A 46,295-nucleotide genomic window follows, 5' to 3' on the forward strand; every position below is an offset into this window, starting at 1 on the left:
GAATACACAAACTGAAATTATGGAAGCCATGCGGGACTACCAGAATGGTAAAATGGGTTTTTTGTATTAGAGCCTCCCACCAACGCCTCTCAAAAGGAGATGGAGCGAGACCTGGCAAAAAATTTGTAGCGGAATTCATCCTGAATTAGGAAATTTGAATGAAAAATAGTTATTAATAAAATGGAAGAACAAGTATGTTTACACATCAGGCAGGTAACTTCGTTAAAAGAACCCAAAGAATATGTATGTGAAGAATGTATTAAAACAGGCGATAAATGGTTGCATCTGCGGACCTGCCAAACCTGCGGAGCAACTTTATGCTGCGACAGTTCGCCCAATATGCATATGACCAAACATTATCATCATTCAAAACACCCGGTGGTTATTTCTGCCGAGCCTGGCGAAAGATGGCTGTGGTGCTATAAAGACGAAGTTATTGCAGATTATTAGCGTTCATTACCGGGAATCAAAAAACCAATTTTAGTTGAAATTTGAATCGGTCTGCGTAAACATTGTTCATTGAAAATAAAAATGCTTTTAAAATGAAAACACAGGAATGGCCGGATTTGCAATATGATAAATTAAAAGATACTGTGTCAACTGTACAATTGTGGACACAAATTGTAGGAAAAATAAGACTGATAAAAATGCCGTGGCTCAATCATTCGTGGCATGTTACTTTTTCTGTTTCTCCTAAAGGTTTAACAACAGGTGGAATTGATTATGAAAACGGAATATTTGATCTCACTTTTGATTTCATTGATCACCAGCTTTTAATTACTACGAGCAATGGCGATAATGAAAGTATTGCATTGTATCCGAGAAGTGTTGCTTCTTTTTATAAAGAACTTTTTGAGAAATTAAAAGCCCTGGAAATTGACGTAAAGATTTATGCGAAGCCAAATGAGATTGATCCTGCCATTCCATTTGAAGAAGATAAAGTTCATTCCGCCTACGACAAAGATCAGATCAATTTATTCTGGAAAGCATTATTAAAAATAGAACCCGTTTTCAATAAGTTCAGGGCACGATTCAGTGGTAAGTGCAGCCCCGTTCATTTTTTCTGGGGAAGCTTTGATTTGGCCGTTAGTCGCTTTTCCGGAAGAACAGCACCTCAATATTCGGGAGCAGTAAATAACATTCCGTTACGGGTTATGCAGGAATCGTATTCGCACGAAGTTTCGAGCGCCGGATTCTGGCCCGGCAATGAAGCCTTCCCGCACGCTGCATTTTATTCTTATGCATATCCTACGCCCACAGCTTTTGGCACACAAAAGGTTCTGCCAGTTGAGGCTTTTTACAATAAAGAGATGGGCGAATTTTTACTTTTATACGACGATGTGAGGAGCGCAGCATTCCCGGACAAAATGTTGATGGAATTTCTGCAATCGACTTATGATGCCGCTGCTGATACCGGCAATTGGGATAAAAAATCTTTGGAATTTACCTACTTTTAAAGCCTCCAAGTTCTTCACTCAAAAGATTATCGAAAACGCTATCATGAACGTTATAAGGAATACAAAGATTAGCGCCACCATAAAGATATTCCCGGCAATTTTTTCGTAACGAACCGACAGGTATTCTTTAGCAGTTCGCATTGATAAGAAAGAAAAAATACTGCTTGCAATTAGAAATATAGTTCCTACACCGGTCAATTCATCTATAATCGACTTTGCACTATATTTCGATATTTTAAGAGAAGTCAATACCACCAAACAAAATCCCAGTAAGTTGGACGATGTATTTAAAATATGCTCTGATTTATTATTGGCCATAATTTGTCTTTTTACTTAAATTTCTTTTGTGAGTAAAATCTTTATCTAAATTTTTTGTCTATGAACAGATGCCGGTAAAAAAAAGAAAGCACCGGGTAAATTGTTAAGTGTATATTAAAACATGTTGCACCATTTTTAATATTGACTTCAAATTAGCAAAAAAATAATACTGGCCATCCAGAAAGAAGATATCATGTATAAGTTTTCGATATATTTGAAATCGGTTCAGAAATGTATTTGAATCTGCAATAAAAACAATTATTACAATGAAACAATTATTAACAATGGCATTGGTTGCGTCAGGATTAATGGCAAGCATACACGTAAATGCCCAGACAGAAGAAGACAAGAGTAAAAGGCCCAGCCCACCAGCAAAAGTTACTCAAAAAATAAGTAGTGGTGCAACGATTTCTATCGATTACAGCCAGCCTTCTGTGAAGGGCAGAACCATTGGAAAAGACCTCGAACCAAAGGATGGCGAAGTTTGGCGCACTGGAGCTAATGAAGCAACAGTATTCGAGACTGATCAGGATGTAACTATAGATGGCAAAAAATTACCCGCCGGTAAATACGGGTTGTTTACTTTGTTTAATGGAAAAGAGGTTACAGTTATATTCAATAAAACATGGAAACAATGGGGCGCCTTTAAATATAAAGAGGCTGATGATGCATTGCGTGTTAAAACTGTCTATACTGAATCAGCTCCTACAGAAAAAATGACTTTCAAAATAAGCCCTGCGGGGGTTGTTACTTTACTATGGGGTAACCGGAAAGTTGATTTTAAAGTACACTAAAAAATATTTTTGTTTAGAAGAAAAGGTTGCCGCGCGGCAACCTTTTTTTATTTTTTCAACCTGGAATAGATTATCGTATCATGGAAGCTGCCATTAAAGTAATAATCTTCTTTAAAATACGCTTCTCTAACAAACCCCGTCGATTCTAAAAGCGTGGCCGATGCTTTGTTACCGGGATTGATATTGGCTTCAATACTATGAAGGTTCATTTCGTCAAATGCGAAATCAATCAACCTTAACAATGCTTCTTTCATAATGCCTTTGTTCCAGAAAGTAGGATTGAGCATATAACCTACTTCTGCCCGGTAGTGTTCTTTTATTAGCCTCCAGTAGCCTATGTTTCCAATTAATTTTAGGGGATCTTCCTTCAAAATAATTCCCCACATAATGCCGTTATTGGCATTAATAGAATCATCAATTTTCTTAAGAAAAAGTCTGGCCTCCTCTATAGATTTTGTTCTTTCCCGGTCGATGTATTTCATTACATCTTCGTTAGATCGCAGGTATAAAATTTCTCCAGCATCGTGGGGTGTCATCCTGCGTAACAAAAGTCTTTCTGTTTGTATTTCGGGAAAAGGATCGAAATTGGGGCAAAGCATTTTTCAGAAAATTAAAATTCAAAATAGATATTTTTAATGGCACTTGGTAATTAAATTATTCTTTTACATTAGATAAATTTTAAGACAAACTTTTCTTTATAATTACACCAATGAATGAACAGCAAAAAATTGATTTTAAAATTGAATTAAAGAAAAGATGTGTTGAAATTTTAGAACAAAGAATTAATGCGTCTTATAACTCAATGCAAAATGCGCAGGCCGCCGCGAATGAGGAAGAGAAAAGCAGCGCAGGAGATAAATATGAAACAGGGCGTGCTATGAGTCACCTTGAAAAAGATATGCATGCAAGGCAACTGGCAACAAATAAAAGCGCTATGGCGAGCCTGATGTCGATTAATTGCGAACATGTTTATAATAACGTGGCGCCGGGTTGTTTTGTAAAATGCACCGACACTTCTTTTTTTATTGCAGCAGGTCTGGGTAAAATAATAGTTGACCAGGAGACGATTTTTTTATTATCATATCATGCCCCACTTGCGGGGAATCTTTGCAATAAGAAAATAGGAGACACCATATCATTTAACGGCAGAGAACTGATAATTGAAGAACTGTATTGATGCAAAAAGTAAATGCCACATTAGATGTGGCATTAAGTTTTCATTATGGGTTTTATTTAGCGGTATTGGCCTATTTGCATGTTGTTGACATATATACGCTAAAACCATACCAGTTAGATTTATTAATTGTTAACAAAAGATGATGATTTTCTGAGAACGAAATAACGGTTGAGGGGGGAACCCTGGCGTAACGAGGAACTTTGCCTGGGTAGAAAAAATGGGTTGGGTTTAATAATCAATGAGAGGTACTGGAAGATTTCTGAACTCCTCCCTTCTTAATTTTGGTATTCTTTATAATCCGGAAAGTCTTCGGCTCAAGCTTCTCGTCACCCATCAAATGCCCCCATGGCTGCAAGCTTTCCACCCTGTCAAATATTATTTTGACAATTGCAATTACCGGTATTGATAAGAACATTCCTGATATGCCCCATATCATTTCACCGAGCACAACGCCCAACAATGTTATAAATGCATTGATTCTTACTTTGGAGCCCACAATTAACGGGAGCAAAACATTACTATCAATAAGGTGCATAGAAACTACCGTTATAATAACAAGCAAAACTTTAGAAGCCAGGGCGGTTGTTGCGAATGTGATGATAATATTCAACAATAATGCAGTAAATATGCCGATATAGGGTACAATATTGAACAGTGCCGTTATTAAACCCAGCAATATGGCGTACTTAATTCCGAGTAATATAAAAACAGTACAACACACAACCGCAACGGTAGTCATTTCAAGAAGAATTCCCACAAGGTATTTTCTAATGATAAATTGCACCTTTTCAACAATGTCGTAAACAATTTTAGAATTTTCCTCTTTGAAAACATCAACAAGAAACTTCAACAACCTGCTCCTGTAAAAGAGCAGGAAAAAAGTATCGAGTATTACAAATACGAGAAAAAATAAAACTGACGAAAGAGAAAGTACCGTTGCACCTATAACGTTGGGGGTCGCGTTTTCAATTTTTGCCGTCGCGGAATTTACATAATCCATTTGCTTTTCAATATTTACATGAAATGTGGTTGAGATCCATTCCTGGAAATTTTGAAGTGATGCAATAACCTGTTCCTTTAATTTTGGAAGATCGTTAGAGAGGTTGGAGATTTGTGTCCCAACGAGCAGCAACACACCTGCAATGGCGGCGAGCAACAGGAAAACTGATAATGCTGACGCAGCGCTGCGTCGCAACTTCAGTTTAGTTTCGAGAAAACCAGCCAGCGGCAATAACAATATCGAAAACAATAATCCAAATAAAAGCGGACTCAAAACTTCTTTACCTAAAATACACAAATAGCCCAAAGCAATGATAGCGATAAGCACCATTGCTGTTTTAAAATAAAAAGGCTGCTGTTTTAAGTTTGGTAACATCATTCAATTTTGTGTTGCGGAATATTGGTAATGTAAAGGAAATGAAAATAAAGTATTGCATAAAAAAATTCTGGCGTAAACTCTCAAATGACTGTTTAAATATAAGAGACAGCTTTTATAAAATAATAATCAAATAACTTCATGCAAATTTTTTTAGATGAAAGAAATTAAATGGGGCATTATCGGATGTGGTGCTGTTACTGAAGTAAAGAGCGGTCCTGCTTTTAATAAAGTAAAAAATTCTTCTCTTGTAGCGGTTATGCGCAGAAACGGTGAAAAAGCCAGGGATTATGCAAAGAGGCACCAGGTATCCAAATGGTACGATGATGCAGCCGAACTTATTAATGATAAAGACGTAAATGCAATTTATATTGCAACGCCACCTTCATCGCATGAAGCGTATGCAATCGCCGCCTTGCAGGCAGGTAAACCTGTTTACGTGGAAAAACCAATGGGTATAAATTTTTCTTCAGCATTAAGAATGGCACAGGCAGCAGAGAACACGGGCAATAAAATGTGTATAGCTCACTACAGACGCGGCCAACCTTATTTTAATAAGATTAAACAATTAATTGATGAAAAAATAATTGGCGATATAAGATTTGCAAATCTTAATTTTTATAAAAGACTTCTTTCGCAGGAAGAACTGGAATTGACGGGCAACAAATGGAGAGTTGATAGCACCGTGTCGGGAGGAGGATTATTTCACGATCTCGCTCCGCACCAGTTAGATCTTATGTATTATTATTTTGGAGACGTGGAGTATTCTAAAGGTATTTCGACAAACCAATCACACACATACAATGCTGACGACGTTGTAACCGGAAATATTTTATTTAAAAATGGAGTCATCTTCAACGGGATGTGGTGTTTTAACACTGATAAAGAAAATCAAAAAGATATTTGTGAAATCGTTGGTTCGGAAGGCAGCATTAGTTTTAGTGTTTTTGGTGAACAAAAAATTTTTCTCACAAAAAACAGAACGACAGAGGTAATAGCGTTTACGCCACCTCAACATGTGCAACAACCATTGATTGAAAAAGTAGTTGAGTACTTTTTGGATGAAGGTAGCAACCCCTGCAGTGGCCAGGATGGAGCAGAGGTAATGAAGTTGCTGGATAGCTTTACAAAAAAATGAAAATTAAGATCTTAACAGGGATGTTTTGACGACCCGTAATATCGCCCGCCATAATTAGCATCATATTTGATGGCTGAAATAAGAATACTAATTAATGTATAACTTATTTTATGAGGCAATATATATTCTTTCTAACGCTATTGTTTCCTGTTCAGTTTTCATTTTCTCAAAATGAACCTATAAATGCAAAGGCTAATCTTTCTGACACTTCAAACAATTTTAAAGATCAACGCTTGCTTACTTCCAACAAAAATTTTTCTCCTTATAAAACTGATTTCGGGGTGGATGGGCTTGTTATCGTAGGCGCAACCGGCGCTACGTTGCTCGGTTATGAGTTAGTTAAAAGTAAAAAGGATCTCACGCACGCACAATTGGCCACCAAAACGAAAAGCAGCCTTCCTTTTTTTGACAGAGGCATTGCAGGCAATTATTCTGCGCAGGCAAATAAAGACAGTTACATTTTATTTGATGCGGCCTATGCTATTCCCGTGGCATTGATGTTGATTAATAAAAAAGAAAGGAGCAAAGCCGGGCAATTGATCACCCTTTATGTTGAAACAGTTGGCATAACGGGCGCCATGTATACGCTAACGGCAGGACTCATTTACCGGAGCAGGCCTTTTGTATATGGCGATAAAGCTCCCTTGGATAAAAGGCTTGATAAAGGAGGCCAGCGCTCCTTTTATGGGGGTCATGTGGCAACAACTGCGGCAACTACGTTTCTTACTGCAAAACTTTTTTCAGATTTCAATCCTCATTCAAAACTTCGCCCATATTTGTGGGGGGCTTCCGGTGCGCTAACGGCGTTGATGGCTTATATGCGAATGAGAGCAGGTTATCATTTTTTAAGCGACTGCGTTGTTTCCGGGCTGATAGGAGCTACTACAGGAATCTTAATTCCGTCATTACACAAAGTAAAAGATTTGAAGAGCGTGAGTTTGTGCCCGACAATAATAAATGAAAATGCAGGCATACTTCTTACGTATCACTTTTAGAAATATATTTTGGAAAACGCTGTGATGCGAGTACACAACGTAACTCGTGCACGCAAAGAATAGCCAGGCTGTTTAAAAAATTTGCCAGTTGAATTTATACTTTAATATAGATTCTTTTCTTATCAAGCCAGTATCCAACACTCCAACATAAGAGCATATAGGCAATTGCAAAAAGCAACGAGCCGAGATAGCCGCCGGCGTAACTAAAGATATTCTGATAAATCCAGCGAAATAAATTTGTATTGGCGCCGGCGGGTATTGTAAAAAGCACAGTTACCAACAACTCAGACAGCAAATAGATGAACAAAGTATTTTTTCCGAATACCTGGAAAAATTTAGTCCACGTAATTTTATTTTGAATTTGAATTATATAAATTAAAGTGCCGATGATAACGCAGTCAATACCGATTGTATAAACGACATAACTGCTGGTCCATAATTTTTTATTTATAGGCAATAGCAAGTCCCAAAAATAACCACATACCATTAATGCAAAACCGGCCAGCAAAAGTTTGGTAACACCCTCATAAGAATTTCCTTTTTTCTGTATCCATTGTCCAACAACAAATCCTGCAACAGCATTGCTTATAGCAGGCAGTGTGCTAAGCCATCCTTCCGGGTCGAATGCTACACCTTCGCCATGATACATGTGGTCCTTACCCATCAACCATACATCAAGTTTGTATCCTGCATTGCCCGTCATACTTAGCGCTTGCCCTGTATCACCAAACATGTATAAAATAATCCAATAGAGAAAAAGTAGGAGAATACATATTATAACGGAAGTTCTCACTTTCAAAAAATAAATCATCAGCGAAGCGATGCCGTAACATAAAGCTATTCGTTGCAATACACCCATGATGCGGGTATGGCTTATGGGAGCACTAATAATATTATGATCTTTATCTAACCGGAAAAAAGGGAACCAATACATTAGATATCCTAACAGAAAAATAATGGCAGTACGTTTTAGAATTTTCCAAACAACTTGTTGCTGAGACATGTTTGTCCATTTCTTCATGACAAAACTCATCGCATTTCCTACCGCAAATAAAAAAGACGGAAATACAAGGTCGGTAGGCGTAAAGCCGTTCCATGCAGCATGATGCAAAGGAGAAAAGGTTGTCACACCATTTCCCGGAGTGTTTACAATAATCATAAAGCACACCGTCATACCGCGAAATACATCAAGGGCAACGTTACGTTTTTGTAATGGAGAATTTGTCAAACTTGTGGACATCTTAAAATATGGATTTGTGAAATAAGCAGGTTAATGTTCTGGTTTAAAAATACGCCAATTAATTAATTGAAATTACATCACCTTGTAAAAAACTTTAATAGAATCTCTTTACGCACCTGCTGAACTCCACTTAAACCATTTAATGCCGAGAAACGAAAATACCATGGCATAAGCAAGAGTGGCTAGCAGTGCAATTGTAGCATCACTGTTCCATGTGGCAGGTTGCATTGCTGATGCAAGCATAGTTTTCACCGTTCCAAACGGCGACCAATGAATTATATTTTTTAGTTCTGTGCCAAAAGCGCCTAACTCCCCAAACATGCCGAGCATGATAAACGCAATGTAAACAAGCCTGGTGGTTGAGTTAACAGTTTCAGCATTTTTAATCAGCCCCACGATCATTTGCCCAAAACCAAGATACAATGCACCACCAAGAAAAGCGGTAATAAAAGTTAGCGCATATCCTGCAGGCGTAAGAGAAATTTTATCAACCTGGTAACCAATTACAAAAACGCCTAAAGTGAGAAGGGCTATCATTCCCAGTTGCACCATCAATCTGCTGATCATAATAAAAGAGGTGGGCATGGGCGTAACCCTTAACCGCTGAAATATTCCTTTATCACGGTCACGGGCAACCGAAATAGCGTAGCCCATCATTCCTATTGAAACGAGACCTATTGTCAGTGAAATAGAAAATACAAACGCACCGCCAAACTTATCTACTAGTCCTTTCCATGATATTAAAATAATTAAGGGTACTAAGAGCGACATCATTACCGACCGCCGGTTGCGCCATTGCGTAGTAAAATCTGCACGTATCAGGGAGCGGAAGGCCACGGAAGTTCTTGGTATTTTTGTTTCCATTTTTTTATTTTATGCACGAACTGTTTTACCCGTAAGACCAATAAAAACATCTTCGAGTGTTATCTTCCCCTTCCTTGATGCAGCAATTACATCAGGATCGTTTTTGTGTGAATCAATTAATACCTGCGGCGTATTGGTTGCGATTATTTTACCATGGTCGATTATGGCAATTCTATCACAAACTGCTTCCGCCTCTTCCATAGAATGGGTAGTGAGCAATACTCCATGACCCTTTCCGCGAATGGCTTCTATTCGTTCCCAAAGTTGGCGACGCGATTGAGGATCGAGGCCCGATGTGGGTTCATCGAGAAGCACTAATATCGGATCATGAATAGTTGATATTGCTAAAGATACGCGTTGTTGTTGCCCTCCGGATAATTGCCCGAATTTTTTGGAAGCAGCGTCTGCGAGTTTAATATCCTGCAAAATTGAATTCAATCTTCCTGAAGAAAGATCAACCCCATAAATACCCGCATATAATCTAATAATCTCCGTAATGGTAAGCTCAGGCTGAAAACTGGTTGCCTGCAGCTGCACCCCCATGTTAGCCTTTGCAAATAATGGCTGTTTAAGAATATTAAAACCGGCAACACTTATTTCTCCGGACTGGGGTTTTAATAATCCCTCGACTGCACTAAGGGTGCTCGTTTTACCCGCTCCGTTCGGGCCAAGCAATCCAAATATTTCTCCTGATTTTACATTAAACGTTACATTGCTCACTGCTTGAAAAGTCCCGTAGAAAATGTTTAGGTTTTCGACCTGCAAAATTGAAGCGCCAGGTTGGTCAATCATTCTTATAATTTTGAAATAGAAATTTTTGGAGTTATAAATGTAAATTATTTATTTCTGCAAACCTTGTGAATGTATTGCATTGTTCCAAAATAATAATTATGAGCGGTCAAAAAATTAATATCTCAATTGGGGCGATTATAATTCAAGCGTTTCGAGGTACATCAAAACATTCATAAAGTCTGTCCATGAACTCTGCCATTTGCTTTTGGCTTCATTTATTTTTTCGTGATGCTCTTTGTCCAGGTTATTCTTAGACTTTAAAAATTCATCGATCTTGTCTAATGATTTTTTGTTGAGGTCCTCAAGTTCTTTGGTATGTTCCATTATTTTTTTTGTCAAAATTACACCATAATAATTTTTTGAATGGTCGTGGTCATAATTCTATTTACAGTTCGTTCAAAAGCAAAAAAATAACCTCTACCAATTTTTAGAAAACCGGTAAAGGTTATGCAGTGTCTTAAAGTCTTTTTTGACTTATAGCCCTGTTAAAAGAGCCACAAGCGCCATTAATCCGTAAAATCCGGCGATAATACCAATGGCTACGAAAGTGTCAGTGACTTCAGTTGAGTAAATTTTTTTCATGACCTACGATTTAAATTAAAAGTAATATTTAAAAAAGCAGGATTTCTTAGGTATTGGCAAATTCTTCGACAGTTTAGAGAGGGGACGGTTTAATTAGGATTGCCTAAAATTACTCACATATTTTCAATAATACAAACATTTTACAAAAAAAGGGCTACAGACTTACTTTTGAGTATGGAAACGGCTTTTAGATTAGTCGCTTATTTTGATAATAAGAAAGCCTTTTTTTTGGCTTTGATAATTTTTTTGTAATTTACCATAAAACGTTTGCCATGTATCATGTAAAAGACATACTCGCTCGCAAAGGCCGGAAGGCTATTTCGGTTCAACCTGATGAAACAGTTATAACAGCCTTAAGAGTGATGGCTGATAACAATATAGGCTCGGTAATGGTGATGCAGGATGGTAAATACCTGGGAATTGTGACTGAAAGGGACTATTCTCGTAAAGTAATACTCAAGGGGAAAAATTCTACAGATACAAAAGTTTCAGAAATAATGTCTGCCGACCTTCCGCATATAAAACCTGATGACACGGTAGAACATTGCATGGAATTAATGACAAATAGTAATATCCGTTACCTTCCTGTTTTTAAAAATGATCACCTCGAAGGGATAATATCTGTTACGGATGTAGTTAAAGAAACTATATTAATACAACAACAAACTATCAATCACCTGGATAGTTATATCAATTCCTAAACTTAACTTTGACGCAGTGCGGAGGCCCTAAATTTTTTTAGGGCGAAATGCTTACCAAGAAATTCGCCTTAATTTAAAAACGACTTTATCTTTATTTATAAGGCAAATTCAATTGCCCGTTATAAGTTATCCAATTAATAACCAGTATGAGTCAGCCAAATGTTGGTAATAAAACTGCTAAGAAGACCCTTGCTACAGAAGATTTTATTAATAATGCCGAGGTGTTGAAGTGCCTTGACCAATTAAATACAGCGTTTCCAAAGGATACGAATCCTTTGATTGTGTCAGACGTTTTGGATCAAGACGGAAATCAATATGTGAATCTCGTTCAGAAAGGTGGGGGAGTACTAGGCGTAGCCCTGGTGGGGTACACTTATATTTTAGAAAAAATGGGTATTCGCTTTCTGAGACTGGCCGGAACGAGTGCGGGCGCTATCAACACAGCGCTAATGACGGTGATAGGAAAGAAAGAAGACGCTAAATCATTGTCAATACTCAAAGCTATATGTGACCTCAATTTTTTTAAACTTGTCGACGGTCACCCTGCGGCAAGATGGATCATTAAGAAATTTATTACGCACCAGGACTTCACTGTCAAAGTAAAAAAGTGGTTAACATGGGTTGTCTTAATCGCATTTCTGTTATTGGCTGGGGACTTTATCTTTCTTGGCCTGGAACATAAAATTCCTTTCATTTCGATATTCACAAAACTGTTTTTCGTACTAACCAGCTTTTATTTTTTGTTAATTGGAGTGATACTTTTTTATTGTGCAAGACTCTTTAGGCGTTTAAAGAATTCGGGGTATGGAATTAATCCGGGAGATTATTTTTATGACTGGATCAAGCAACAACTCATTGCTAATGATGTACACACGGTTTCCGACCTCAATGCAAAGGCAACAACGCTTCCTGAATTGCACTTAAGAGTTGATAATCCTGAAGGAGTAGCCAGCTTAAAAGGCGACGTTACCTTTATAACTTCAGAACTGGTGACACAAAACAAAATCCAGTTTCCGGAAATGTGTTACCTGTTTAGAGAAAAGGCAAATATTGATACGTTGCAGCCGGCAGGTTTTATAAGAGCATCCATGTCCATTCCGGTTTTTTTTGAATCTTATATGATAAATGATATTCCTTGCGATTGTGAAGAAATCAAGAGAGTGTGGATGGATACTATGGATGAACCCGACCCGCCCACAGATGCAAGATTTGTTGACGGCGGTATGCTTTCTAATTTTCCGATAAACTTATTTTACAATCCAAAAGTTATTACTCCCAGGCTACCTTCTTTTGGAATTGATCTCGACGACAGTAAACCCGATAATACTTCTAAAACTGCGACTTCGTGGGACCTGTTTGGATATTTCGGAAGAATGTTTAACACCATCAGGTATTATTATGACAAAGATTTTTTGCTCAAGAATAAAGTTTATGAAAAGGGAATTGGTAAGATACCCCTCTCCGAATATAACTGGCTTAACTTCTTTCTTTCTGACCAGGACAAAATTGACATGTTTGTTATTGGGGCAAAAACAGCTACCAAATTCTTAATTGATTTTGATTGGAATGATTACAAAAATAACAGGACGATTATGCAAATGACCTTAAACAACGAGAAAGTTCCGGAGAGCACATCACACTATTAATGCAATAAATCATATGCCTTTTTATTTTGAATTTAGCTGGTTATATTTCTGCATCGCGTTTGGAGTTATGCTACTTCTTCATCTGATTATGGGCTTCCAGAGTAACAATTTCTTTACGAAGCATGTTGTTGTTAGAAAGTTTAGTATTCTCGACCTGGAGTTTCCCCCGTCTGCCGCTGAGATGGTCACTTTTATAAAAGAAATCTTCACCTTGCAGCCTGCGCAATCAAAAAAAACTTTAAACGCCTTAAGAAGACAACTTTCATTTGACTTTTTTTTCATGCCGGCATTTTATGGATCGATCTTTATTTTGAGTATGAAGGTTTCCTCGAAGATGGTTTATTTTGGACATAAATTCTTTGCTGTCTTAGCATGGATTCAGTTCATTGCCTGGCTCTGCGACATTATAGAAAATATCTATTTGCTTAATAAAATTCGCCCTGAACCTGCTGTCTCTAATGATGTAGTTTTTAAAAGTTATGAAGCGCTTGAGTTATTAAAGTGGGGCATACCTTTGATGGCATCTGTTTGCAGCATAGCAGCGATATCTTATTTTTGGCTGGTTGGTTTATATTCTTATGATTCCCTCGTTTACCTTGTTGTAATCCTCATTGAAATAATTATCTATTTTACAATTAAAAAAGTAACTACAAAAAGCGAAGACATGCTTTTGCAAAAATTTCTTCAGACCGATGTTGCGGATAAACCTAATCCTAATACTTCTACCTGAAAACAAATTTCATTTTCATTTTGTGTTTCTGTTTTAATAAAACTTTTTGAAATAATTTGTCTGCCCTTTCGTTACTATCGAAATTTTTTACGATACCTTTATCCACTATGAATATGTACCGATTCCCATTAAATCTATGCTTCTTATATTGCTCCTTTCTTATAGGAACAAGTTGCAATAATGCAAGTTCAGGAGAACATGCTAACGGCGGCGATACTATCGTTAATAAACCGTCGGACCCACAGCCGATAAATAAGGTAGCTTTTGATACGGCTGATTATAATTTAAAATTGAAGAACCTGGCTAATGGTGACACCACTGGAAAGTGGCCGGCTAAATTTCCGTATCCGTTACCCGGCGCTATTCTTCCGTTCAAGAGAATCGTGGCATTTTATGGAAATCTATATTCAAAAAAAATGGGGATCCTTGGTGAGTTACCAAGGGATGAAATGCTCGCAAAACTTAAAGGCGAAGTGGCCAGTTGGCAAGCTGCCGACAGTTCTCTTCCCGTTATTCCTGCATTACATTATATAGCGGTAACTGCACAAGGTTCTCCGGGCAAAGATGGGAAACATAGATACCGCATGCCTTCGAGTCAAATAGATACGATCCTCAATTGGGCAAAGAAAATTAATGGCCTGGTTTTCCTTGATATACAGGTGGGCCACAGCACCGTTAAAGATGAAGTGCCTCAACTGGAAACTTATTTAAAAATGCCCACTGTCAATTTAGGAATTGATCCTGAATTTTCGATGAAAAATGGCGAGGTTCCCGGCAAGAAAATTGGAACTTTCAGCTATGAAGATGTGAATAATGCAATAGATTATCTTGCTACACTTGTAAAGAAATATAATCTTCCTCCAAAGATTTTAGTTGTTCATCGTTTTACACAAGGGATGGTAACAGGATATGAAAAGATTAAAAAAGTTCCTGAAGTGCAAATAGTAATGGATATGGATGGCTGGGGCGACAAAACATTAAAACGCTCCACCTACCTTTTGTATATCTATAAGCAACCGGTAGAATTTACAGGTTTTAAATTGTTTTATAAAAACGATATCAAAAATGGTAATCACTTAATGTACACTCCGCAGGAACTATTAAAATTTGTTCCAAAACCAATTTACATTCAATACCAATAAGTATTCAATCTCATACAAATCAAAATGAAAACCCCGGGGATTAATTTAATAATAATGCTGTTTTTTATAGCATCCTGTTCACAAAGTGAAACAAAAAAAGAAGTTGTAAAAAATGATTCTTCAAAAGTCTCTGTTGATTCACCCAAAGTAACACAAATTGCAGATTTAGCGACGATCCTTTCGAGGAAACAAGTGCCTGTACTATGTTATCATCACATTCGAGAAGCCAAGCCTGGCCAGAGCGAAACCTTGAAGAGCTATTCCGTTTCTCCCGAATCTTTTGCCGGGCAAATGAAAGCCTTGAAAGACAGCGGCTATGAAACAATATTGCCAGGTGAACTTTATGATTACCTCGTGCATGGCGGTAAACTTCCAGCCAAACCCGTAATGCTCACTTTTGACGATACGGACGAAGAACAATATAGTATTGGATATCCCGAAATGAAGAAATATGGATTTAAGGGTGTATTCTTTATCATGACTATTTCGATTAATCGTCCCCGTTACATGACCAAAGAACAGCTGAAAGAATTATCAGACAATGGTAACGCAGTAGAAGCGCACACCTGGGATCATCATATGGTAACAAAATACAAGGGTAATGATTTTGATATACAATTTGTAAAACCTAAAAAGAAGGTAGAAGATATAACAGGCAAACCTGCTGAATATTTTGCTTATCCTTTTGGTGTCTGGAACCTGGCTGCTGTTCCTGAATTAAAGAAGGCCGGTTATAAAATGGCATTTATTCTTTCTACGAAGCGGGATTCAACTGAGCCTTTGTATACAATTCGCCGTATGATTGTTCCCGGCCAGTGGTCAACACCTGGTTTGTTCAAATCAATGAAGCAGACTTTTCATTTATAAGAAACTCACCTGGCAATTTCCATCTTAACTTTCTTATTCTTAATCCGTTCATTTTTTATGAGCTGAAGTACCTGGCCCATTTTAGATTTTCTTATCGCAACAAATGAGAAAAAATCTTTCACTTCAATGAGCCCGATATCTTCCTTTTTCAATTGCCCTTTATTGGAAAGAAAGCCAACGATGTCAACCTTATTTACTTTATCCTTTTTGCCCGCAGCAATAAAAAGGGTAGACCATTTTGGTTTTTCAGGTAATATAACGGTATCGGTTAGTTGTATTTGCTCAATGTTTTGATCAATATATGGAGGTAATTTTTCTTCTTCTGATAATATTACAATTGCGGTGCCGCTTGCATCCATTCTTGCGGTTCTTCCATTGCGGTGAATAAATATTTCTTCGGAGTGCGGTAAATGGTAATGAATAATATAGCGGATATTGGGTATATCAAGTCCCCGGGATGCCAGATCGGTTGTTACTAAAACATCCACCGTCCCATTTCTGAATTTACCTAAAGCGCTGTCCCTTTCTTGCTGCTCCATGGCGCCATGATAAAATTCATTTACGATACCGTTTTTAGTGAGAAAGTTGCTGGTGCGTTCAACAGATTCACGGTGATTGCAAAATACTATGGAAGACCGGCCGCCTAAATAACAAATTAACCGAAACAACGTGTCAGCCTTGTCTTTGTCAGGAGAGAAAACACTTTGAATAGTCAAGCCCTTTTCTTCATCTCCCTGCGATAAAAAATTTAGCCGGCCCGGATTATTCAATCCAATAAACGATGGTATTTCAACCGATTCGGTAGCCGACGTTAAAATTCTTTTTTTGATATTTTTCAAAGAACCCGCGATGAAAGATACTTCCTCTAAGAAACCCAATTCCAGTATTTTGTCGAATTCATCCAATACCAGTATCTCAATCGAATCCAATGTAATATTTCCCCGGCGAATATGATCACATATCCTGCCAGGTGTTCCTATAATCAAGGCGGGTGGCTGAGCCAGGTTATTCTCTTCGGTTTCCCTTTTATGGCCACCATAGCATGAGGTTACTTTGAAACCGGTTCCCATCAACTTGAAAACCTGTTCGATTTGAACAGCTAATTCACGGGAAGGAACAACCACCAGCGCCTGCGTGTTCTTATTACTGTGATCCAGCAATTCGATAATTGGCAATAAAAATGCGATTGTTTTTCCGGACCCCGTGGCAGAAAGTAATACAATGTCGGCATTTTCTTTATTAGCTTTAATAGATGCTATTTGTATTTCATTAAGCTCATCAATACCGAGCTTTGTAAGTATTTCTTCCGATGAAGGTGTTTTCTTTTTCATTCCGGCAAAAGTAACGATGTTTATACTGGTTGATTAATTTCACTAATAATTCTAAAAATCGAATCCCAAATTCTCCCGGGCGGCTCTGTTGGTGGCAAGCGTATGTCTGGTTATAAAATATCCCGGAAAATCGATAAATAAAACAAAGAATTGATACTATCATAAACCAAATGAATTTTTTCTTGTTGTAAATTGCATACGACAGTTCAATTAGATATTTAACCGATAAAAAAAAATAATCATGGAAACTAATATTGGAATTACACAGAAAAACAGGCAGGCCGTATCAGTAGCATTGTCAAAATTATTAGCTGACGAATTTGTTCTATACACGAAAACAAGGAACGCACATTGGAATGTTGAAGGAAGTGATTTTCATGCGATGCATTTATTTTTTGAATCTCAATATGAGCAACTTGATGACATCATGGATAGCGTGGCAGAGCGCATCCGTACAATCGGGCATTATGCGCCGGCAACATTAAAAAGCTTTTTAAAACTTACGCACCTTAGCGAATCTGAAAATAAAAATAGTAGCCTTGATTTCATAAAAGAATTATTGGCAGATCATGAAACGATAATTGAATTTATAAGAGGTAGCGTGATTCCTTTCGCGGATACTTACAAGGATGCCGGAACCAGCGATTTTATAACAGGCCTTATGGAAACGCACGAGAAAATGGCCTGGATGCTGAGAGCCCATTTTAAATAATCATTGGAATATAAGACGTATTAAAACTGCGTGTATGCTTAACAGTCAGTTGTCTTTTTTTTCCAAACAGGGGGAATATCCGGCGACAGGGATGAACACCATGGTTAAAGATATAAGAAAGAACAAAAGGATTACAACTACGCCCTAAGCCAGCACGGATTCCTTTACTGCAGATAATTTTTAGCATTGGCAGGAAATGATAATTTGCAGTTTGGTTAAGGTAAGCCCTGTATTCGCAGGGCTCTTTTATTTTGTAAAGTGAAATGAATCAGAAAAGTTTGATGAAGAATAAATTTATACATTAAATCTAAAATGCATTACATCTCCATCGTGTACGATATATTCCTTTCCTTCAATTCTTAACCTACCGTTTTCGCGGCAGGCGGCTTCGGAACCATAATGGATAAAATCATTGTAAGAAATTACCTCTGCCTTAATAAATCCCTTTTCAAAATCAGTGTGAATAACGGCCGCAGCTTGTGGTGCTTTCCAGCCCTGGTGAATAGTCCAGGCACGTACTTCCTGAACTCCGGCAGTAAAATAGGTGGAGAGATCCAAAAGCTTATAAGCAGAATGAATTAAACGATCGAGCGCAGGTTCTTCCATTTTATATTCATCCATAAACATTTGCTTGTCCTCCGGATTTTCAAATTCCGCTATTTGTGCCTCTATCGCATTGGTCATAATAATTACCTGCGCATTTTCTGCTTTGGCTGCTTCTACTAATTTGTCAGAATATTTGTTACCAGTATGCATAGACGCTTCATCAACATTAGCTACATATAGTACAGGCTTATCCGTTAGTAAGAAGTTATCGGCAATAACCGCTTTATCTTCCTTACTCAAATCGAGCGAGAGAATGTTTTTTCCCTTTTCGAGGTGAGCCTTGCACTGAACCAGTATTTCATATTCATGTTTTATTTTTGTATCACCTGTCTTTAGCATTTTTTCAGTTCGCGATAATTTTCTTTCAACACTGTCTAAATCCTTCAGCTGTAATTCTGTTTCAATTATTTCTTTATCACTGATCGGGTTAATCGGGCCCTCGTCCCGCAAAATATTTTCATCTTCAAAACATCTGACTACGTGAATAATTGCATCTACTTCGCGTATGTTGGCCAGGAATTTATTTCCTAATCCCTCACCCTTGCTTGCGCCTTTTACGAGGCCGGCTATATCAACAATTTCAATTTGAGTTGGAACAATCCTGTCCGGCTTGACCAATTCCGCCAGCTTTTCCAGTCGCTCATCAGGAACATTTACGAGTCCAACGTTTGGTTCAATAGTACAAAAGCGATAATTGCTTGCCTGCGCTTTGGCGCTATTACTTACAGCATTAAATAACGTTGACTTTCCTACATTGGGTAATCCCACAATTCCTGCACGTAACGGCATAACGATAAAATATTTTAGTTGCTCATCGCAACAAGTAATAAAAATCTTTTCAATAATTTTTATTGAAAGTGCGCAAATATAAAAGGAATTTATTTTTTAAGCTGTCCGGATTTCAATTAACGCAAGAAAGGCGATAGATTTTTACGAAGTACAAGGGGCTATTCTTAATAAGGAAGCGCTATTGTAAGTTATGTCTGTATTAACTTTTCCAATAGCGCTCCTACTAGTTTTCACAGAAAAATATTATTGATTTACACCCTGCATACCGTTCTGCATACCTTCTTGTTCTGCTTTAAGATTCTTACGTTTAAATAACGAAACATCTACCTTACCGAACCGGTAAGTGAAATTTACTCTTACCATTTGAGGATCTCTTGTTCGTTCGTTGAATTGGGTAGAATAAACAGTCGGCGAAATATCAGACACAGAATGAACTTTATAAACCCTCGTTCTGAAAATGTCATTCATGCTTACAGAAAGTGAAGCGGATTTATCTTTAAGGAACTCTTTTTTGAATGCTATATCAAATCCATAAACAGGTTCTGTATACCCGTTTGCTAACGCCAAACTTCCCCCGCGAAAAAAGTTTCCACCACCGCCGCCGCTTCGGTTGGGTGGTAAAATTGTTTTACTGGTGTAATCTCCTGTAAATTGTATCGAATAATTGGCAGGTAATTTAAAGGTATTATTAAGTTTACCAAACCAACTCACTTGTTGATTGTTGAGATTACTCTGGAGATTGTTTCCATTAAGTTCCGAATTATATAGGTTTACGTTGGCAGTTAGAGACCACCACCTGGTGATGTTATTCAAAGAAGTTACTTCAAGGCCATAAGCACTCGAACTATTTGCGTTTGCAAAAGAAGTAAGAAATATAGAATCTGTTTTTGATGGATTAGGATTTATCGTTCTGTATTGAAACTGGGTGATAAGATCATTTGTGTGACGATAATAAATAGTCGCTATAAGATTATTCCCTTTTTGAAAATTAACATCGTAGTTGAACTCAAACAAACTCGTGAACTCGGGCTTCAAATCAGGATTACCACGACTTATGTTTAGTGAATCAGTATAATTATAATAAGGAATCAATTGGAAGAAATTGGGTCTGTTAATTTTCCTGGAATAGTTCAATTGAATATCCTGTTTATCATTAATTTTTTGTGTTAAGAAGATGCTTGGAAAAAAACTAAGCGGGAAAGAGTTTTTGAAAGCCTGGTTGGAATCCACCAGTTTCCCGGTATATAAAGAACTTTCAATTCTTCCCCCTAATTGATAAGTAAAATCATTTATTTTCTGCGAAAAAGTAGTGTAAGCAGCATACACCTGGTCCTGGAATTGATACTTACTATCCAGGCCGGGAATGGTCAGGTATTTTGAATTGGCCGCATCGTAAAAAAAGTTTTCGTTGTGGCTGCTGTAATTTCTAACCGCTGCCCTAAGGCCCGCCTCGAGTTTCATTTTGTCGCTTATTGGATTGGTATAGTCGGTTTGTCCCGTAAAATACCTCGTAGTTCCGCCACCTGTTATTTTCTGCTGGTATAGCGGCGTCTTCGGCGTGTTATCCGGGTTAAAATATTGGGTCGAAAATTCACTATTATTTGAATTGTTGCTCCAGTTATAATTAAGATCAGCAGTCACATTTTTATTTGGCTTCGCAAAATTGTGTTTAAAGCTCAGGGTAGTGCCATAATTATTGAATGCGAAATGGCCATCGGAATTGGTAATACCCTTTTCCTGTGACACGGACGAAACATAATTGCTGTCGCGATTAATATTTAACTCATCCGAACTGTTGAACCGGCCTCCTACAATAACTCCGGCAAGCGTGAATGTGTTCCTGTTATCCGGAAAATAATCAAAGCCTGCACGGGCAAATGCAAAATGCCCTGTGTTTACGGGCTTATCATTTTGGAAAAGTAAAGCGTTAACACCATCAATATAATCATTCCGTTGAGTTGTTTGTGTGCTCAGACTTTTTCTTTGATTGTACATTGTGTTGGCAAAGAAGTTTATTTTTCCTTGTTTAATATTAATATCAGCTCCCAATCCATAACGCAGGCGCGAGTCAACATTGGCCCTGATATTTCCATTGTAACCAGGTTTCCTGTTCTTCTTTAGCACTATATTAAGAATACCGGAACCACCTCCTGATGCGTCAAATTTTGCTGATGGGTTAGTAATTACTTCAACACTTTCAATTTCATCTGCGGGTATTTGGTCAAGCGTTAAGGTAGTCGGACGTCCATCTATAAAAATCGTCGGTGTTGAATTACGGAGCGTAACATTACCGTCGATGTCTACATTTACAGAGGGCACATTCTTTAGTACATCTACTGCAGTACCACCTACGCTGGTTAAGCTTTTATCCACATTAAAAACCTTTCGGTCAATATTCATTTGCACCATGCTTTTCTCCGCAGTAACAACCACTTCCTTAAGCTGCTCAGCATTCTGCACAAGTTTGATATTGCCAAGATCTCTGTCTACCGCATTTAGCATTTGACTCATATCACTTCCATTCATCTTTAGATTAAAAGCTACTTTTTCGCTGAAGGATTTATAACCAATAGCAGTAATTATAAGCTGATAGGTTGTAAGCACCGGAAGTTTATCAATGCTAAACTCTCCTTTTTTATCAGTAAGCATTACAGCTACCACAAAATCCCGTCTCTTTTTTAAGGCGGTGTCCATTTTATTTTGAGTAAGCTCTATGGAAGCTGCTTCTATTGGCTTACCTGTAACATCGTCAACAATCTTACCATAAAAATGACCAAGATTCATGCTTTGCCCACCACGTGCGCCGCCACCAGGATATTGGGCAAAAATGTTGCATGCAAATAATAATGTAATAATGATAAAGTAGATTTTTTTCATAAAAGTCTTCTATGTATAGTTTTAAATACTGAGGGGGATTTTAGTTTTATGAGACCTGCAAATTTCAGAATAGCCATCAACATAAAATTTTAATAATATATGAACGGTAAGAATTTGACGCCAATTCTTAACATAACCTTCGCGTATTTGTTTAATTATTTCGATTTTGCAGATAGCCGGTTTTGCATGCAAATAAGAGTTCGGCATTGGTTATAGAACTGGCACTTAACCGACGCCCAACAAAAAGCATTTGTTTTTAGTTTAAATTTTTAATTAATTTTGGCGCTCTGTAAACGGTGGTTGTAGCTCAGTTGGTTAGAGCATCAGATTGTGATTCTGAGGGTCGTGGGTTCGAGCCCCATCATCCACCCAAAAAGGAATCCCGCTCATCGGCGGGATTTTTTTATTCATTTCCTTCTTTCTTTCTAATTAAGGCAATAATTTATTAAAATAACCGTCCATACATTATACAAAACCTTTGTTAATAAAACATACTATTTTTAATTGCGGAATCTATTTTCTGTTATTTTTACGTATGAATCCTTTAATGAATTTTATTATGAGTAAAAAATTTATACCCGTCCTCCTAGTGCTTATTTGCGGCGGATTGTTTGTAGCCTATGGGGTAATGGGCAGGGGTGACCGGTTGAGTGACAATCCTAAAACGAAATACGAAAAGATCCTGAAAAATGTAGGTATTGTCCTTGAAGAAGGTCATTATAGTCCCAAGAAAATTGATGATGCATTTTCAAAAGAAGTATTGAACAAATACGAAGACGGTCTTGATCCTGATAAATACATATTTTACCAGAAAGACATCGACGATTTTAAAAAATTTGAGAACAAAATAGATGATGAAATTCACGGGCAGCCGCTGGAGTCTTTTTATGCGATCAGCAAGGTCTACCTGACACGCTTAGACGAAGTTGCAAAAAACTATAAAGAAATTTTAAGCAAGCCATTTGACTTTTCGAAAGATGAATCGCTACAACTTGATGGTGATAAAAGAACGTATCCAAAGACTGAGGCCGAAAGATATGACTATGGAAGAAAACGTTTGAAATACCTTGTGCTTGGGCGTTTTGTTGATATGCAGGATGAAAGAGATAAGCTAACAGCAAAGACACCAAAGGCCAAGACTGATTCTAGCTGGAAACCCGATTCAACACTTGAAAGAGAAGCCCGCGAAGTGGTTAGCCGACAAATGGATCGTTATTTCGAAACACTAAAAAACCACAACACTCCTGACGATATGTTTAGTGATTTCGTAAATGCTATCACAAGCAGTATGGATCCGCATACCACTTATTTTGAACCTGTTGATAAAAGAAGTTTTGATGAATTGCTGAGCGGAACATTCTTTGGTATAGGAGCGCAGTTAAAAGAGGACGATGGTAAAATAAAAATTTCGAGCCTTATCAGCGGAGGCCCGGCCTGGAAATCGGGTGAAATACAACCTGAAGACGAAATAATAAAAGTTGCACAGGGTAGCGCTGCTCCCGTTGATGTAACGGGTTTTTCGGTTACTGACGCGGTTAAACTGATTAGAGGAGAACAGAAGGGCTCTGAGGTAAGACTCACACTTAAAAAAGCGGATGGTACCATTAAAGTTGTTCCCATCTTAAGAGACAAAATTTCTTTAGAAGACACCTTTGCAAAAAGTGCCATTGTAAATGATGGCGCAAATAAAATAGGCTATATCTATTTACCCGAATTCTACGCCGACTTCGATGATCCATCTGCCCGCAGGTCTGCGACAGATGTTGCAAAGGAAGTAGAAAAATTAAAAGCAGCCAATGTAGACGGAATTGTTATAGACCTTCGCGGCAATGGCGGCGGCTCTCTTAATGATGTGGTAGATATGGCGGGATTATTTATTAAAGATGGTCCGATATGCCAGGTAAAAGGTCGTGATGAAAAAGCCAGTATTCTTAGCGACAGAGATAAAGATGTTTTATACACTGGCCCATTGGCTGTTATGGTTGATGAGATGAGCGCTTCTGCGTCAGAAATTTTTGCTGCCGCTATCCAGGATTATCATCGCGGTGTTATTATCGGAAGTACCTCAACATACGGCAAGGGAACAGTTCAACGCAGTATATCTTTAGATCCGCAGTCAGAAAATCCATTGTTTAGTAAGCCGGCTGAAGGGCTGGGCGATATTAAACTTACTTTCAGAAAATTTTATCGTATTAATGGAGGTGCAACCCAATTGCGTGGTGTAGTGCCCGATATCATTATTCCTGACAGGCTGGAGAATGTAAAATTTCGTGAAAAAGATAATCCTGATGCGTTGAGCTGGGATGAAATTCCAAAAGCAAATTATACAACCTGGAATCCGGGATATAGCTATAATTCGATTGTTGCGGAAGCAAATGCCGATCTTGGTAAAAGCCCCGTTTTCACAGGCATAAGAGAAGACGTAAACCTGTTGGATAAATATAACGATAAAGAGACTCCACTTAATATTCAACAATATCGTGCACAGGTTGATCAGATAAAAACACTTTCAAAAAAGCTGGAAAGCCTTACCAAGCTCAAAAGTGAATTCGCGGTTCATAATATAACTGCAGATTCTTTAGCATTGGGCAACGACTCAGATAAGATAGCAAAGAACACACAGTTCCTAAAACGCATCGGCGATGATATCTACATTAATCAAACAGTGAAAGTTGTAGATAAGATGATAGGCGAAGAGCAACTTGCCCAGGTGAATAAGAAATAGCTAATATAAAATGCATACAAAAGAACCGGCTCTGACGCCGGTTTTTTTGTGAATATGTTTAATTAGAAAGGGAATATTTATGTATTTTATACTACCTGCCTTTTTGCTATAAACTCATCTCACATTATTTTTCTTTTTACCCTATCTTTGCGGCCTAAAAATTATAAACTTGGCTACAAAGTTTACAAAAGAAACTTATTTGTATTGGTACGAACTAATGCTTTTACTACGGAGGTTTGAAGAAAAAGCCGGGCAGATGTACGGAATGCAAAAGATCCGCGGATTTTGTCATTTATATATTGGACAGGAAGCAATAGCTGCCGGCTGTATGACTGCCACAATTCCTGACGACATTTTTATTACTGCCTATCGTGACCATGCATTGGCAATCGCAAAAGGCGTGTCAGCAAAATCCTGTATGGCAGAATTATATGCAAAAGCTACCGGCTGCAGCAAAGGAAAAGGTGGCAGTATGCATATGTTTGGAGTTAAGGAAAGATTTTTTGGCGGGCATGGTATAGTAGGAGCGCAAATTGGAACAGGCGCAGGATTGGCTTTCGCGGAGAAATATAGGGGTACAAAGAATGCTGTGTTGTGCTTTTTTGGTGACGGCGCGGCACGGCAGGGCATCCTTCATGAAACTTTTAACATGGCGATGTTATGGAAACTTCCGGTGGTTTTCATTTGTGAGAATAATAACTACGCAATGGGAACTTCAGTAGCCCGAACCTCTAACGTGTTGGATATTTACAAACTGGCTGATGCGTATGACATGCCGGGCGATAGAGTAGATGGAATGAATCCCGAAACGGTACATGAGGCAGTAGAACGGGCCGTAAAAAGAGCGAGAGATAACGGTGGACCCACCTTACTGGAAGTGAAAACTTATCGCTATAAAGGTCACAGTATGAGTGATCCGGCAAAGTATCGCAGTAAAGAAGAAATGGAAGAATACAAATTGCAGGATCCGGTTGAAACCTCTTTGTCCAAATTAAAAAATGATTTTGGAGTTAGTGACGAAGAGATTGAAGCAATTAATGAAAGAGTAAAAGCAGAAGTTGAAGAATCAGTAAAGTTTGCTGATGAAAGTCCGTTCCCTGATGATGATGAAATGTATAAAGATATATATGCAGAAGACGATTACCCATACATTATGGATTGATAAAAGTGCATAAACAATATTTTAATAATTAGTAAAGAAAATTAAAAACATAAGATGGCTGCTAAGGCAACACAACAAATAGAAATAGATCCGATACAAAGAGCTCGGGGATTTTGGTTAAACTACAATAAGCCGTTAATCTATATAGGAACTGCCGTAATTGTTGTACTTGCCGGATGGCTCGTTTACAAATACATGTTTAAACTTCCGAAAGAAGACAAAGCGAATGACGCGGTTTTCATGACGCAAAAATATTTTTCAGATTTCAGTAATGCCCAGGGTTCAGATTCTGCAAAAGCATTGATGGCTGCCAAGGTTCTTAACGGCGATGGAAGAAACGATGGCGCATTAAGAATTATCAATAAATATAATGGCACTGCTGCTGCTAATCTTTGCGAATATTATGCCGGTGCTTGTTACCTGCATCTTCACCAATATGCTAAGGCCATAAAATTTCTTAAAGATTTTGATGCCAATGGCGCCACCCAAATAGAAAGCAGGGCTTACGGAATGATAGGAGACGCAAGCGCCGAATTAAATAAAAACGATGATGCGCTGGAGTATTATAAGAAAGCGGCAAACGTAGATGACAAGGATGAATTTACTTCATCTGAGTTTCTTTTCAGGGCGGCACTTTTTGCGGAATCTACCGGCAAAACGAAAGACGCTGTTGAGTTGTTCAAAAAAATAAAAGAAGAATATCCTTTATCGGATAAAGCTTCAGAAGTTGACAGGTATCTTGCGAGGCTTGGCGAATTTTCAGAATAACTTTTTATTGATTATTTGATGGCATCCGTAAACGAAAATTTATATAATTTCAACGCAGGCATCCTTTCAAAGGATGCCTGTATTGTTATTGTGCAGACTGAATGGAATGCCGAAATCGTGAGCAAGTTACTGCAAGGTTGCACTAAAATTCTTCAGCAATACGGCATGAATAATTATAAAATTATTACCGTACCAGGTGCATTTGAAATACCTTTTGCCGTAAAACATTTTTGGGATACTTACCAGAATAAATTTGAAAAACCGCAGGCTTTTATTGCCTTAGGTTGTGTACTGCGTGGAGGCACGCCGCATTTTGAATATGTATGCAAAGCCGTTACAGATGGCGTAGTACATCTTAATTTAATCTTGCCGGTGCCTACTATTTTCGGCGTTCTAACGGTAGACAATCAACAACAAGCCGATGAACGCACTGGCGGAGCACACGGGAATAAAGGGGAAGAAGCAGCTATAACTGCGTTAAAGATGATGGCGCTAAAGTATTCGTAAAATCACATCGGTTTAAATAAATATTTGCAATAACTCCTCCACAATTTTTAAATGTAATGATGAAATTATTTTAAATGAAAGTCCAGTTATTTATACCTTGCTTTGTTGATCAATTGTATCCGCAAACTGCTTTCAATATGGTAAAAGTTTTGGAAAAGGCATGTTGCGATGTGGAATATAATACCAATCAAACGTGCTGTGGCCAGCCTGCTTTCAATGCAGGTTTTTGGGAAGATGCTAAACAGGTTGCATCTAAGTTTATAAAAGACTTCGAAGGAACCGACTATATAGTGGCCCCTTCTGCATCATGCGTTGGTTTTGTAAGAAATTATTATCAAACGCTATTTGCAAATTCTTCGCTTCACAACAACGTAAAGGATATTTCAGGCAGAATATACGAGTTCACCGAATTTCTTACTGAAGTAATAAAAATTGATAATTACGGCGCTGTCTTGGATGCAAAAGTTACTTACCATGATAGTTGCGCAGCATTGCGCGAATGCAAAATAAAAGAAGGGCCGAGAAAATTACTTGGCAAAGTGAAAGGCCTTGAATTAATTGAAATGGCTGATAATGAAACCTGCTGTGGTTTTGGCGGTTCATTCGCTGTTAAGTTTGAATCAATATCTATTGCAATGGCCGACCAAAAAGTAAATAACGCCATGGCCTCCGGCGCCGATTATATTATCGCAACAGATCTCAGTTGCCTTATGCATCTCGATGGCTACATCAATAAAAAAGAACTTCCACTAAAGACGATGCATATAGCTGATGTGTTGGCTAGTGGCTGGGAATAGTTATTCCGGCAGCAAAAATGATCTGAACGCTCTAATTGGTAAAAGTTTTTTTATTTATGAACTGCGAAAGCGTAAAATTCGTAAGTAACTAAAACTTTAAATTTTGAAAAAACTCTTTTCCCTTCTCGCAATTCTTACCATTTTTTCTTCATGTAATCATGATAAAAAGATTATAGTCGACGCTACTTATATCGATAGCCTGATCGACAATTATACGGAGCCGGCTGTGGCCACAAACGCAGCGGATATCAAATTCTGGTGGAGCAGGATTGATTCGACACACCCGGGCTACAGTAACGAATTGAAATATTCATCGGTACTTGCTGCAAGGTTTGGGTTGAAGGGAAATATCCAGGATTTAAAAGCGTCCGACAGTATTTTGAAAGTTATTGCTAAAACCTACAATTATAAAGAAGCGGCTCCTTATACCTCTTTAATTCCGCGTTCTATTTCGCAACACAAGTTTAATGAAGCCGACACTTTCTTAACTAAAGCAAAAGAACTCGGAATAAAAAAATACGACGATGGGGCTTATTCTTTTGATGTGAATTTTGAGTTGGGCAGATATCCGCTGGCGATAGAAAATTTAAACCGTATTCGCGATCCGAAAGATTATGGTTACCAATTCAGAACATCAAAACTTGAGCATTATAAAGGCAATCTCGATTCTGCCATACACGCAATGCTAAACGCAGCGTCACTTGCAGGAAATAATCCAACGCTAATTGCGGCAGCTTTATCTAATGCCGCTGATTTATACATCCATGATGGACAAATTGAAGAAGCCTATAACCTTTATAAAAAATCGATTGCAGCCTATTCAAGCGATTTACATAGCATTATGGGTATCGGTTGGATTGCATTAGTGCATGATAAAAATGATTCACTGGCAAACAAAATATTTCATTTTGTAGCCGGTGAAACTCAAGCGCCCGATCCAATCTTAAAACTTTCACAAACTGCTGAATTAAAAAATGATTCTGCATCTATGAAAAAATATGCACAACAATTTGTTGACATTACAAGCAATCTGCTCTATGGAACTATGTATAATAAATACCTGGTAGAATTATATACAGGCACATTAAATAATCCCGCAAAAGCTGAAGCAGTTGCAGAAAATGAAATAGCCAACAGGCAAACTCCGCAAACTTATGCGTGGTATGTTTGGTGTCTTTATTTCAACAATAAAAAAGATGAGGCTTATAAAGTTTATGAAGCACACGTATCCGGCAAGCCCCTTGAAGGTATTGAATTATATTGGATGGGTAAATTTATGAAGGGTCTTGGTAAGGGATATAATGCCAACGAATTTTTTAAAGTTGCTGAAAAAAATAAATACGATTTAAGTCCTTCAATGATGAAAGATCTTGAAGAGAATTTAAATCAATAGTCTTTCGTTAATTGCTGATGCAAGTGCAGCTAAATTTATCTTCTCAATAAAAGATTATAGCACACTTTTTCACTCCTGATTTTATCAAACGGGCGGTATCTGATTCTTCAAATAATTCAAGTAATAACAGTTAACCGTACACGCCATTGCTTTCTTAACCGGCATTGAAAGCGTATTGACCTGGCAAAATTCCATATGTTTACAATAATGCTCAATCTTAGTTTGAAATAATATTTTGTATCTCGATAGAAATTCGATAGCCCGCGTCCGACCGCATGGCAGACTTGATACAAATCTTTTTCAACCTTCGGTTCTGGCTAAATATTCCACGTGATATTTGCGGGAAAGTATAAAGACAATTGAGCGAACTTGTGCGATTTGGACTTTACGAGTTAAAGAAATAAGTATATGGCCTGAAATATATTTTGAAGTGAAACATTCTATCATTGAGTAAATAGATTCCGGCAGAAGGCAAGGTCATCTATTGTTTTATTTAGGTATTACAAGAATTATGCAGCATTAGAGTTACTTAAAAAATATTCTTTGAATAGTCCAGAAACAGGCAATGGCAGCAATTATAGCAGATAAGGGAATTACAATCCCTTTCCGGTACCACGGTTTATTTCCAAACCATTTTCCAAAAAGTAAATATGCTGAAATAATAACGGTCATCTGCCCGAGTTCAACACCAAGGTTAAACATTAAGATGGACGTAAGATAAGATTTCTCGGGAAGTCCCAGTTGCCCAAGTGCGCTTGCAAAACCCATCCCGTGTATCAGCCCAAATAAAAACACTACCCCAATCCTGGACTTTTTTAATTTGGGTGAAAAGATATTTTCAAGGGCAACATACATAATTGAAATGGCAATTACCGGCTCCACAATATTGGCCGGTGGCTTAATTACATGATACATGGAGAGACCTAACGTAACGGAGTGTGCTACAGTAAACGCAGTTGCCTGCCATAATACAGGCTTTAATTTTGGACTTAATAAATAAAGACTCAATACAAATAATATATGATCGAGCCCAAGGGGAAGAATATGCGTATAACCCAATTCGAGATAAAGCAGGGCAGCATCTTTTCCAGACATTTTTTCGAGTTCCCCAACAACAGTATGAGCAAAGAGTGAGTTACTGATTATCAAACTCAATATGATGAAACCGGCTATTTTTGAATAATATCTTTTTTTATTCAGGATGCTTTCTTGCATTTTTTGTTATTTTAACTATTGTCAGAAAAAAATCGAAAAACTTAGCTTCGCTGAGACCCTCGTCCCTGGCGTAAAACATATTTCATCAACCGGGGCAGGTTCATTTTTTAAACGGGTTATGGTGTCGAATTGGGTTTCTTTCCATTTAGTATTTAAAACATTATTTATTATCAATCCGATTTCGTATTTCGGCTGCGCATAATTGAGAACAGCATCCGTTATAAAATAGCCTGTTGCAACCAAACTGTAGTCTTCATTAGCTGGCCGGTCCCCAATATAACGGTAACGAAAACTTCCGTTCAATCCATATTTATTTATATAGGTAATACCTCCCGTACTTGTCCAAATTGGCGCCAATGGAATATAATTTTGCCCTTTAGGGCCACCGATAGAACGCCCGTGAGCATAATTTAAATCAACATCAAAATATAAAGATTTTATAGGTTGATATCTGCCTGAAAAATCGAAACCAAGACGTTTTGTTCTTCCACTGAATTCAACATCGCCACCATCACCGCCATATACAAATTCCTGTTGGAGGTAGATATACCAAACAGCAGCATTGATCAATATTTTTCCGGCGGGTTTAAATACAGTTCCCAGGTCAGCTTCGTATGAGGAGGGTAATACATCGTAACCATTTTCCACAACCACGGCTCTTGTATCGTTGGAATGGAAACCTTTGCCCGTAGTTAGATAGAACTGAGTTTTGTCATTTACGTGATAATAGAAATTTAGTTTAGGACTTACAGTATTTGCATTGGCTTTGTAAATTCCCGTTCCCGGTAAAGTGCTGTCACTTGCAAGTTTATTATTGTATTTATGGTAAAATTGCTCCAGGCGCAAACCTGCATTCATGCTAAAATACCTGTTAAACATAAATGTTTCGCTTACATAAGGGGAGATACTTAATTCTGAAACATTACCCAGTTTGATGCGATTCAGAAGGGTATAACGGTCCACCGTATGCGAAAGTTCGGAATTGTTCGTAAGGTCGGCACGAATATTTATTCCGGCATTAGTATTGACGCCAATAACGCCAAAGTAACCCGCATGATGATAACTTCCGTTATAGCCCAACAAATCTCTTCCTTCCCTCTGCCGTATTTCATCACCATTTACTGTATCAACTAAATAAAAAGTAAAATTGGTATGAAGATCAAAATGATAGTTGGAATAATACAACTGATTTTTTATAACATCACCATTACCCAGCGACGTAACCAACTGCGCATTTACATTTGTTCTGTAGGTTAATCCCCCTTCGCGAGGATCCAGTGCACCATAAAAACTTATCAGGCCTTCTTTTACAGCACGATCTGGTATTTGTCCAGACGCATCCCACTTGCTCCAGAAGGTTGTTGCGGAAAGTGTGAGTGTACTTTTTTCTGATATTCGTCCTACATATTTTGTAAAGAGATTAAAACGATTAAAATGTTGCGGGTTATCAAAATAGGCATCTGCATATCTATACTCTGAAGCAACATACCATGATTGTTGTTTCTCTCTCGCTGTTTCAGGCAATAAATTAAACATACCCAGGCCGCGAAATGTATTGAACATTCCTCCCTCTAACTTTACAACATTTCTATCGAGCGTGTTTTTTAAATTGTAATCAACAAAACCGGTTGTTGCAAAATCTCCTTTGTTCGCGGCATATGAGCCTTTCTTAAAATCAACGCTTTCAATTGTTTCGGGAATAATAAAATGACTGTCTGCAAAGCCTTGTCCGTGCGCATGAGAAACCATATTGATTGGTAATCCATCAACATCTTCCCTGAAATCCGTTCCATGATCTGCATCAAAGCCACGAAGAAAAATTTGTTCCGCCTTCCCGCCTCCCTGGTGTTGACTTATTACAATACCGGGAATAATACGTAACACTTCCTGCGAATTATTCACACCACGCATCTCAATATCTGTTCTGCTGATAGGTTTATAAATACTACCTGCGTTCGAAGTAATAACTATATTCTGTAACTCAATCTGCCGTTGAGAAATGGCAAGTGTTCTGCTTTTTAATAAACCAACGACTGGAAACCGTTGGGTTGCGTAGCCAATATTATTAACGATTAAGAAAGAGCTCGTATCATAGACTCCTTTAAAATAGAATCTGCCGCTTGTGTTACTTATGGTAATTATATTAGATGGTTCTAAGGTTATTGTTGCTCCTTCTACGGGAAGTTTCGTTTTATCATCAATGATATTTCCACTTATATTCACCTGCGCTTTAGCGGCGAGTGAAAATAAAACGATGAATATATAAAATGGAATCTTATTCACGGGTAAATTTTAACTGATAAAATAAATGTTCAGCATACACGACGTCAATAAGAACAGTGCCGCTGGCATAAACTGTTTTAGATAGTTATTGACGAGGTAAACTTTAATATTTAGTCAGGAAAATTTAGGAGGAGGGAAGTGTTTGCAAATAAAACCGGGAATAGTTTCTGTTTGGCTGCCGGTAACATAATTTTTTCGAATCAGTGAATTCCAGAAATGAAATTTCGATTCACTCGTTGAAACATGTACCTGCGCCTGGTCTTCATTATTGCTGTTTTGATGTTTGCCGTTTGCAGTATCAGAGCTCGTTTGGTCAACCTCTTTCTGAAGATGATCAGCTCCATAAATAGCGTGTACTGTTGCAATGTGAATTGCTTCCGCAAAAGTGTGAGACAGCTTATCTTTTACAATTGGTATTAATGGCTTAAACATTACGGTCGCGTAAAGTATCATCATGTAATATGCAATTGCGGATCTCATTTTTTATTATTCTGAAGGAGATACTTATTTGTTTAAGGCGTATAAAATTAAACTCATTCATACAACATACGAATTTACCCAAGGCACAGTTTTGTATTTCAATATTTAAGTAAAAAAAAACCGGGAATAAATTCCCGGTTGAGTTTTCAAAAAGAATTTTTATTAATGAGGTTGTGCTAAATAAGGAAATGTAGTTGAAAATGCAACATCGTTGGCATTGACATGATCGCTCGTTAAACCAGGGTTATCTGTTCCTTTTGTTCCGCCAAAAATCAATAACAATTCAGTGTCAATTACATCATCGTCTAAGGCTCTCCCTGTTAAAACATTAGTGCCGTCGAAAAACGTTGTTTTGCCAGTTGTTGAAACATTTAAAACATCTGTTGCCAGTAAACCTGTAAATGTTGGGGCATCAAGACCCAATGCATTCATGGTATAGGCCGGGTTTAAAGCCATTAGAGTAGTCATAAATTTAGGTTGATAAATGGTTCCCATCGCAGAAGGTACCGTAGTATTAAAGGCGTCTTTATCTGCCGTTGCATTGAATACTGTATTTACGGCAGGTCTTCCCATTTGATCTGCCTGTTGATAATAAACGATGGTATTGCCGCCGCCAGGATTTTTATCTTTACATGCCGCAAAGAACATGCTTCCCGAAATAAGGAGCGTTAGTAATTTTATTGTTGTTTTCATCTTTAATAATTTTTTTGTTTGTAATTAATAAGTTGGTTAAGATATTTTATACTTTCTTTCTTGTAGTTAACCAAACATTTATTTTTCCTGATCCACCTAACATTGATTTTGGAAGTTCTACAACTACACTCATCACATTGGTTCCGGCAAAAGCATCTTTACCGGGGTTATTAAAGCTGGTTGCAGTTCCTGCTAAAATTGCATGGTACTGATCAAGATCAAAGAAAAAAGGATCATCTCTTGGTCCGGCAAAAACAGAGATGCCACCTTTTGTTGCAACAATGGGCGTTGAAGCGCCATAAGGAGTAACGCCAACAGATGCGGTTACATTTCCTTCCAACTTACTCATTGTTCCATTCGCGGTTGGTTTAATAGGACCATACACCTTCATAGTATTTGAGGCAGCATTGTACTTACATTGAACCACCAGGTCTTCAATGTTGTCGTTGTTGTTGTCAATGCTAAATTGAATGAGCGTGTTCTCATCAAATTTAGCGGCCCCGGTAGTGGCAGGAGTTAGAAGGCCCTGCGTGTTTGCTACAAGAACAATATCGTTTGTATTGGCACCCTGGAATGCATACAAGTCGGTAATGTCTGTAGTTTGATTGGTTACTGACGGAGCATCAATGTGGTCGGCAGCATAAATGATACCACCTGTCACCAGCGCCAGTGCGGCAATCGCGGCGAAAAGAATTTTTTTACGTTTCATTTTTTTAATGGTTTTTAGATTAATAAATCAGTTCAGTGAATTAAACTTTTAAAAAGACTAATAAACGGAACATATAATTTTTTATACATTAGAATTACGAGAAAGCTTTCCCGCTGGTTTTTATTAACAAAAAGTTTTTTAATTCAATATGGATTCGATGATAACAATCCGCAAAATTTTAATTGAAATTTTTTTGCAATAATCTCTTTATCTTTCTTGAAATATTTAAATACGTTTTATGAATTACTGGCTTGTAAAATCAGAGCCTTCCGTTTATAGCTGGGAGCAATTAGTAAAAGACAAAAAAACAACATGGGATGGCGTGAGAAATTATGCCGCAAGAATTCATTTAAGAGCGATGAAGAAAGGTGATGAAGTTTTATATTATCATAGTAATGAAGGGATGGAAATTGTTGCTATCGCAAAGGTTGATAAAGAAGCCTACCAGGATCCTACAACAAAAGATGAATGGGTTGCGGTTGATTTGAAACCCCTCAAAAAATTAAAAAAGCCTGTGAGTCTACTAACGGTGAAAAATGATAAACGCTTGCAGGATATGGCGCTCGTTCGTTTGGGAAGATTATCTGTTCAACCTGTTACCGAAAAAGAGTGGAAAGTAATTATGGAATTGGCTGGTGAGAAGTGACATATTTTAAATTATACAGAATTAGTCCGGAGAATCAGAAACAGTAATTTTGTGGAATGAAAAATCTTGTTGTTCTCACTGGCGCCGGCATTAGTGCAGAAAGCGGTTTGAAAACTTTCCGCGATAGTGACGGCCTTTGGATGGGATACAATGTTTATGAAGTTGCTACTCCCGAAGGTTATAAAAAGAATCCAGGGTTGGTTCTCGATTTTTATAACATGCGCAGGAGGGAAGTAGCCGCAGCTCTACCCAATGCTGCTCACAAAGGGATTGCAGATTTACAACAACATTTTAATGTAACGGTTATCACGCAAAATATTGATGATTTACATGAGCGTGCCGGTTCAAAGAGTGTATTGCATTTGCACGGAGAGATATTCAAAATGCGTGGCGAAAGAAATACCAATACTTTTTATGAGATAAGAAATGATATTAATTTAGGCGATATGGCACCCGATGGAACGCAGTTCAGGCCGCATGTTGTATGGTTTAATGAACAGGTGCCGATGATTGAAAAAGCGGCTATTACCATTTCTGATGCTGATATTTTTGTCTTAGCAGGTACATCGTTGCAAGTATATCCCGCTGCAGGCTTAATTGATTATTTACCAGGTGATGTGCCCAAATATATTATTGATACGAATCCTCCATACATCCGGCCGCATCATAATTTTCACGTGATAGAAAAATCAGCTACAGAAGGCGTAGCGGAGTTGATGAAAATGTTGATCGATGAAGCTTTATAGTTTCGAAGCAGAATGATCAATAGATTTCATCTCCGTAAAAAACAACCCACGTTGCAAAATCATCAGAGAAATTAACGAACCGGTGTTCCATATGGGCGGGAACAAAAATTACATCGCCCTGGCTGCAATCTATCATTTCTCCATTCCTGTAAAAACCGGAGTTACCGGAAGCTATCACATACAATTCATTTTTATTGTGTGGCTGTTGTTCATCTGATATCTTCGGGGCATAATATTCCACCGTCATTTTACCGTCTTCCATTACTTCTACAAACTTGTTGTTTTCTTTGGTCAATAGTTTATGTGCTTCGTCTACGGATATGTGATAGTTGTGATTCATTATTTCTAAATTAAACTGAATTATTAATTTGCCTGGACAAAAGTAGTCAGTATAAATAAGGTAAGAAACTTTATTGCACAAAAAAACCAGGAATATATGCACTCCTGGTTATCAAATATTTTTGGTAAAAGGTGATTAATTCTAATTAGATTATCGCTTTATGAGCGCTTCTTTTTTAGCAGTTATAAAATGCGTGCCGGACAGGACAACCGTATTTTGCTTCTTCATTAAATTCAGTCCGCTTTCTTTTTCTTCTAATAACCGGAGATTTTCCATCTTAAGCTGCCTGTCTTTTTCAATGCTATCGTGATGTATTCTTGCAAGGGTAGGAGCAATAACCAAAGAAATAATACTCATCAGCTTTATTAAGATATTCATGCTTGGCCCGGATGTATCTTTAAAAGGATCGCCAACCGTATCACCGGTTACAGAAGCTTTGTGCGGTTCAGAACCTTTGTAAAAAGTCTCATTGTTTATAACAGCGCCTTTCTCAAAAGATTTCTTGGCATTATCCCATGCACCGCCTGCATTGTTCTGAAACATTCCCATTAATACACCGCTCACGGTTGCTCCCGCAAGAAAACCACCCAATACCTGTGGCCCGAAAATAAATCCGACGATAAGAGGAGATATCAATGCAATGGCACCAGGCAACATCATTTTTTTAATAGAAGCATCGGTTGAAATGGCAACACATTTTTCATACTCAGGTTTCCCCGTTCCTTCCATAATGCCGGGTATTGTTCTAAACTGGCGACGCACTTCTTCAACCATCGCCATAGCTGCCTGGCCAACCGCACGTATTGCCAATGATGAAAATATAAATGGAATCATGGCACCAACAAATAAACCTGCTAATACATCAGCACGATAAATATCGATTCCGTCAATTTTTGCAATGCCGACAAAAGCCGCAAACAGAGCCAGCGCAGTTAAAGCTGCTGATGCAATTGCAAAGCCTTTGCCTGTTGCAGCAGTTGTATTTCCAACCGCATCGAGTATATCTGTTTTTTCCCTTACCTCTTTTGGAAGCTCACACATTTCGGCAATCCCGCCAGCATTATCCGCAATAGGTCCAAATGCATCGATTGCTAATTGCATTGCTGTAGTTGACATCATGCCCGCAGCAGCGATTGCAACGCCGTATAAACCAGCACACCAGTAAGACATGTAAATTCCTGAAGCCAATACCAAAATTGGTAGCAATGTACTTTCCATACCTACCGCAAGCCCCCCAATTATATTTGTTGCATGGCCCGTAGATGACTGCCGTACGATACTCATGACAGGACGTTTACCTATAGCTGTATAATATTCCGTTATAAGACTCATTAACGTGCCAACAACCAAACCAACGAATATGGCTCCATAAACGCCATATTTTGTAAAATGATAATTTCTTAAAACCATATCATTATCAGGCATCAGCCACATCACTAAAAAATAAGAAGCAATAGCACTTAGAATAATAGAACCCCAGTTACCAAGGTTAAGCGCTTTTTGAACTACCGCCGTATTCAGGCCAGCACTGTCAGAAATTTTTACAAAGAATGTTCCTACTATTGAAAATAAAATACCCATTGAAGCAATGAGCATTGGCAATAGAATAGGAGCCATTCCACCGAAACTGTCAGCAGAACTTGTCTCTCTACCCAATACCATTGTGGCAAGAACTGTTGCAACGTAAGAACCAAAGAGATCAGCGCCCATGCCCGCAACATCACCAACGTTGTCACCCACATTATCCGCTATGGTTGCAGGGTTGCGTGGATCATCTTCGGGAATGCCAGCTTCCACTTTTCCTACAAGGTCAGCACCAACATCTGCGGCTTTTGTATAAATACCACCGCCAACGCGAGCAAACAAAGCAATACTTTCAGCGCCAAGGCTGAAGCCTGTTAGAATTTCTATGGTGCGTTCCATTTCTACGCTATCAACACTGGCACCCGAAGCAAAAATTGCCTTTAATATAATAAAGAGACCACCTAATCCTAACACTGCCAGACCTGCTACTCCGAGTCCCATGACGCTTCCACCCGTAAAGGAAACTTTAAGCGCTTTTGAAAGACTTGTGCGGGCTGCCTGCGTCGTTCGCACATTCGCTTTAGTAGCAACCTTCATTCCGATAAAACCCGCCAGCGCACTCATGATGGCACCGGTAACGAATGACAGCGCAATACTCCAGTGACTATTGGCACTGCTGAATCCCATAATGCCCAATAATAATGCAGCAATAATGACAAAATAAGTTAGAATCTTATATTCAGCTTTGAGGAAAGCCATCGCACCATCTGCAATGTGCTGGCTGATTTCCCTCATTTTTTCATTGCCGGCATCCTGCTTACTTACCCACGAAAATTTTATGAATGTGTACAGCAAGCCAACAATTCCCATCGCCGGAATTATGTAAATCAAATTTTCCATATCAATTATTACTTAAATTTTTGGGTGGCAAAAATAGGGTAAAATGTATTAATAAGCTAATTCAGCAGTGGCGTGATTGTCTAACTGAAAAACAAGTGTTTTTGAAAGAAATCTTCACTTCTCAACACCTCTATTTTTGAAAAATAAAAATCTTCGATGTCTTCTGTAATAATACAGTCGCATTTACTTTCAACAGCGGCATAATATTCAAGCCCATCTTCAAAGTCTTCAATGGCGGGATTATTTAAAGACTTAACCACGGTTGTTGTATTTGCAGGGGCAATGCGGATGTGTTCACATAAAATCTTAATCCTTTTTTTTGCTGAAATGCTTTTATATTTTTTTTCTGCAAAATAAAAAGCGATAGCGAGGCACACGGGAGATGTAAATAAAGTAAACTTTTTGTTATCGGCAAGACTTACGATACGGGAGGTATAAGTAAAAAGCGGATATTCTTTATTTAAAACAGAAACTAAAATATTAGCATCAAGAAATATTTTCATTTTCTTGATTTAAAGTATTCTTCTTTAGCAGCTTTTCTGGTTCTTCTTGCTTTTGTTTGATAAATGGCCCCGCCTTCAGCAACCTGTTGCACCCAATCTGAAATAGGAAAATCTTCTAATGAATTGTAATTATTGGAAGTAACTTTTTTCAATAAAAATTCTATCAGGCGTGAAAGACTGATGTTATTCTTTTCGGCATATTTTTTTGCTTTATTAATTACCGATGCATCAAAACTTAAAGTAATCTTATTATCCACGGCCATCATTTTAAAACACAAAAATAATATTTTTATACTACAAAGAAAATTTTATTGTACGTATAGATGCACATTTTTAATTGCCAGCAAGTCGATAGGCAAATCACCGTTGTTTATTTAAAATGGCCAATTATTTCAAAACGGCTAAATAACTATTGACTTATTTGCATAAACGCATCTCCCAAATGATCAATAATATCACTTGCAATCATCGCTTCTTTTGAAAGCTTACTGGCAGCGATGTCTCCTGAAAGCCCATGAAGATAAACACCCAGCATGCAAGCATCAAGGGAAGAATATTTTTGCGCCAGTAAACCTGTTAGTATGCCAGTAAGTACATCACCGGAACCTGCCGTAGCCATCCCTGAATTACCAGTTGAATTAAAATATCCTTTTCCATCGGGTGTTGCAATTAAGGTATAGTGACCTTTTAAGACAATATAGATATTAAGATCTCTTGCCTTTTTTAAAGCGAGCTCTATTCGTTCAAAATCGTTTTCTGATTTTCCGAACAACCGTTCAAACTCTTTTGGGTGAGGGGTAATGATACTATGTTCAGGAATCGATTTATATAATGATGAATAATTGCTTAGCACATTTAATGCATCGGCATCTATCACTATCGGGCCTTTTGAATTTTTGAAAACTTTTTGCAATAACTCTTTATGAGAAAGATGCCTGCCAATTCCCGGGCCAATACCAATTACATCGAAATTTTTTAAATTGTCAATGTCTTTAATAAAGGTGTTGCCAAACATAGTACACATGGCTTCCGGTATGGACGTTTGCATTATGGTATAGCCTTCCTTACAAATGTAGCAGGTAAGTTTTCCGACGCCGCTTCTAAGACAAGCGCCGGCACTTAACACTGCCGCACCCATCATACCATAACTACCAACTACCAGGCACGCATAGCCGTAATTGCCTTTATTGGCAAATGACTTACGTGGCATGTAAATCTTTTTAATCGCACCCTTATCAATTAATTCATATACAGTTTTTTCTTCTTCATAATATTGAGTGGAAAGTCCAATGTCCAGGATCACCACTTCACCACAAAAAGATTCATTTTCAGGCATCAAAAATGCCAACTTCTTTTGTTGAAAAGAAAGCGTATAACGCGAACGAATAATCGCATTTCCATGTGAAGATATATCGGTGTATAATCCGCTTGGCATGTCGATGGAAATTATTTGGGAACCCGAATTATTTAAATAAAGAATCAATTTTTTAAAAATGCCGGAAGGTTTTTTATTAAGCCCTGTTCCAAATAAAGCATCAATAATGATGTCATCTTTTTTTATTTCGGGCAACACTTCAACCGATTCTATGAAATGAAATGCCGAAGATTTTTCTTTTAGCCGTTGCAGGTTAATATTAAAATCATCAGAGCCTGCCGAACTACTTTCAACTATGTAAACTGAAACGGAGAAATTGTGTTCGATGAGCAACCTCGCAACCGCCAGCCCGTCACCACCATTGTTACCCTTACCACAAAAGATTTTAAACGCAGGAGCATTATTATAATTTTGTAAGATCCACCTGGCGCAGGCATTCGCTGCACGCTCCATTAGATCTATAGAAGATACCGGTTCATTATTTATTGTAAATGAATCCCAGTTTTTAGTTTGTTCGGCAGTAAAAAGTTTCACACTTATATTTATTTGAAGAGCACTTACGCTACACGCCAATATATCTTTCCTGTATAATTCTTATGTGATGGCTTACATGCCCGACAGTAACAAAGCCCACTGCCGCTACCGTTATGGTATAATCGCTGGCTTTACCAACCGTATGTAATGCCTCATCAGTAAAACTATTGAAAAGATATTCTGTCGACTTGCGGGTTACAACAAATTCTTCAATCAGCTCGTTCCAATCACGATAATTCGCATTTGAGTTCAATGCATAACTATTTTCATCAAAAGAGGGGAGGATGTGCTGTTCTTTTCTCGCAAAGCACATAGCCCGGTACGAAAAAACTCTTTCTGCGTCTATCACATGCTGCAGCACTTCTCTAATAGTCCATTTCCCTTCAGCATATTTTCTCATCGAGAATTCGTCACTAATCGATTGAAAGAAAATTTCCGCAGCAGGCATTTGATTTTTGAATGCAAGCTTTAAATCATCTTCTTTTACCTGGTTAATATACCGCTGAAAATACTCAGGATACGTTGTTGGGGAAGGCCGATTCATAATAAGTGAATTGATGTACAAATTAAATGTAAAAAATAAAAAAACCTAACAGCATTTTATTGGCATGTTAGGTTTCAGGCTATTTTAGGATATTTTAATCGTTTCTTTCTCTTCTTGCTTTCGATTTTGGCAACTTTAATTCCTTGTCTTTATCTCCCTTTAAAGTAGCCGCCAGTTTCACTGCTTCATATGCATTTACTTCGCCACCGCTTATACTTATATCAGAAAGGTTCACCATCGTAGGCTCCCCGTCGTTGCCGGGTGATTTTTGTGTGCCCGGTAAAATAACTTTTTCTGTTATAGGCGTAGCCGATTTATCAATTACATATTTGACTTGTTCAGCGGTAAGATCAGGAAAATATTCACGTATCAAGGCCGCAACACCTGCCACCACGGGACATGCCATGCTGGTTCCGGAATAATTACCATACTTATTTCCGCCGGGTAAAGTAGAATAGATATTTACGCCGGGGGCAAAAACATCAACTTCATTTTTTCCATAATTACTAAAACTGGCAGTGAAGCCACCGTTAGTAGAATCGCCGCTGGCGCCTACCGTGATAAAATTCTTTGCCCTTCCTGAACCATCTGCAAAAACAGGACTGGGGTAATCGGCAGCAGTATCAATATCCTCATGATCATTGCCTGCGGCATGTACCAAAAGTACATCTTTGCTTTGTGCATATTTTACGGCATCATCTACCCAGGTTTTTTCCGGAGAAAATGGTTTACCAAAACTCATACTGATAACCTGGGCGCCATTGTCGACAGCGTAACGAATAGCATTGGCAATATCTTTATCATGTTCATCGCCGTCTGGTACCGCACGCACCATCATTATTTTAACATCGTTTGCAATGCCGTCCATACCTATGCCATTATTCCTTACGGCTGCAATTATTCCTGAACAATGGGTACCATGCGATGGAGTTCCGGACATTACATCATTGTTTCCATAATTGCGGTCATTGATGTCATTCTCATTGTCCTTAACAATTTCTCCACGATAGTCTTCCGGTGGCGTTTCGCCTTCCTCGCCTTTTAGAATTTGCCCTTTTAAGTCATTAATAATATCAGTATTAGAAATGTCATAATCACTATTTAGTTTACAAATATTCAGGTAAATGCTCATTGCGGTCCTGGCATCGGCGTCAGTTGGCGTATACGATTTTAAATCATTGCCGGTAAACTCCGCTTTACCCAAATCTTTGGCAATAATTGAATCGCCCCTTTGCAAAGGCGGTAGAATTCTTTTCATGAAAACTAATTCCCTGGGATCAACACCGTTTAAAACTTTTTCCTTCGCCCTAAGATATTCTTCCACTTCTTTTCGTTGAGCCGGCATCATGCTGGTTGTATCCGGAATGCTGTCGCCATATTTTTCATGCAGCTTCCAGTATACCCGGGCAGCTTCGTATGAATCCTTATGCACGGGAGTTCCATCTTTACCACCGATAAAGTTCCAGCCATATACATCGTCTACGTAACCGTTATGATCGTCGTCAATGCCATTACCGGGTATTTCACCGGGATTGTGCCATAACACCGACTTCAAATCTTCCTGCGTTGTATCAACGCCGCTGTCAATTACAGCAACCACAACCGTTTTAGGTTTCCTGTTTTGCAAAAATTTATATGCTTTATCAAGGCTGATACCGTAGAAACCGGTTTCGCTTCTGTCCAGTTCATGCCAGTTGTGTGGCGCTACGATCTTGGTTTTTTCCGAGGTCCCCTGCGCAAGACCCACAAAAGGCAGCGCAGCGAGGCAAATAATGCCGAAGAAGAATTGTTTAATTCCTGAAATCATATGGTGTGTTTAACTTTTAGAAACACAAATATTTGTAAAATAGTTCGATTAATAAGACCGCTTATGTATTATTATCGAATCTTTAAGGGAAATATTAGTTAAATGCCATTGCAATAATATGCTATCTATAACCATATTTCTTTTAGTGAAAAAAATATCGCTTAATGGGTAGCACAGATAATGCAATCACTTACAATTTGTGTCATACAGCGTGACACCTACACTTTGCCCCATCTCTTTTAATTTTTTCCATGTTTCGCAAGCCAACTCTATATTGCCCAGTTTTTGGTAACTGTATGCTAAATCATAATATGCGTCCAGGTCGGTTTCATCAATTTTAATACATGTTAAAAATTGAGCAACGGCTTTGTCAAACTTGCCATTTTTAAACAATCTACGTCCACTATTAAAATGGACGGCTAACTCATCTTTTTCAACGTTTGTAAGGCCTTTTAATTTTGGTAAGGTATCTTTTGTCGCAAACGAAAAGCTTGTAAAGCTGCCACTAAAAATATGAGTGACTTCAAGAAAAAAATTTAATCTGAACTGAAATAATTTGGTAGAAGGAGGCATAATCCATAAGCCGCTGGTCGAATTTAAAATATTGGTAACTTCTTTAATTTGCTTATCAGAAAAATTCTTTAGCGACGTAATTGAAGCAGTTCGTACCACCCCATTTCCTGAAATAATCAGAGAACCCTTTAATGATTTATCTTCTTGCGGGTAATCGAATTTGCTTACAAACAGTGCATTTAGTGCCCCCTCGTAAGCAGGAAAGAAATAATCATTATATTCTATCACCGAATCTGTCGTAAATGTTAGCTGTTTTGTTTTAACCAGGTAATCATATATATAATCTGCATTAATAAAAACATAATTGTTTATTTTATCGTCAGACAATGGGGTTTTGGGAATTTCTGTAACGCCGAGAAACACATCATTAAGTGAATCGATATGGTAATTGACAAGATTACCGAATGAGATGGTACTATCATCATCAAAAAAATAGTTCTGCTGCGCCGCATATTGAATATCAGATGACATATGAACGGTGTCGGCGGTGAAGAGGTAATGCAGACATCCAATGCCCCTGTTAGTTCGATCTACAATCCTGCTTCCATCTTTTCTTTGGGCCTTAATTTTTATCCACTCGGTATTTTTTAAATCCTGTGCGTTGGCAAATGAATACACGAAAGTGGAGACAAAAACAAATAGATATTTCATGACATAGTAGTTTTGGTATGAGTTATTTTTTCCTTATTGCTTTAAAGAACCGCCAGGAGTTATTTATACTTACATAAATATATATAACGTAAGAATGCCTAAGATAATTTTATAGGTGATTATTTGCAAATAATAAAACATGTACCTGATGAACAAGCTCTTTCCTATAGCCAGCCACAAAAAAGAGCGGGCTTTCACCTGCTCTGTCAAAATTCAAAATAACTATGAAAAAATAACTCGGTCTCCAATTTCCAAAATATAACCCGCATCGTTTACACTGCTGAGGTTATGCACCAATAGAAATGTATCATTTAAATCCCCTAAACTTTCCATAGTAAAGTTGCGGCTCTTGCCGGGTTTTACTTCCTGGCCCCTGCCATCCATAACTGCGTCTGCAGAAGGAGCGAGGTAAACAAAGAGGGATGCGTTCTCCGAATTATTTGTTATCCCCGTTTCGCCTCAGTAGAAAATGTGAGGTAAAACCTGGACATCTATTGATACCAGCGGGAAACCATTTGCAGAAAAGCAAAAGATGTTTCCTTCTTTAAGCAATGACTTAGTTATCCCTGAAAAACAACAGCCACAGTTTTTTAAGGAATAATTACGTCAGTTTTTTTGCCTGATGTATTCAACAATAAGAAAAGTGATAAATAAAAGTTTCGACATAATCGATAGAACCCAGATAAGTAAAGCAAAAACTTTTTTAACTTTTATCTTAAAAATTTACAATAGGGCAAAATCTTTTTTTACATGCAGCTTTAAAAAGGAACATGCCCAAAAAACTTTTTTTCAGCTATCTTAAAAAGTCAGGATAGATCTTAAAAAAATAACAACTAACAGGCAGAAATTATTACAACATCTCACACCGTAAACTTTATCCCCTGTGCCAGCGGAAGCTTATCCGTATAATTAATAGTGTTGGTTTGCCGGCGCATATAGGCTTTCCATGCATCGCTGCCACTTTCTCTGCCGCCACCGGTTTCTTTTTCTCCACCAAAAGCGCCACCAATTTCTGCACCGGAGGTTCCTATGTTTACATTCGCAATTCCACAATCGCTGCCCGCCTGTGAAAGAAATAATTCCGCTTCGCGGACGTTTAATGTAAAGATGGAACTTGATAACCCCTGCGGCACATTGTTCTGCAAAGCGATGGCTTCTTCAATGGTTTTATATTTTATAAGGTAGAGTATGGGCGCAAAGGTTTCATGCTGCACTATTTCCATATCGTTCATTACTTCAGCAATGCATGGCTTTACATAACAGCCGCTTTCATATCCTTTGCCGCTA

At 38.0% G+C, this 46,295-nt stretch carries 44 protein-coding genes and 1 tRNA gene; 21 read left to right on the forward strand and 24 right to left on the reverse strand.

The genetic code is table 11. The features are described 5' to 3' along the window. Nucleotides 1-180: 180 nt before the first annotated feature. Both ACO1O5_RS17005 and ACO1O5_RS17010 read left to right on the forward strand, forming a co-directional pair. Entirely contained in the window at nucleotides 181-450 is a 270-nt protein-coding gene (locus ACO1O5_RS17005) for a UBP-type zinc finger domain-containing protein (RefSeq protein WP_486272340.1), read from the forward strand. A gap of 92 nt (nucleotides 451-542) precedes the next feature. After that, nucleotides 543-1,457 (forward strand): DUF5996 family protein, encoded by a 915-nt coding sequence (locus tag ACO1O5_RS17010; RefSeq protein ID WP_486272342.1) that lies wholly within the window; start codon nucleotides 543-545, stop codon nucleotides 1,455-1,457. Between the two features lie 18 nt (nucleotides 1,458-1,475). Here the strand turns inward: ACO1O5_RS17010 and ACO1O5_RS17015 are convergent, their stop codons facing one another. Continuing rightward, a complete protein-coding gene (locus tag ACO1O5_RS17015; RefSeq protein ID WP_486272344.1) occupies nucleotides 1,476-1,775 on the reverse strand; it encodes a hypothetical protein in 300 nt (99 codons plus the stop codon). A gap of 266 nt (nucleotides 1,776-2,041) precedes the next feature. On the opposite strand from ACO1O5_RS17015, the gene ACO1O5_RS17020 reads away from it, so the two are divergent. After that, entirely contained in the window at nucleotides 2,042-2,569 is a 528-nt protein-coding gene (locus tag ACO1O5_RS17020) for a DUF2911 domain-containing protein (protein WP_486272346.1), read from the forward strand. Between the two features lie 47 nt (nucleotides 2,570-2,616). On the opposite strand, the gene ACO1O5_RS17025 is transcribed toward ACO1O5_RS17020, so the two are convergent. Then, the gene (locus tag ACO1O5_RS17025; protein ID WP_486272348.1) at nucleotides 2,617-3,168 is read right to left on the reverse strand and encodes a GNAT family N-acetyltransferase; all 552 of its coding nucleotides are present in this window, start codon (nucleotides 3,166-3,168) and stop codon (nucleotides 2,617-2,619) included. Between the two features lie 110 nt (nucleotides 3,169-3,278). Between ACO1O5_RS17025 and ACO1O5_RS17030 the strand changes: the two genes are divergently transcribed. Then, entirely contained in the window at nucleotides 3,279-3,746 is a 468-nt protein-coding gene (locus tag ACO1O5_RS17030) for a hypothetical protein (protein WP_486272350.1), read from the forward strand. Nucleotides 3,747-3,981: 235 nt separating this feature from the next. On the opposite strand, the gene ACO1O5_RS17035 is transcribed toward ACO1O5_RS17030, so the two are convergent. Then, complete coding sequence (locus tag ACO1O5_RS17035; protein WP_486272352.1) at nucleotides 3,982-5,124, reverse strand: AI-2E family transporter; 1,143 nt, start codon at nucleotides 5,122-5,124, stop codon at nucleotides 3,982-3,984. 154 nt (nucleotides 5,125-5,278) lie between these two features. Here ACO1O5_RS17035 and ACO1O5_RS17040 point away from each other — a divergent pair, with 154 nt between their 5' ends. Together ACO1O5_RS17040 and ACO1O5_RS17045 are read left to right on the forward strand one after the other, a co-directional pair. Next, nucleotides 5,279-6,259 carry a Gfo/Idh/MocA family protein gene (locus ACO1O5_RS17040; RefSeq protein ID WP_486272354.1) on the forward strand — a complete coding sequence of 327 codons (981 nt, stop codon included), beginning with the start codon at nucleotides 5,279-5,281 and terminating at the stop codon, nucleotides 6,257-6,259. A gap of 110 nt (nucleotides 6,260-6,369) precedes the next feature. Further along, nucleotides 6,370-7,254 (forward strand): phosphatase PAP2 family protein, encoded by an 885-nt coding sequence (locus tag ACO1O5_RS17045; protein WP_486272355.1) that lies wholly within the window; start codon nucleotides 6,370-6,372, stop codon nucleotides 7,252-7,254. Nucleotides 7,255-7,348: 94 nt separating this feature from the next. Here the strand turns inward: ACO1O5_RS17045 and ACO1O5_RS17050 are convergent, their stop codons facing one another. The 4 genes from ACO1O5_RS17050 to ACO1O5_RS17065 all read right to left on the reverse strand — a co-directional run bounded on the left by ACO1O5_RS17050 (nucleotide 7,349) and on the right by ACO1O5_RS17065 (nucleotide 10,474). Next, nucleotides 7,349-8,494 carry an acyltransferase family protein gene (locus tag ACO1O5_RS17050; RefSeq protein ID WP_486272357.1) on the reverse strand — a complete coding sequence of 382 codons (1,146 nt, stop codon included), beginning with the start codon at nucleotides 8,492-8,494 and terminating at the stop codon, nucleotides 7,349-7,351. A gap of 108 nt (nucleotides 8,495-8,602) precedes the next feature. After that, nucleotides 8,603-9,358 carry an ABC transporter permease gene (locus tag ACO1O5_RS17055; RefSeq protein WP_486272358.1) on the reverse strand — a complete coding sequence of 252 codons (756 nt, stop codon included), beginning with the start codon at nucleotides 9,356-9,358 and terminating at the stop codon, nucleotides 8,603-8,605. Nucleotides 9,359-9,367: 9 nt separating this feature from the next. Further along, nucleotides 9,368-10,150, reverse strand: a complete 783-nt coding sequence (locus ACO1O5_RS17060) for an ABC transporter ATP-binding protein (RefSeq protein WP_486272360.1) — start codon at nucleotides 10,148-10,150, stop codon at nucleotides 9,368-9,370. A gap of 135 nt (nucleotides 10,151-10,285) precedes the next feature. Next, the gene (locus ACO1O5_RS17065) at nucleotides 10,286-10,474 is read right to left on the reverse strand and encodes a hypothetical protein (protein ID WP_486272362.1); all 189 of its coding nucleotides are present in this window, start codon (nucleotides 10,472-10,474) and stop codon (nucleotides 10,286-10,288) included. 530 nt (nucleotides 10,475-11,004) lie between these two features. Between ACO1O5_RS17065 and ACO1O5_RS17070 the strand changes: the two genes are divergently transcribed. The 5 genes from ACO1O5_RS17070 (at nucleotide 11,005) to ACO1O5_RS17090 (ending at nucleotide 15,818) form a co-directional block, all read left to right on the forward strand. After that, the gene (locus ACO1O5_RS17070; RefSeq protein ID WP_486272363.1) at nucleotides 11,005-11,433 is read left to right on the forward strand and encodes a CBS domain-containing protein; all 429 of its coding nucleotides are present in this window, start codon (nucleotides 11,005-11,007) and stop codon (nucleotides 11,431-11,433) included. Nucleotides 11,434-11,579: 146 nt separating this feature from the next. After that, nucleotides 11,580-13,079 carry a patatin-like phospholipase family protein gene (locus ACO1O5_RS17075; protein WP_486272365.1) on the forward strand — a complete coding sequence of 500 codons (1,500 nt, stop codon included), beginning with the start codon at nucleotides 11,580-11,582 and terminating at the stop codon, nucleotides 13,077-13,079. A 13-nt stretch (nucleotides 13,080-13,092) separates the two neighbouring features. After that, nucleotides 13,093-13,809 (forward strand): hypothetical protein, encoded by a 717-nt coding sequence (locus ACO1O5_RS17080; protein ID WP_486272367.1) that lies wholly within the window; start codon nucleotides 13,093-13,095, stop codon nucleotides 13,807-13,809. Between the two features lie 113 nt (nucleotides 13,810-13,922). Beyond that, nucleotides 13,923-14,951 carry a hypothetical protein gene (locus ACO1O5_RS17085; protein ID WP_486272369.1) on the forward strand — a complete coding sequence of 343 codons (1,029 nt, stop codon included), beginning with the start codon at nucleotides 13,923-13,925 and terminating at the stop codon, nucleotides 14,949-14,951. A gap of 54 nt (nucleotides 14,952-15,005) precedes the next feature. Beyond that, nucleotides 15,006-15,818 (forward strand): polysaccharide deacetylase family protein, encoded by an 813-nt coding sequence (locus ACO1O5_RS17090; protein WP_486272371.1) that lies wholly within the window; start codon nucleotides 15,006-15,008, stop codon nucleotides 15,816-15,818. Between the two features lie 5 nt (nucleotides 15,819-15,823). On the opposite strand, the gene ACO1O5_RS17095 is transcribed toward ACO1O5_RS17090, so the two are convergent. Further along, entirely contained in the window at nucleotides 15,824-17,149 is a 1,326-nt protein-coding gene (locus ACO1O5_RS17095) for a DEAD/DEAH box helicase (protein ID WP_486272373.1), read from the reverse strand. Nucleotides 17,150-17,390: 241 nt separating this feature from the next. Here ACO1O5_RS17095 and ACO1O5_RS17100 point away from each other — a divergent pair, with 241 nt between their 5' ends. Next, nucleotides 17,391-17,861: a Dps family protein gene (locus ACO1O5_RS17100; protein ID WP_486272375.1), complete on the forward strand. Its 471-nt coding sequence runs from the start codon at nucleotides 17,391-17,393 to the stop codon at nucleotides 17,859-17,861. 294 nt (nucleotides 17,862-18,155) lie between these two features. Here the strand turns inward: ACO1O5_RS17100 and ychF are convergent, their stop codons facing one another. Together ychF and ACO1O5_RS17110 are read right to left on the reverse strand one after the other, a co-directional pair. Beyond that, nucleotides 18,156-19,256 (reverse strand): redox-regulated ATPase YchF, encoded by a 1,101-nt coding sequence (ychF, locus tag ACO1O5_RS17105; RefSeq protein ID WP_486272377.1) that lies wholly within the window; start codon nucleotides 19,254-19,256, stop codon nucleotides 18,156-18,158. A gap of 243 nt (nucleotides 19,257-19,499) precedes the next feature. Beyond that, nucleotides 19,500-22,133, reverse strand: coding sequence for a TonB-dependent receptor (locus ACO1O5_RS17110; RefSeq protein ID WP_486272379.1), 2,634 nt, complete (start codon nucleotides 22,131-22,133; stop codon nucleotides 19,500-19,502). A gap of 296 nt (nucleotides 22,134-22,429) precedes the next feature. Between ACO1O5_RS17110 and ACO1O5_RS17115 the strand changes: the two genes are divergently transcribed. From ACO1O5_RS17115 to ACO1O5_RS17145, 7 genes are all read left to right on the forward strand, one after another. Continuing rightward, a tRNA-His gene (locus ACO1O5_RS17115) sits at nucleotides 22,430-22,503 on the forward strand. 189 nt (nucleotides 22,504-22,692) lie between these two features. Then, a complete protein-coding gene (locus ACO1O5_RS17120; RefSeq protein ID WP_486272381.1) occupies nucleotides 22,693-24,858 on the forward strand; it encodes a carboxy terminal-processing peptidase in 2,166 nt (721 codons plus the stop codon). A 169-nt stretch (nucleotides 24,859-25,027) separates the two neighbouring features. Next, nucleotides 25,028-26,020: a pyruvate dehydrogenase (acetyl-transferring) E1 component subunit alpha gene (gene pdhA / locus ACO1O5_RS17125; protein WP_486272383.1), complete on the forward strand. Its 993-nt coding sequence runs from the start codon at nucleotides 25,028-25,030 to the stop codon at nucleotides 26,018-26,020. A 54-nt stretch (nucleotides 26,021-26,074) separates the two neighbouring features. Continuing rightward, nucleotides 26,075-26,788, forward strand: coding sequence for a tetratricopeptide repeat protein (locus tag ACO1O5_RS17130; RefSeq protein WP_486272385.1), 714 nt, complete (start codon nucleotides 26,075-26,077; stop codon nucleotides 26,786-26,788). Between the two features lie 18 nt (nucleotides 26,789-26,806). Further along, nucleotides 26,807-27,295: a 6,7-dimethyl-8-ribityllumazine synthase gene (gene ribH, locus ACO1O5_RS17135; RefSeq protein ID WP_486272387.1), complete on the forward strand. Its 489-nt coding sequence runs from the start codon at nucleotides 26,807-26,809 to the stop codon at nucleotides 27,293-27,295. 74 nt (nucleotides 27,296-27,369) lie between these two features. Continuing rightward, nucleotides 27,370-28,092, forward strand: coding sequence for a (Fe-S)-binding protein (locus ACO1O5_RS17140; RefSeq protein WP_486272388.1), 723 nt, complete (start codon nucleotides 27,370-27,372; stop codon nucleotides 28,090-28,092). A 103-nt stretch (nucleotides 28,093-28,195) separates the two neighbouring features. Then, a complete protein-coding gene (locus ACO1O5_RS17145) occupies nucleotides 28,196-29,485 on the forward strand; it encodes a tetratricopeptide repeat protein (RefSeq protein WP_486272390.1) in 1,290 nt (429 codons plus the stop codon). 525 nt (nucleotides 29,486-30,010) lie between these two features. Here ACO1O5_RS17145 and ACO1O5_RS17150 read toward each other — a convergent pair. The 5 genes from ACO1O5_RS17150 to ACO1O5_RS17170 all read right to left on the reverse strand — a co-directional run bounded on the left by ACO1O5_RS17150 (nucleotide 30,011) and on the right by ACO1O5_RS17170 (nucleotide 34,865). After that, nucleotides 30,011-30,700, reverse strand: a complete 690-nt coding sequence (locus ACO1O5_RS17150) for a HupE/UreJ family protein (protein ID WP_486272391.1) — start codon at nucleotides 30,698-30,700, stop codon at nucleotides 30,011-30,013. Between the two features lie 21 nt (nucleotides 30,701-30,721). Then, nucleotides 30,722-32,983, reverse strand: coding sequence for a TonB-dependent receptor (locus ACO1O5_RS17155; RefSeq protein WP_486272393.1), 2,262 nt, complete (start codon nucleotides 32,981-32,983; stop codon nucleotides 30,722-30,724). Nucleotides 32,984-33,097: 114 nt separating this feature from the next. Beyond that, nucleotides 33,098-33,463: a hypothetical protein gene (locus ACO1O5_RS17160; RefSeq protein ID WP_486272395.1), complete on the reverse strand. Its 366-nt coding sequence runs from the start codon at nucleotides 33,461-33,463 to the stop codon at nucleotides 33,098-33,100. A gap of 162 nt (nucleotides 33,464-33,625) precedes the next feature. Continuing rightward, nucleotides 33,626-34,156: a DUF4331 family protein gene (locus ACO1O5_RS17165; RefSeq protein ID WP_486272396.1), complete on the reverse strand. Its 531-nt coding sequence runs from the start codon at nucleotides 34,154-34,156 to the stop codon at nucleotides 33,626-33,628. A gap of 46 nt (nucleotides 34,157-34,202) precedes the next feature. Further along, nucleotides 34,203-34,865 (reverse strand): DUF4331 family protein, encoded by a 663-nt coding sequence (locus ACO1O5_RS17170; protein WP_486272398.1) that lies wholly within the window; start codon nucleotides 34,863-34,865, stop codon nucleotides 34,203-34,205. A 238-nt stretch (nucleotides 34,866-35,103) separates the two neighbouring features. Here ACO1O5_RS17170 and ACO1O5_RS17175 point away from each other — a divergent pair, with 238 nt between their 5' ends. Then, nucleotides 35,104-35,511 (forward strand): EVE domain-containing protein, encoded by a 408-nt coding sequence (locus tag ACO1O5_RS17175; RefSeq protein WP_486272399.1) that lies wholly within the window; start codon nucleotides 35,104-35,106, stop codon nucleotides 35,509-35,511. Nucleotides 35,512-35,567: 56 nt separating this feature from the next. After that, on the forward strand, nucleotides 35,568-36,257 hold the full coding sequence (locus tag ACO1O5_RS17180; protein WP_486272401.1) for a Sir2 family NAD-dependent protein deacetylase: 690 nt from the start codon (nucleotides 35,568-35,570) through the stop codon (nucleotides 36,255-36,257). A 16-nt stretch (nucleotides 36,258-36,273) separates the two neighbouring features. On the opposite strand, the gene ACO1O5_RS17185 is transcribed toward ACO1O5_RS17180, so the two are convergent. The 9 genes from ACO1O5_RS17185 to ACO1O5_RS17225 form a co-directional block, all read right to left on the reverse strand. Then, a complete protein-coding gene (locus tag ACO1O5_RS17185) occupies nucleotides 36,274-36,597 on the reverse strand; it encodes a cupin domain-containing protein (RefSeq protein WP_486272403.1) in 324 nt (107 codons plus the stop codon). Between the two features lie 150 nt (nucleotides 36,598-36,747). After that, a complete protein-coding gene (locus ACO1O5_RS17190; RefSeq protein WP_486272405.1) occupies nucleotides 36,748-39,021 on the reverse strand; it encodes a sodium-translocating pyrophosphatase in 2,274 nt (757 codons plus the stop codon). 80 nt (nucleotides 39,022-39,101) lie between these two features. Further along, nucleotides 39,102-39,524 carry a PIN domain-containing protein gene (locus ACO1O5_RS17195; RefSeq protein WP_486272407.1) on the reverse strand — a complete coding sequence of 141 codons (423 nt, stop codon included), beginning with the start codon at nucleotides 39,522-39,524 and terminating at the stop codon, nucleotides 39,102-39,104. Next, on the reverse strand, nucleotides 39,521-39,781 hold the full coding sequence (locus ACO1O5_RS17200) for a DUF6364 family protein (protein ID WP_486272409.1): 261 nt from the start codon (nucleotides 39,779-39,781) through the stop codon (nucleotides 39,521-39,523). Before ACO1O5_RS17200 ends, ACO1O5_RS17195 begins: the two co-directional genes overlap by 4 nt. Nucleotides 39,782-39,933: 152 nt before the next feature. Continuing rightward, nucleotides 39,934-41,433 carry an NAD(P)H-hydrate dehydratase gene (locus tag ACO1O5_RS17205; protein ID WP_486272411.1) on the reverse strand — a complete coding sequence of 500 codons (1,500 nt, stop codon included), beginning with the start codon at nucleotides 41,431-41,433 and terminating at the stop codon, nucleotides 39,934-39,936. A 28-nt stretch (nucleotides 41,434-41,461) separates the two neighbouring features. After that, entirely contained in the window at nucleotides 41,462-41,977 is a 516-nt protein-coding gene (locus tag ACO1O5_RS17210; RefSeq protein ID WP_486272412.1) for a DinB family protein, read from the reverse strand. 94 nt (nucleotides 41,978-42,071) lie between these two features. Beyond that, entirely contained in the window at nucleotides 42,072-43,784 is a 1,713-nt protein-coding gene (locus tag ACO1O5_RS17215; RefSeq protein ID WP_486272415.1) for a S8 family peptidase, read from the reverse strand. 186 nt (nucleotides 43,785-43,970) lie between these two features. Then, nucleotides 43,971-45,008: a tetratricopeptide repeat protein gene (locus ACO1O5_RS17220; protein ID WP_486272417.1), complete on the reverse strand. Its 1,038-nt coding sequence runs from the start codon at nucleotides 45,006-45,008 to the stop codon at nucleotides 43,971-43,973. Nucleotides 45,009-45,868: 860 nt separating this feature from the next. Next, the coding region (locus tag ACO1O5_RS17225) for an aldehyde dehydrogenase family protein (protein ID WP_486272419.1) at nucleotides 45,869-46,295 on the reverse strand (427 nt) is incomplete at its 5' end.

Source organism: Ginsengibacter sp., from assembly GCF_057362405.1.

Bases quoted from the DNA above. Each gene is read 5' to 3' on its own strand.
- ACO1O5_RS17005 (WP_486272340.1), top strand. From the start codon at position 181: ATGGAAGAACAAGTATGTTTACACATCAGGCAGGTAACTTCGTTAAAA.
- ACO1O5_RS17010 (WP_486272342.1), top strand. From the start codon at position 543: ATGAAAACACAGGAATGGCCGGATTTGCAATATGATAAATTAAAAGAT.
- ACO1O5_RS17015 (WP_486272344.1), bottom strand. From the start codon at position 1,775: ATGGCCAATAATAAATCAGAGCATATTTTAAATACATCGTCCAACTTA.
- ACO1O5_RS17020 (WP_486272346.1), top strand. From the start codon at position 2,042: ATGAAACAATTATTAACAATGGCATTGGTTGCGTCAGGATTAATGGCA.
- ACO1O5_RS17025 (WP_486272348.1), bottom strand. From the start codon at position 3,168: ATGCTTTGCCCCAATTTCGATCCTTTTCCCGAAATACAAACAGAAAGA.
- ACO1O5_RS17030 (WP_486272350.1), top strand. From the start codon at position 3,279: ATGAATGAACAGCAAAAAATTGATTTTAAAATTGAATTAAAGAAAAGA.
- ACO1O5_RS17035 (WP_486272352.1), bottom strand. From the start codon at position 5,124: ATGATGTTACCAAACTTAAAACAGCAGCCTTTTTATTTTAAAACAGCA.
- ACO1O5_RS17040 (WP_486272354.1), top strand. From the start codon at position 5,279: ATGAAAGAAATTAAATGGGGCATTATCGGATGTGGTGCTGTTACTGAA.
- ACO1O5_RS17045 (WP_486272355.1), top strand. From the start codon at position 6,370: ATGAGGCAATATATATTCTTTCTAACGCTATTGTTTCCTGTTCAGTTT.
- ACO1O5_RS17050 (WP_486272357.1), bottom strand. From the start codon at position 8,494: ATGTCCACAAGTTTGACAAATTCTCCATTACAAAAACGTAACGTTGCC.
- ACO1O5_RS17055 (WP_486272358.1), bottom strand. From the start codon at position 9,358: ATGGAAACAAAAATACCAAGAACTTCCGTGGCCTTCCGCTCCCTGATA.
- ACO1O5_RS17060 (WP_486272360.1), bottom strand. From the start codon at position 10,150: ATGATTGACCAACCTGGCGCTTCAATTTTGCAGGTCGAAAACCTAAAC.
- ACO1O5_RS17065 (WP_486272362.1), bottom strand. From the start codon at position 10,474: ATGGAACATACCAAAGAACTTGAGGACCTCAACAAAAAATCATTAGAC.
- ACO1O5_RS17070 (WP_486272363.1), top strand. From the start codon at position 11,005: ATGTATCATGTAAAAGACATACTCGCTCGCAAAGGCCGGAAGGCTATT.
- ACO1O5_RS17075 (WP_486272365.1), top strand. From the start codon at position 11,580: ATGAGTCAGCCAAATGTTGGTAATAAAACTGCTAAGAAGACCCTTGCT.
- ACO1O5_RS17080 (WP_486272367.1), top strand. From the start codon at position 13,093: ATGCCTTTTTATTTTGAATTTAGCTGGTTATATTTCTGCATCGCGTTT.
- ACO1O5_RS17085 (WP_486272369.1), top strand. From the start codon at position 13,923: ATGTACCGATTCCCATTAAATCTATGCTTCTTATATTGCTCCTTTCTT.
- ACO1O5_RS17090 (WP_486272371.1), top strand. From the start codon at position 15,006: ATGCTGTTTTTTATAGCATCCTGTTCACAAAGTGAAACAAAAAAAGAA.
- ACO1O5_RS17095 (WP_486272373.1), bottom strand. From the start codon at position 17,149: ATGAAAAAGAAAACACCTTCATCGGAAGAAATACTTACAAAGCTCGGT.
- ACO1O5_RS17100 (WP_486272375.1), top strand. From the start codon at position 17,391: ATGGAAACTAATATTGGAATTACACAGAAAAACAGGCAGGCCGTATCA.
- ychF (WP_486272377.1), bottom strand. From the start codon at position 19,256: ATGCCGTTACGTGCAGGAATTGTGGGATTACCCAATGTAGGAAAGTCA.
- ACO1O5_RS17110 (WP_486272379.1), bottom strand. From the start codon at position 22,133: ATGAAAAAAATCTACTTTATCATTATTACATTATTATTTGCATGCAAC.
- ACO1O5_RS17120 (WP_486272381.1), top strand. From the start codon at position 22,693: ATGAGTAAAAAATTTATACCCGTCCTCCTAGTGCTTATTTGCGGCGGA.
- ACO1O5_RS17130 (WP_486272385.1), top strand. From the start codon at position 26,075: ATGGCTGCTAAGGCAACACAACAAATAGAAATAGATCCGATACAAAGA.
- ribH (WP_486272387.1), top strand. From the start codon at position 26,807: ATGGCATCCGTAAACGAAAATTTATATAATTTCAACGCAGGCATCCTT.
- ACO1O5_RS17140 (WP_486272388.1), top strand. From the start codon at position 27,370: ATGAAAGTCCAGTTATTTATACCTTGCTTTGTTGATCAATTGTATCCG.
- ACO1O5_RS17150 (WP_486272391.1), bottom strand. From the start codon at position 30,700: ATGCAAGAAAGCATCCTGAATAAAAAAAGATATTATTCAAAAATAGCC.
- ACO1O5_RS17160 (WP_486272395.1), bottom strand. From the start codon at position 33,463: ATGAGATCCGCAATTGCATATTACATGATGATACTTTACGCGACCGTA.
- ACO1O5_RS17165 (WP_486272396.1), bottom strand. From the start codon at position 34,156: ATGAAAACAACAATAAAATTACTAACGCTCCTTATTTCGGGAAGCATG.
- ACO1O5_RS17170 (WP_486272398.1), bottom strand. From the start codon at position 34,865: ATGAAACGTAAAAAAATTCTTTTCGCCGCGATTGCCGCACTGGCGCTG.
- ACO1O5_RS17175 (WP_486272399.1), top strand. From the start codon at position 35,104: ATGAATTACTGGCTTGTAAAATCAGAGCCTTCCGTTTATAGCTGGGAG.
- ACO1O5_RS17180 (WP_486272401.1), top strand. From the start codon at position 35,568: ATGAAAAATCTTGTTGTTCTCACTGGCGCCGGCATTAGTGCAGAAAGC.
- ACO1O5_RS17185 (WP_486272403.1), bottom strand. From the start codon at position 36,597: ATGAATCACAACTATCACATATCCGTAGACGAAGCACATAAACTATTG.
- ACO1O5_RS17190 (WP_486272405.1), bottom strand. From the start codon at position 39,021: ATGGAAAATTTGATTTACATAATTCCGGCGATGGGAATTGTTGGCTTG.
- ACO1O5_RS17195 (WP_486272407.1), bottom strand. From the start codon at position 39,524: ATGAAAATATTTCTTGATGCTAATATTTTAGTTTCTGTTTTAAATAAA.
- ACO1O5_RS17210 (WP_486272412.1), bottom strand. From the start codon at position 41,977: ATGAATCGGCCTTCCCCAACAACGTATCCTGAGTATTTTCAGCGGTAT.
- ACO1O5_RS17215 (WP_486272415.1), bottom strand. From the start codon at position 43,784: ATGATTTCAGGAATTAAACAATTCTTCTTCGGCATTATTTGCCTCGCT.
- ACO1O5_RS17220 (WP_486272417.1), bottom strand. From the start codon at position 45,008: ATGAAATATCTATTTGTTTTTGTCTCCACTTTCGTGTATTCATTTGCC.